Here is a 55,588-nt window from a genome sequence, read left to right as displayed (position 1 = left end):
CTGTTCCAAACGCTCGATGCTGTCGAGCCGTTCTTCCTGCATATCGATCACCATGCCTCATGATCGACGACTTCTACCTTCCCCGCTTCAGACTCATCTCATGTTGGAAACACAAGACCCCGCCCAGACTCATGTCATATTGGAAAAGACTATGTCTCGGAAAATTTCCCGACTTGTGCAATAATTGCAGGCTTGCCATCGCCGCGCGTTCTGCCCGGGTGGCCGTGGGCCTATAGCTCAGTTGGTTAGAGCAGCGGACTCATAATCCGTTGGTCGCTGGTTCAAGTCCAGCTGGGCCCACCATTTCTATGCTCAATGAATGGCCATGCGCCGCAGGCGCTCGACCTGGGCGCGATTCAGGCGGCGGGCCTCTTCTTCGGCAAACTGGCGTTCGCCAGGCTCATACTGACCATCGAACATGCAGCTTTGTGGATCGAGCCGGCAGGCGTTCGAACTGACGTGGGCCGGGCTGGCCTGACGCTGGAAACGGGGCTGCTCGAACATCGAACAACCCGCCAATGAAACAAGGCACAAGAAAAAAACGCTGCGATGCATGCCCACACTCTCGAATTCAACAAGGTTACGAGCATACCGGATAATACCGGTGATTTGCATCCGGATACCCAGCCGTCTGATAATTCGGGCTCGGGCCGCCGATCCAGGTGCGCGGCGAGTCAACCCGTTCACCCACACATGCGTGCTGCCCATACAGGTATCATCCACTGAATGAAAAAAAATCCGCAGCCCGGCCCGCGCCCCAGAGACCCCGACCCCTCCCCCGACCCCGCGCGCTGGCGCATTCTCGCGGTGCTGCTCACCACCATCTTCATGTCGTTGATCGGTGTCAGCATCGTGAACGTCGCCCTGCCGTCCATCCAGGTATCGCTTGGCGCAACGCAGTCGGACATCCAGTGGGTCCTGTCGGGCTACGCGCTCACCTTCGGCGTGGTGTTGGTGGCCGCTGGCCGGGCGGGCGACCTCATGGGCCGCGGTGGCATCTTCCTGATCGGCGTCACCCTGTTCACCGCCGCGTCGATTGCAGCCGGATTCGCACCCGATGCCCGCTGGCTGAATGCAGCCCGATTCATACAGGGCATCGGTTCTGGCTTGCTCAACCCCCAGGGGCTGGGCATGATCCAGCAGTATTTTCGCGGCGCGGAGCGCGGCCGGGCGTTTGGCTATTTCGGCACCATCGTGGGCTTCTCCGTGGCGATCGGACCAGTACTGGGCGGCGTGCTGATCGAACTGGGTGGATCCGATCTGGGCTGGCGGCTGACGTTTCTGGTGAATGTTCCGATCGGCTTTCTGGTGCTGTTCCTGGGCTTCAAATGGTTTCCCCGGCCACTGATTCGTGCGCTCTCCAGAACGGCTGATGCGGCCGGCCCGCAAGGCCAAAGCGGCTGGCGTACGCTGGACCCCGTCGGTTCTGCCCTGTTGGGGCTGGCCGTACTGGCCATATTGTTCCCGTTCATGGAATCGAGAACCTCGCCCCTGACCTGGCTGATGCTGCCCACCGGCCTTCTGCTGACGGCCATCTGGGTCATCTGGGAGCGGCGCATGGCTCGCAAGGGCTACAGCCCGATGGTGGACCTGGCCATTTTCTCCACGTCCAGCTTCACCAACGGCGTGCTCATCATGAGCCTCTACTTTCTTGGCATGACCAGCATCTGGGTACTGGTGGCCCTCTACGTACAGGAAGGGCTGGGGATGAGCGCCCTGCAATCCGGCCTGTTCGGCATTCCGGCGGCCCTGCTGTCCTCTTGGGCGGCCGACTGGGCCGGACGGCGCGTCATGCAATTCGGGCGCAGGATCGTGATCGGCGGGTTGTGGCTCGCAGTGATCGGGCTGGCCTTGAGCATTCTGGTGATCTATCTCGAAGAGCACAACCTGGCCAGCGTCTGGTGGCTGATGCTCACGCTGTCTTTCGTCGGCCTGGCCCAGGGTTCGGTCATCAGCCCCAATCAGACCCTCACCCTCATGGATGTACCCCTGGATTATGCCGGCAGTTCAGGGGCCATCATGCAGACAGGCCAGCGTATCGGCACCTCGGTGGGCATCGCAATGATCACGGCGGCCGTGTTCGGCTCGCTGGCGCTGACTTCGTGGCCACGTGCCACGATGATCGGCTTTGGTTTCATCATCCTGGTGATCCTGCTTGCCCTGGGCGTGGCCTGGAAAGATCTGCATGATCGTGAACGCCTGCGGGCCGGGGCCGATCGTTGAACCAGGCCACAGATCGCCTTTGACGGGGCAGGCGAGGATGGTGCGGGCTCCGGTGAGCGCCGGTGGCTGACAGATTCAAGGGCAAAGCCCGCCACCCGTATCCAGAAACTGCTCGATCCGGGTACGCCAGGGGGTGATGTCCAGCCCCTGCGCCTTCAGCCAGCCCGGATCGTAATAGGTCGCCGCATAGCGGTCGCCGCTGTCACAGATCAGGGTCACCAGCGAGCCGTCCCCGCCCTGGGCCCGCATCTGGGCCGCGAGGCACAGCACCCCCATGAAATTCGTGCCGGTCGAGCCCCCGACCCGGCGAAACAGCCGATCCGACAGCGCATGCGCCGCGGCAATCGATGCGGCATCATCGATGCGGAACATGTGATCGATGACCGTGGGAATGAAGGACGGCTCGACGCGCGGGCGCCCGATCCCCTCGATTCGCGAGCCGCGCGCCGTGATGGCCCGGTCGCCAGTCTGCCAGGCATCCAGAAAGGCCGAGCCCTCGACATCGACCACGCACAGCTGCGAGGCCAGATTCCGGTAGCGGATATATCGCCCCAGCGTGGCCGAGGTACCCCCGGTGCCGGCACTCATCACCACCCAGTCGGGCACCGGGTGGGGTTCACCTTCCATCTGCCGGAAGATGCTTTCGGCGATATTGTTGTTGCCGCGCCAGTCGGTTGCCCGCTCGGCGTGGGTGAACTGGTCCAGATAATATCCACCGGTCTCATCCGCCAGCGCCTGGGCAACGCCGTAGACTTCGTGTGCATGATCGACCAGGTGACAGCGCCCCCCAAAGCGCTCGATGGCCTGAATTTTCTGGGCACTGGTCGAACGGGTCATCACAGCGATGAAGCGCAGGCCCAGCAGGCGGGCGAAGTAGGCTTCCGAAACGGCCGTGGAGCCCGACGAGGCCTCCACCAGCGTGGTATTGCGGCAGATATGACCATTGCAGATCCCGTACAGGAACAGGGACCGCGCCAGACGGTGCTTCAGGCTGCCGGTGGGATGGGTACTCTCGTCCTTGAAATAAATATCGATCCCGCGCAGCCCCGGGAAATCCGGCTTGACCAGATGCGTATCGGCAGAGCGCCGACCATCCGCCTCGAGCAGGGTAATCGCCGCACGGGTCCATTGGCGGTCGTCGGCAGACAGAACGCTGGCGGCATGGGGACAGACGGACATGACAGGCACCTGCTGGGTCGGGGATCGTGATCAGATTGTAGGGGAACCGCATCCGGCCAGCACATGCATACCCCCGTGCCCTGCCGGGGTTCGAGGCAGAATTGTCACCCGAGGCGGCATAATGGATCTGAAACCGTGGAGTCAGGATGCCCACGACCAGGCGCCTGGCTTCAAAAACAGGAGCATGCCATGTCACAGGAATATCCCATGTCGCCGACAGACACCTTGCTGGACATCGATCCCTATCTGGGGGCCCCCATGACCCTGCGCGCCGCAATGCCGGCACAGGCCTGCCCCCACGCACCCGCACTCAAGTGCACGGCCTTCGGCGGACTGCGCATCGAATTCTACGACCGCAGTTTCGTCAACGAGCCCGGCTACCAGCCCTACGGCCAGTTCATAGGCAGCCTGTGCGCACAGGATCTTGCCCAGGGTACCTCCAATGGGCCGCTGATCCTGAAAAGCAGCGTTCCCCAATGGTGGGTCGACGCAGACACGCTGCAGCGGGTGCGCGCCTGGGTCGGCCGGCAATGCCATTCGCATTCGGCATGACCGACGCGGTCCGCCTGATCCCTGCTGCCGATAGCCCCGCTGCGCCGTGGGGGCCGCACGCAAGGGCACAGGTACTGGCCGCACACGCCTGTGCGCAGGCCACCGAGGGCGTGCTCTGGCGCGCGCTCAGCCTCGACATCCACGATGGCGGCGCCTGTCCGGTCGCGCAGGACCTCGATTGCATTCTGATGCTGGTGACTGGCGGCCCGCTGCACTGGACCAGGATACGCAGCGCACAGACTACCCGCCTCGAGCCTGGAAGCCGGCTCTATTTCGCCGCGGAAGACCCCTGCAGCACACACGCTGCCGGCACCCCCGCCCATCTGTTCATGCTGCAACTGTTGCGCAAGCAGGCGCATGGCTGTGTCGATTTGCGCAGCCATGCCCAGAACCTGCCCATGAGGGCCGGTGACACCCTGCTGCATTGTGCCAGCGGCACCGCCCTGCTGCGCCTGCCCGCCCACCTGGGCGGGACACGGCAACTGGAGACAGGCGATACCCTGCACATCACGCTGGCGCGGGAACCGGCATTCGTCGTGCCCCTTGAGCCGGGGGATGCACACAGCCGCCTGATTGACGCGCGGGTCAATACCTTCTGACGGGTCATGGTGCGACGCCCGGCACGGCCCGATCCCGCAGCCATTTCAAGCCGAACGCCTGCCGGGCCGAACGCCTGCCTGGCCGGACGCTTGCCTGACCGACCGGCCGCTTCATGGCTGACCGGCCATCGGTGCCGTCTCGCCGTGCACCATGTGCAGGTACTGGCGGTGACGCTCGTACTGATCGAGGATGTCGCTGATCACCGCTTCTTCCGTCCAGCCCATGATGTCATAGTCCTGCCCGCCCTCGCGCAGGTAGACCTCGGCACGATAATAGCGCCGGTCTTCCTCGTTTTCGGGTATGTCGGACGTCAGGACGGGCCGTACCTGGGCCAGCAGGTGCACGGCATAGATGAAGTCGAGGTATTCGCCTTGGTGCGTGACGTGCAGCTGCAACGCCTGCCCGTCGGACTCCCGGGTGACCCGGGTTTCGAAACCCTGCGCGCGCAGCTCTTCGGCCACGGCCTCGAGCGCTGGCGCAACGATGCGGCGCATGAAGGACACTACGTGATCCTCGGCGGGCATGCGCACAATATTGCGCAGGCGATTCTGCCAAGGCTCGCGGTTGCTGGGCATCGGCGTACGGGTCACGGTCTGGTAGCGGATGCGCCGCTTGGTGGCATCCAGCTTCAGGGCCTTGAACACCCCCCAGAGTGACAACAGCAGAATCACGGAAAAAGGCAGTGCGCTCGCAATGGTGGCGGTCTGCAAGGCTTCCAGCCCATCTGCCAGCAACAGGGCGATGGCCACCACGCCCATGAGCAGAGACCAGAATATGCGCTGCCAGACCGGGGAGTGCTCGGCGCCATTGGAGGCCAGCAGGTCGACCACCAGCGCCCCCGAATCCGCCGAAGTCACGAAAAACACCAGCACCATGATGATGGCGATGAACGAGGTGATGCTTGCCAGTGGCAGATGCTCCAGAAACGCAAACAAGGCCAGGGAGCTGTCTTGGGCGACGAGTTCGGCCAGGCCATGGAGCTGCTCCACCAATATCATGTGGATGGCCGTATCCCCGAACACCGTCATCCAGATGAGCGTGAACCCCGTGGGCACCAGCAGCACGCCGCGGACGAACTCGCGAATGGTACGCCCGCGCGAAATACGTGCAATGAACAGGCCGACGAATGGCGACCAGGCAATCCACCAGCCCCAGTAGAACAGCGTCCAGCCACCGATCCAGTCGTTCGGCTCATAAGCATACAGATTGAAGGTCTTGCCCACGATTTCGGACAGGTACTGCCCCGTATTCTGGACAAAAGTCTGCAGGATGAATACCGTCGGCCCGAGAATCAGCACGAACAGCATCAGCGCCAGCGCGAGCGCCAGATTGGTTTCGGACAGGATGCGGATGCCCCGATCCAGGCCACTGGCAACCGACAGGGTAGCCAGCAGGGACGCGCCGATGATCAGCGCGATCTGCACCGGGATGGTGACAGGCAGGCCAAACAGGTGATTGAGGCCACTGTTGATCTGTGCCACCCCCAGGCCCAGTGACGTGGCAATGCCAAACACGGTGCCAATGATGGCAAACACATCGACCGCGTGGCCGACGGGCCCATAGATGCGGTCGCCGATCAAAGGGTACAGGGCCGAGCGCAGGGTCAGGGGCAGGCCATGGCGGTAGCTGAAGAACGCCAGCACCAGCCCTACGATGGCGTAGATGGCCCAGGCATGCAGACCCCAGTGAAAGAAGGTGATGTTCATCGCCTCGCGCGCGGCATCCACGGTCGCGGGCATCCCCTCGGGCGGTGACACGTAGTGCATGACAGGTTCCGCCACGCCGAAAAACATCAGGCCGATCCCCATGCCGGCTGAAAACAGCATGGCAAACCAGGTGACATCACGATAATCAGGCTGGCTGTGATCGGGCCCCAGCTTGATGTCACCGTAGCGACCAATGGCCAGGTAGACGATGGCCAGCAGAATGATGGCCACCGTGAGAATGTAGAACCAGCTCGCGTTCAGCAGGATCCAGCCCTGGATGGTATCGAACACGACCTGGGCCTGGCCCGGCGCGGCGATGGTCAGCACCACGATCAGAAGGATGAAGCTGGCGGCGGTATAGAATACCGGAGGGTGGTAGGTTCTGCGCAAAACAGGCGATCTCCATTCGGATGGCAGCGTGGCCGCTGCACGAAGCAGAAAATGAAACGAGTGCAGCACGCAAGCGCAGCACCCGTATCGCGTAGTATGCTGACAGCCCACCACGGGCCGTGTCAAGACGCCGGCCGGGGTGCGCGGCCACCACAGTCTTCATTTTCCTGTTCTGCCATGTCCCAGCCCTATACCGAACTGTTCACCTTGCGCGACCTGCTGCGCTGGGCCATCAGCCGCTTTCATGCGGCGGGCCTGGCATTTGGCCACGGCTGCGATAATGCGCGCGATGAAGCCGTCTACCTGCTGCTGCATGCCCTGCATCTGCCGCCCGATCTGCTCGAACCCTTTCTGGATGCCCGCCTGCTCGAACGCGAACGCCAGCGCTGCGTGGATCTGATCCACGAACGCATCACCCGCCGCAAACCCGCAGCCTACCTTACGGGCGAGGCCTGGCTGCAGGGCGAGCGCTTTCTCGTCGATGAGCGCGTGATCGTGCCCCGTTCGCCCATCGCGGAATTGCTGGTCGATGCGCTGGCGCCGTGGATCGAACACCCCGATGCCGTCGCCAGCGTTCTGGATCTGTGTACCGGTTCAGGCTGCCTCGCCATTCTGGCGGCCAGGGCATTCGAGCAGGCCCGGGTGGACGCGCTCGACATTTCGTCGGGCGCAGTGGACGTGGCCCATGCCAACGTCAGTCTGCATGGGCTCGAAGACCGGGTGACGGTCATTCTGAGCGACCTGTACGACGCCCTGCCACCCGATCGCCGCTACGACATCATTTTGTGCAATCCACCGTACGTCAACGCACAATCCATGGCCGAACTGCCGCCCGAATATCAGTGCGAGCCCGAACTGGCTCTGGCCGGTGGGGTCGATGGCATGGATCTTGTGCGCCGCATTGTGAAACAGGCCGCTCGGCACCTGACCAGCGAGGGCATTCTGGTGCTCGAGGTGGGGCACGAGAAGCCCCATTTCGACGCTGCATTTCCAGAATTGGCCGGGATCTGGCTCGAGACCGCAAGCACATCGGGGCAGGTTGTGCTGCTCACCCAGGCCGATCTGCTCGCCCGGGATGCCCTGGCATGATACGGGCGCAGGGTCTCACCCTCAGGCGCGGCATCAAGGTCCTGCTCGATCAGGCCGATTTCGTGATCCATCCCGGGGAACGGGTCGGCGTGGTCGGCAAGAACGGGGCCGGAAAATCCTCGCTGTTTGCCCTGCTGCGGGGCGAAATCGACGCCGACGCCGGCAATCTCGATATCCCGGCGGCATGGCAAATGGCCAGTGTGGAACAGATTGTGCACCATACCGAACGCCCCGCGCGTGAATTCGTGATCGATGGCGATCACCGTCTGCGCAGCCTGCAGGCACAGCGTGCGGCACTGCGGGCCGATCAGGGGCACGAAATCGCCGAGCTGGAAACGGCACTGGTCGAAGCAGACGCCTGGAGTGCACCCGCACGGGCCGAGCAATTGCTCGCCGGGCTGGGCTTTGCACCGCATGAGTGGGCGCAGCCCGTTGCCACATTCTCCGGGGGCTGGCAAATGCGCATTGCGCTGGCGCGTGCCCTGATGGCGCCATCCGACCTGCTGCTGCTCGACGAACCCACCAACCACCTCGACCTCGATGCCATGCTCTGGCTCGAACGCTGGCTCGCTGCGTACGCCGGCACTGTTCTGGTGATTTCGCACGATACCGAGTTTCTCGAATCGGTCGCGCGCACCATCCTGCACTTCGACCAGGGCAAGCTCATCCGATACAAGGGGGGCTACCAGAGTTTTCTTGAGCAAAGAGCCGAGCGCCTGCGTCAGAATCGTCTGGCTCACCAGCGCCAGGCGCGCGAAGCTGCCCACCTCCAGTCCTTCATCGACCGTTTCAAGGCCAAGGCCACGAAGGCCCGACAGGCGCAGAGCCGGGTCAAGGCGCTGGCCCGGATGCAGGTCCTGGCGCCGCTCATGGCGGATGCCGGCGTCCAGATCCACCTGCCGGAGCCCGCACACGCGCCCGACGTGCTGATCACCTTGCAGGACGCAGCCCTGGGCTACCGTGATCCAGCCGGGGGCACCCCACGCATCGTGCTGCGGGATGTCAACCTGACGCTGCGCGCCGGCAGCCGGATCGGCATCCTGGGGGTCAACGGGGCTGGCAAAAGTACGCTGGTCAAGACCCTGGCCGGCGAACTGCCGCCGCTTTCCGGGCAATGCCATCGCGCACGTGGCCTCGAATGCGGCTATTTCGCCCAGCAGCAGCTGGACATGCTCGATCCGGAACTCACCGCCTTGCAGCATTTCACACGCCTGGCACCCGAGACCCGCGAACAGGAACTGCGCAACATGCTCGGGCGCTTCGGCTTCAGTGCCGAGATGGCCACTGCGCCGATCGCCCCGTTTTCCGGGGGTGAAAAGGCACGCCTGGCGCTGGCCCTCGTCGTCTGGCGCAAACCCAATCTGCTGCTGCTCGACGAACCCAGCAACCATCTCGATGTGGACACCCGCGAAGCCCTGACCATGGCTCTGGCCGAATTCGGGGGCAGCATGCTGCTGGTCTCGCACGATCGCCATCTGCTGCGCACCACCGTCGATCAGTTCTGGATCGTCGCGGATGGACGGGTCACGCCCTTCGATGGTGATCTCGAGGATTACCGCCAGTGGCTCCTGCAACGGCCAGAACCCGTTCGCGGTGCGGAAGGCACCGAAACGGGGAACGAAAACGACCGCAAGGCCCGCAGGCGCGAGCAGGCACTGGCACGACAGGATCTCGCGCGCCGCCGCAAGCCTCTGGAGACACGCCTGCATCAGATCGAGTCGGCCATGGCCCGACGAAAAGCACGCCTCGATGAACTTGCGGCGCTGATGGCCGAGCCGGGCTTCTATACGGACGACGCCTGGAAAACGCAGCGCCCCGTGCTGATTGCCGAACAGGGCGAGCTCTTGAAGGGCGTACAGGGCGACGAAGAGGCCTGGCTCGAACTGCAGATCGAGATCGAAGCCCTGCAGGACACCGAATGATCAGTCGAGCACGGCCAGCCGTGCCACGCCCAGCGCCAGGGTCTTGGTGCCTGTGTCCGCAAATTCGATACGGGCGAGCGCATCATCGCCATTGCCACTGAGCGATATGACCGTGCCTTCACCGAAACGGTCATGCTGCACCCGCATGCCGATATTGTAGGTCTGCTCGCCGACCGTGACCCCTGTGGCCAGGCCACGCGGTGCGCTCACGCGCGTGGGCCTGCGGGGCTCGGGCAACCGATCGGGCTGTTGCTCGCCACCTTGCCAGGCCCCCAGGCCACGCCTGAAGGCCCCACGCCACGGTGCCGATTCACGCGCCGTCTCGCGTGGCGTCAGCCATTTCAGGTGGCCTTCGGGGATCTCGTCGAGAAAACGGGAACGCAGGCCGTAGCGCGTCTGCCCATGCAGCAGGCGGCTTTGGGCCAGGGTAAGCGTCAGGCGCTTGCGGGCCCGGGTCATGGCCACATACATCAGACGCCGCTCTTCTTCGAGCCCGTCTGCTTCGAGCAGACTGTTCTCATGTGGAAACAGGCCTTCTTCGAGCCCCGTGATGAACACGGCATCGAATTCCAGCCCTTTGGCGGCATGTATCGTCATCAGTTGCACGGCATCCTGGCCGGCCTGCGCCTGATTGTCGCCCGCCTCGAGGGCCGCATGGCTGAGAAACGCCGCCAGCGGCGACATCGGGGCATCGCCTTCGGGGACGCGCCCTGCCGCCAACCCCTGCAGGTCTGCTTCAGCCACGAACGCTGCAGCGGCATTGACCAGTTCCTGCAGATTATCGAGGCGCTCCTGCCCTTCCCGTTCTGCCCGGTAGTGGGCCTCGAGCCCGCTCGCCTGCACCACGTGGCCGATCAGTTCGGGCAGATCGAGGGTCTGGCCGGCGAGGGCCAGTTCACGGATCAGGCTGGCAAACCGGGCCAGGGCCGCACCGGCCTTGCCCGGCACGAAGGCCACCGCGCCAGCGAGGCTCAAGCCATGCTGGCGCGCCATGTCGAGCAATTGCTCCTGGGTTCGCGAGCCAATGCCACGGGTGGGAAAATTCACTACCCGCATCCAGGATGTGTCGTCATCTGGCTGATTGAGCAGCCGCAGATACGCCAGCACATGCTTGACTTCCTGGCGCTCGAAAAAACGCTGCCCACCATACACCCGATAAGGCACCCGGGCGGAAAACAGGGCGTGCTCGATCGGACGCGACTGGGCATTGCTGCGATACAGGATGGCAATGTCCTGCGCCGGAAACCCATCACGCAACAGGGCCCGGATCTCGTCGGCCAGCCACTGGGCTTCGAGGGCATCACTTACCTGCTCGACCACCCGCAAAGGCTCGCCAGCGCCCTGCGCCGTCCAGAGTTTCTTGCCCAGGCGCCCACGGTTATGCCCGATCAGTGCATTTGCAGCGTCGAGTATATGCCCGTGCGAGCGGTAATTCTGCTCGAGCCGGATCACCCGCCCATGCGCATGGCGTGTTTCGAAATCCGCCATGTTGCCCACTTGCGCCCCCCGGAAGGCGTAGATGGACTGATCGTCATCGCCCACGGCGAACACGGGTGCGCCCCCCTCGGCCAGCAGCATCAGCCAGCGATACTGCAAGCGGTTGGTATCCTGGAACTCATCGACCAGGATCTGGCGGAAGCGCTGTTGATAGTGGGTACGCAAAGCCGCATCCTGCTGCAGCAGTTCGGTGGCGCGCAGCAGCAACTCGGCAAAATCCACCACCCCCTCGCGCTCGCACTGGTCCTGGTACGCCTGGTACAGGCCGGCCAGACGCCGGCCATGGCTGTCGCGCACATCCAGATCCGCCGGCCGCAGGCCATCTTCCTTGGCGGCATTGATCATGCGCTGCACATCGCGCGCCGGAAAACGATCGGTATCGGCACCCTGCGCCTTGAGCAGCCGCTTGATGGCCGACAGCTGATCCGCCGCATCGAGGATCTGGAAAGCCTGGGGCAGGCCAGCCTCCCGGTGATGTGCGCGCAGCAGGCGATTGCAGAGCCCATGGAATGTGCCCACCCACATGCCGCGCACATCGATGGGCAGCAAGGCAGACAGGCGCGCCAGCATTTCGCGTGCAGCCTTGTTCGTGAACGTGACCGCCAGCAACTCGCGCGGTGCCAGTTGCCCGCTCTGCACCAGCCAGGCCATGCGCGTCGTCAGCACGCGCGTCTTGCCGCTGCCGGCACCCGCCAGCACCAGCACGTGTTCGAGCGGCTGGGTCACCGCCTCACGCTGGGCGTCATTCAAACCTTCCATCATCATGCCTTCTGCAGGACTGCAGCAAAAAAACCATCGGTGCCATGCCAATCGGGACGCAGGTGCAGAAACGCGTCTTTCATGGGCATATCCACTTTCTGGCTGGCCAGGCCATCCGCGGCATCGACCAATGAAAACCCGGGCACGCTGGCCAGAAACGCCGCGATCTGATCCTCGTTCTCTTCGGGCAGGATGCTGCAGGTCGCATAGACCAGCCGGCCACCGGGGCGCAGGCAGCGGGCCGCCTCGCGCAGCAGCATGGCCTGGGTGTCCTGCAGCGCCAGCAGGGTCTGCGGGCTCTGGCGCCATTTCAGGTCGGGATTGCGGCGCAGTGTGCCCAGGCCGCTGCAGGGTGCATCCACCAGCACGCGATGAGCCTTCCCGTGGAGCCTGCGAACCCGCTGGTCACGCGCATCCGAAATCACCACAGGTGTGATATTGGACAGACCACTGCGCGCGAACCGGGGCTTGGCACGCGCCAGCCGTGCGGCTGAGACATCGAAGGCGTAGAGGCGCCCGGTCGAACGCATCAGGGCCCCCAGCAACAAGGTCTTGCCACCGGCCCCGGCACAGAAATCGATGATCATCTCGCCGCGCCTTGGCGCCACCAGCAGCGCCAGCAGTTGGCTGCCCTCATCCTGCACCTCGACTTCGCCTTGCTCGAAGGATTTCCAGCGCTGCAGCGGCGGGCGCCCCTGCAGGCGTATGCCCCAAGGCGAATACGGCGTCGGCGCAGGAGACCAGCGGGCCTCGGGCCCATTCAGCCAGGCTTCGAGCAGCTTGTCGCGGGTGGTCTTCAGAGGATTGGCCCGCACGTCGAGCGCGGCCGGCTGGTGCAGGGCAGCGAGCAGGGACAGCGCGTCGGGCAGTTCGGCCAGGCGGGCATCGAGCCAATCGGGCACGCTGTAGCGCACGGCGCGTGGCAGGCAGGCTGGATCCATCATCTGCAGATGATCCAGCCAGTTCCCCTCGGATGGCTGCAGCCCGGCCTCGAGTTGCGCGCGCGCCTGGGTTGCCGCCAGGCCGAGAATGGCCAGCCGGCGTTCTTCGGGCCCCTGCCCGCTCTGGGCCCATTGGCGGTAGCGTCGCAAGTGGCGCAGGATATCGTATGCCGCCTCGGCGATCTCGCCGCGATCGCGGGTACCGGCCTCCGGGTGCGCACGAAACCAGCGCGAAAGCACCATATCGGCCGGCTGCTGCCAGGACAGGAGATCCGGCAGCAACTGGGCCACCTGCTGTATGCGCACGGCAGCCACAGCCGGCGCAGCGGTGCGCGGACCCGGCTGCCGGTTCGCGGGCCGTGACCGCACCGGACGGCCCTGGCGCGCTTCGGCCGACCGGCCCTGGCGTGCCCTGGTTGGCCGGCGCTGGTGTTCAGGTGAGTTCATGGTGCTCCTGGGGATACAGCCCGGTTTCGAGCCATGCGCGGTGCGGCTGGCCCGGAATTTCCACACGACCGTCGGCCAGCAGGCGGATGCTGCCCTGGGCGAGCCAGCGCAGCACCTGTGCATAAATGGCATGCTCGACCGGCAGCAGACGCGCTGCCAGCGTATCGGGCGTGTCATTGGCCAGCACCGGGATCACGCCCTGGGCGATGATCGGCCCATGATCCAGGATCGGCGTCACGAAATGCACGCTGCAGCCGTGCCACTGCACCCCTTGCGCCAGAGCCTGCGCATGCGTGTGCAAACCAGGAAAGGCCGGCAGCAAGGAAGGGTGGATGTTGATGATGCGACCTGCAAAATGATGGGTCAGTTCAGGCCCCAGCACCCGCATGAAGCCCGCCAGCAGGATGAAATCCGGTGCCAGTTCGGAGAGCCGCGCCTGCAGGGCCGCATCGAAGGCTGTGCGGCTGTCATGGTCGCGATGCGACAGCACCTGCGTCTGCAAACCCTGCGTCTGCGCCCAGGCCAGACCACCCGCATCGGCGCGATTGGATAGAACCGCGACGATTTCAACGGGCAGGTGTTCGTCTTGCACGGCGCGCACCAGGGCCTGCATGTTCGTACCGCGCCCCGAGATGAGAATCACCACGCGTACCCTGTTTGTGGCGCATTGCACCATGAATCCTGACTCCGGCATAAAATCGCAAATGATCTTCGATTGTAAACTGTGGTCCGTGAACATCACCCCCACCCTCTACCGACACCTGCCGCGCCGACATTGCTCGGCGCCCAGCGCCGTGACCATCGGCAATTTCGATGGCGTGCATCTGGGCCACCAGGCCATTCTCGAGCGGGTGCACCAGTACGCCACGAAACATGGCCTGCTGCCCACGGTCATGACATTCACGCCGCACCCACGCGCCTATTTCGCGCAATTGACACGCAAGTCCGACCTGGCCCCGGCACAGATCAGCACGCTGCGTGACAAGACGGCGCGCCTGGCCGCCTGCGGCATGCAGCAGATCGTCATCTTGCGCTTCAATCAGGCACTGGCCCAGATGGGTGCCGAAGCGTTCATCCGTACGCTGCTGGTCAAGGGCTTGAACACACGCTGGCTGCTGGTGGGCGAAGATTTCCGCTTCGGCCACCGGCGCGCGGGCGATATCGCGCTGCTCAGGCGATTGGGCGCCGAACTGGGGTTCACCGTCGACACCCTGCAGGATGTGAAGGAATCCTCTGGCCGGCGTATTTCCAGTTCGAGCCTGCGCAGTGTCCTGGCTGCTGGCCAGGTGGCCCAGGCCGCCCACCTTCTGGGCGCGCCCCCCAGGATCAGCGGCCATGTCATCCATGGCCGCAAACTGGGCCGACGCATCGGTTTCCCCACGCTGAACCTGCGTGTACCCGAACCGAGCGCCATGCGTCATGGCATCTACGTCGTGCGGGTGCTGGGCCTGGGGCCCCGGCCACTGGCCGGCGTGGCCAGCCTCGGGATCCGGCCCACAGTGACGAAAGACGGCCCGCTGCTTCTCGAGACCCACATTCTGGATGCCAGCCCGGATGCCTACGGTACACTCGTGAGCGTCGAACTGCTGCATTTCCTGCGCGACGAAGAAACCTTTCCCGACCTTGCTTCACTGGGCGCGGCCATCCAGAGCGATGTGCAGGGCGCCCGCACTTATTTTGCCTCCCATGGACTATAAAAACACCCTCAACCTGCCCGAAACGCCCTTCCCCATGCGTGGCAACCTGGCCAAGCGCGAACCGGGCTGGATCGACCAATGGCAAGAGAACAAGGTCTACCAGGCCATCCGGGCCGCAGCCAGCGGGCGGCCGAAATTCATCCTGCACGATGGCCCGCCCTACGCCAATGGCGATATCCACATCGGCCATGCCGTCAACAAGATCCTGAAGGACATCATCGTCAAGAGCCGGGGCCTGGCCGGCTATGATGCACCGTATGTCCCCGGCTGGGATTGCCACGGCATGCCGATCGAGATCCAGATCGAGAAGAAATACGGCAAGAACCTGCCCGTAGCCGAAGTCCAGGCGCGGGCGCGGGCCTATGCCAGCGAGCAGATCGACCGTCAGCGCAAGGACTTCAAGCGCCTGGGCGTTCTGGCCGACTGGGACAACCCGTACCTGACGATGAATCCCCTCAACGAGGCCGACGAACTCCGGGTGCTTGCACAGATCATGCGCAAGGGGTTCGTGTTCCGTGGCCTGAAACCCGTCAACTGGTGCTTCGATTGCGGCTCGGCGCTGGCCGAAGCAGAAGTCGAATACGCCGACCGGCGCGATACGGCCGTCGACGTGGCCTTTGCGTTCGACGACCGCGCCGCAGTGGCCCGGGCCTTCGCGCTGCCCGAACCGGTGGCTGCCGGCGCCATCGTCATCTGGACGACCACGCCCTGGACCTTGCCCGCCAACCAGGCGCTCAATGTGCACCCCGAACACGAGTACGCACTGGTACGGCTCGACACCCCGCTGGCCACCGGCCCGCTGCTGCTGCTGGCCGCCGAGCGGGTCGCTGCGTGCCTCGAGCAATGGGGCCTGACGGGGCGTATCCTGGCGCGCGCGTCCGGGGCTGCCCTGCAGGGGCTGGCATTTCGCCATCCCCTGTACACGGCCCATCCGGGCTATGCGCGCCTGGCGCCGATTCACCTCGGGGATTACGTCACGCTCGATTCAGGCACGGGCATCGTGCATTCCTCGCCCGCCTACGGGGTCGAAGACTTTCTGTCATGCCGGGCCCACGGGCTGGCCGATGACGCCATTCTGAACCCGGTCATGGGCAACGGGCACTATGCCCAGACCCTGCCTCTGTTCGGTGGCCAGCTCATCTGGGAGGCCAATCCACACATCGTGCAGGCCCTCGAGGCCGCAGGCAGCCTGGTGCACGCCAGGCCGCACGAGCACAGCTACATGCACTGCTGGCGCCACAAGACACCCGTGATCTATCGGGCCACCAGCCAATGGTTCGCCGGCATGGACATCACGCCCAAAGAAGGCCCGGCACTGCGCGAGATGGCACTCGAGGGCGTGGCCGACACCGCGTTCTATCCCGCATGGGGGCGCGCCCGCCTGCATGCCATGATCGCCAACCGGCCCGACTGGACCCTGTCGCGGCAACGCCAATGGGGGGTGCCCATGGCCTTCTTTGTCCACAAGGAAACGGGCGAACTGCACCCGCGCACCCCCGAACTGCTCGAACAGATTGCCGAACGCGTCGAAAAAGACGGCATCGAGGCCTGGCAGACCCTGCCGGTAGACGAGTTCCTGGGTGCCGAAGCCGATCAGTACGAAAAAAACCGCGACACGCTGGATGTCTGGTTCGATTCAGGCACCACGCACGCCACGGTCATGGGGGGACAGGATCAGGCCATCAAGGGTTCGCACGCCGAGCAGCTGGCCTGGCCCGCCGACCTGTACCTCGAAGGCTCCGACCAGCACCGCGGCTGGTTCCACTCGTCATTGCTGACGGGCTGCATGCTGTACGGCCGGCCGCCTTACAAGGCCCTGCTCACACACGGTTTCGTGGTCGATGGCCACGGCAAGAAAATGAGCAAATCCGTAGGCAACGTCGTCTATCCCCAGGAAGTCGCCAACACGCTGGGAGCCGAAATCCTGCGCCTCTGGACCGCAGCCACTGACTATTCCGGAGAACTCTCGATTTCGCGCCAGATTCTCGACCGGGTGGTCGAGTCGTATCGGCGCATCCGCAATACGCTGAAGTTTCTCCTGGGCAATCTGGCCGACTTCGACCCCGTACAGGACACCGTACCCACCGGCGGCCTGCTCGAGATCGATCGCTACGCCCTGATCATGACCGCGGCCATGAAGGCCGAAGTGCTGGCTGCCTATGATGCGTACGAGTTCCATTCTGCCGTGGCCCGTCTGCAGATCTTCTGTTCCGAAGACCTGGGCGCGTTCTACCTCGACATCCTCAAGGACAGGCTCTACACGACGGCTGCCGACAGTCTTGCGAGACGCTCGGCCCAGACCGCCCTGCATCACATCACCCATACCCTGCTGAAACTGCTGGCGCCGATTCTGTCATTCACCGCCGAAGAGGCCTGGGCCGACCTGCATCCGGGCCAGGCCATGGGCACCATTTTCACCGAACTGCACCATGCGCTGCCCGTCATCGATGAGGCCGACGATCTGGCCGCACGCTGGACCCGTCTGCGAGCGATTCGAGCCGACACCATGCGCGAGATCGAGACGGTGCGCGCCCGCGGCGAAATCGGTTCCTCGCTCGCAGCAGAGGTGGATTATGACGCCGGGCCCGAGGATTTCGCCCTGCTGCAGTCCCTGGGCGAAGACCTGCGCTTCGTGATGCTGGTCTCGCGCAGCACCGCGCACCCGCAGCCAGGCGCGCTCGGGATCCGCGTACAGGCCAGCACCCACGCCAAGTGTGCGCGCTGCTGGCACCATCGGCCCGATGTCGGTGCAAACGCCGAACACCCCGAGCTGTGCGCGCGCTGCGTCCAGAATCTTGGCCAGTCCGGAGAAGTCCGTCGCCATGCCTGAAGACCGTGCTGCGGGCATCCCGGCCGTCACGCGTGGCATGCTGGTGTTGCGCTGGCTGGCATTGTCCGCCCTGGTGATTGTGGTGGATCTGGTCACCAAATCGTGGATCGTCGGCAACCTGAGCTATGATGACCGGGTCACCTTGTTGCCGTTCTTTGATCTGACGCTGCGCTACAACGAAGGCATCGCGTTTGGTTTTCTGGTCACCGCGAGCAGCGAAAACCGCTGGCTGTTGCCATCCATCGCCATTCTGGCGATGCTGCTCATCACCTACTGGATCTATCGCGATGCCCATGACAAACTTCACTGCATGGCCCTGGCCCTGATCCTCGGCGGGGCCGGCGGCAATGCCTGGGAACGTATCGACATGGGCTATGTGACCGATTTTTTCCTGTTCCACTGGAACGGCTGGCATTTTCCCGCGTTCAACGTCGCCGATGCCGCCATTACCGTGGGCGCCGCCCTGCTGATCCTCGAAGAAATCCTGCGCACCCGGCGCGCACGCCCCAGAACGCCGAGGCCACCCCATGCCTGATCTTGCCGGCAAACGCATCGTACTCGGGCTCACGGGCGGCATCGCCTGCTACAAGTCGGCCGAACTGCTGCGACGCCTGCAGGATGAAGGCGCAACGGTCGATGTCGTAATGACCGAGGCGGCCACCCGGTTCATCACCGAGGCCACCTTCCAGGCGCTGTCGGGCCGCCCGGTCTGGGTGGATGCCTGGGATGCGCGCATGGCCAACCGCATGGCGCACATCAATCTCACACGCGGGGTCGATGCAATCCTGGTGGCGCCGGCCAGTACCGATTTCCTCGCCCGGATCACGCACGGTCTGGCTGACAACCTGCTCACCACCCTGTGCGTAGCGCGCGGTACCGTACCGTTGATCGCGGCACCGGCCATGAACCACGAAATGTGGGTGCACCCGGCCACCCAGCGCAATGCCCGGCAATTGCAGGCCGACGGGGTACACCTGATCGGCCCGGCCGAAGGCGGGCAGGCCTGTGGCGAAACAGGCTCGGGGCGCATGATGGAACCCGACCAGATCCTGCGCGCCCTGGTGGCGTTCTTCCAGCCCAAACATCTGGCCGGCCGCCAGGTTCTGATCACGGCCGGCCCGACCAGCGAGACCATCGATCCGGTGCGCGTGCTGACCAATCGTTCATCAGGGCGCATGGGCTACGCGCTGGCACGCGCATGTGCCGAAGCGGGCGCCCGGGTCATTCTGGTCTCCGGGCCGGTGAGCCTGCCCTGCCCCGATGGCGTGCTGCGCATCGAGGTTGATTCTGCGCGCCGGATGCATGCCGAGGTCATGCGGCATGCGGCCGCAGCCGACCTTTTCCTGGCAGTGGCCGCCGTGGCAGACTGGGGCGTGGCCAACCCGTCGGCCCAGAAAATGAAAAAATCAGCAGACAGCGCGCCACCACAACTGCAGTTCGTGCAAAATCCCGATATTCTTGCCGCTGTGGCTGCACTGCCAGATGGCCCCTGGTGCCTGGGTTTCGCAGCCGAGACCGAACATCTGCATGAGCATGCCCAGGCCAAGCGCCTGCGCAAGGGCATCGAGGTCATCGTCGGCAATCTGGCGCAAGACGCCATGGGCGCCCAGGATACCGAACTCGTCCTGTTCGATGCGCATGGTGCGCACCCCCTGCCGCGCCTCGAAAAACTGCAGGCCGCACGTCTGCTGGTGCACGAAATCAGCCGCCGGCTGCCAGCCACCGCAGCCCGGCCGGATGCGCCGTCTGCTGCCACCTGACTCTGTAGGGATCCCCATGCAACGACGTCTCATCCAGGCCCGCATCGTCAACCCACTCCTGCACGGGAAAATCGCGCTGCCCACCTATGCCACCAGTGGATCTGCGGCCCTGGATCTGCGCGCCTGCCTGGCCGAACCCGAGATCCTGCAACCCGGCGAGCGCCTGCCGATCGGCACCGGGCTGGCACTGAACATGATGGATCCCGGGCTGGTCGCCATCGTGGCTTCACGATCCGGCCTGTCGCTCAAACATGGCGTCCGCGTCGCGCAGGGGATCGGCGTGATCGATGCCGATTACCATGGGGAAATCAAGGTCCTGCTGAGCAACGAGGGCACGCAGGCGTACGCGGTGCAGCCCGGCGAGCGCATCGCGCAACTCCTGTTCCAGCCCGTGGTGCAGGTCGATCTGCACCTGGTCGAGGCATTCGACACCACGACCGGCCGCGGCACCGGGGGGTTTGGCAGCACCGGGGCGTCGTAGGGGCCGTACCCCCCGTATCAACCGACCATCATCAGCGTGGCATTGCCGCCTGCCGCGGCCGTATTGATACACAGAGCCACCTCGCGCACCAGCATTTCCAGGGGATACGCAGCACCCGCCGCAAGTTCATCGTGGTTGAGGGCAATGACAGGCAGGATCGGCCCCGGGCGCGCGGCGATGGCCTGCGCCAGGGCCTGCAATGCATCGCTGTCACCCTCGAAAAGCACCGCCTGGAAGGCCGCCGCATCCAGCGCATCACCCGCTACCCATTGGGGCTCGCCTGGCCCGGCCTGCCCATGCCACCACGCGCGGACCCCGGGGTGATCCACCCACAGCATCGAATTGCCGGTGCGTGCGCAGGCCTCGAACTGCGCCTGTGCGCCTCTTGCGCTGGATGCATGGCACAGCACCGTACCCCGCGGCCTGAGGCGGTAGTGGTTGGTCTCCCCTGTCGGGCCCGGCAAAGACACCCCCTCATCTCCTGGCGCCAGGGCGTTCTCGGGCAGCCAGGCCGGGCCGCGGGACAGCAGGCGATGCAGATAGAGCGGCCCGCCTGCTTTCGGGCCCGTGCCCGAAAGCCCCTCGCCTCCGAAGGGTTGTACCCCCACGGTGGCGCCGACGATATTGCGATTGACATACAGGTTGCCGGCACGCACGCGCGCAGTGACGTGGTGGACCATTTCATCCAGGCGGGTATGCACGCCGAACGTGAGCCCGTAACCCCGCGCATTGATCGCCTGGATCAACGCATCCAGATCGTCTCGGGCGTAGCGCAACACGTGCAGCACCGGGCCGAACACCTCGCGTTCGACCTGCGCGACATCATCGATGAAGATCAGGGTGGGTGCCACATAGGTGCCGAGATGCGCCAGGGCCGGATCGAGCGGATAGCGCACGACCTCATGGCCCGCCGCCTGCATGGCCTGCACGTGCGCTTCGATCGTGGCGCGTGCCTCGGCATCGATCACCGGGCCGATGTCCGTGGCCAGAAGCTCCGGGCGCCCGACCCGCAACTCGAGCATGGCCCCGCCGAGCATGCCCAGGGTACGATCGGCACAATCTTCCTGGACACACAGGATGCGCAGGGCGGAACAGCGCTGCCCGGCAGAATCGAATGCCGAATCGAGCACATCGTAGACCACCTGCTCGGTCAGTGCGGATGAATCGACGATCATCGCGTTCAAGCCGCCGGTTTCGGCGATCAACGGAATGGGATGACCCGCGTCATCCAGGCGGGCTGCCAAGGTGGCGGCAATCTGCCGCGCGACATCGGTGGAACCTGTGAACAGCACACCGCGGATCGCCGGGCTCGCGACCAGCGCTGCGCCCACGGTTTCGCCCTGCCCGGGCACAAGCTGCACGACATCGGCCGGCACCCCGGCGCGATGCAGCACCGAGACCCCGTAGGCGGCAATCAGCGTGGCCTGCTCGGCCGGCTTGGCCAGCACCACATTGCCGGCCGCGAGGGCTGCGCCGATCTGGCCGGTGAAGATGGCGAGCGGGAAATTCCACGGGCTGATGCACAGCACGGGCCCCAGCGGACGATGGCTGTCGTTCGAGAAACCGGCTTCGATCTGCCGGGCATAGTAGCGCAGGAAATCAACGGCCTCGCGGACTTCCGCAATGGCATTCGGGTAGGACTTGCCCGCCTCGCGCACGATCAGCCCGATCGACAACTGCATTTCGTCTTCCATCAGTTGCGCGGCTGCACGCAGGCAGTGGGCCCGTTCGGAGACCGCTGTGGCCTGCCAGATGGGCGCTGCGTATTGGGCCTGTTGCAGGGCCAGCCGGATATCGCCGTCACCGGCTTCGTGCACGTGGCCGACCACGTCGCGATGATCGGCCGGGTTGAGCACGGGCCGTGCCGCTGCGTTGCCGGTCTGTCCGGCTGGTGCGGCCCGCCATGACCGATCTGCACTGGACAGCAGGGCGGCGGCCAGCGAGCCCAGACGATGCTCGCTGCTCAGGTCCAGACCCTGCGAATTGAGGCGTTGCCCGGCCCGGTACAGATCGCGGGGCAATGCAATGCGTTCGTGCGGTGCGCCCACCGGCCGAATGGCACGCGCCCTGGCCACTGGATCCTCGATGAGGGCATCGACAGGTATGCCGGCATCACCGACCTGATTGACGAACGACGTGTTGGCGCCATTTTCGAGCAGGCGCCGGACCAGATAGGCCAGCAGGGTCTCGTGGGTACCGACGGGCGCATATACGCGACACGGGCGGTTGAGGCGCCCCTTGGACACCGGGCCCACCACTTCTTCGTACAGCGGCTCACCCATCCCGTGCAGGCACTGGAACTCATATTGGCCCGGATAGTAATTCTGGCCGGCAAGATGGTAGATCGACGCCAGCGTCTGGGCGTTGTGCGTGGCAAACTGGGGAAAGACCGCCTCGGGTGCGGCCAGCAGGCGCCGGGCACAGGCCAGGTACGACACGTCTGTGTGCACCTTGCGGGTATAGACCGGATAGCCCTCGAGGCCATCCACCTGGGCGCGCTTGATTTCGGTGTCCCAGTAGGCGCCCTTGACCAGCCGAACCATCATGCGATGCCGGGTACGGCGTGCCAGATCGATGATGAAGTCGATCACCTGCGGTGCCCGCTTCTGATAGGCCTGGACCACGAACCCGATCCCGTCCCAGCCCGCCAGGCGGGCATCGACGCACAGCGCCTCGAGCAGGTCCAGTGAAAGTTCGAGGCGGTCAGCCTCTTCGGCATCGATGTTCAGGCCGATGTCGTACTGGCGTGCCAGAACGGCCAGACCGGCCAGGCGCGGCAGCAACTCAGCCATGACGCGATCACGCTGGGCGCGTTCGTAGCGCGGATGCAGCGCCGACAGCTTGATGGAGATGCCCGGCCCTTCGTAGATGCCACGCCCCTGGGCCGCCTTGCCAATGGCATGGATGGCCTGTTCGTACGACTGCCTGTAGCGTTCGGCGTCGTGGGCCGTGGTCGCTGCCTCACCGAGCATGTCGTACGAATACCGAAAGCCCATGTCTTCGTATTTGCGACTGTTGGCGAGGGCGGCCGAGATGGTCTGCCCCGTGACGAACTGTTCGCCCATGAGGCGCATGGCCATGTTCACCCCACGCCGGATCAGTGGTTCGCCACCCCGGCCGATGAGGCGCGTCAGGGCCTGGGAAAGCCTTTGTTCGCTGTTGACACTGACCAGCTTGCCGGTCACCAGCAGGCCCCAGGTGGCGGCATTCACGAACAGTGAGCGCGATTCGCCCAGGTGTGCCCGCCAGTCGCCCTGGCTGATCTTGTCGCGGATCAGCGCATCGCGTGTGGCCTGGTCCGGGATGCGCAACAGGGCTTCTGCCAGGCACATCAGGGCCACGCCCTCTTGGCTGGACAGGGAGAATTCCTGGATCAGCCCATCGACCCCACCCCCCTTGCGCTTGCGGCGCAGCGCAGTGACCAGGCGTCTGGCCAGGGCCTGCACCGCATCGGCATGGCCGGATTCGGCCTGTTCGAGCAGCATGCGCACGCAGTCGGGTTCGGGGCGCCGATACGCCGCCGTGATGGCCGCCCGCAACACCGACTGGGGCTGGATTTCCTGGGCGAATTCATGGAATGGTGGCTGCCACCCCGGCTCGGGCACTGGTTCGGCGCCGTCATCCTGGCCATGGCGCTGCAACTCGGGGGGCACATGGCCCCGCTCTATGGATTCGATGTAGCTGAGCAGAGCCTGCCTGTGCAGCCAGTGCGGCGTGCAACCCATGTCAGCTGCCACATTGCGCAGGCGCTCGCGCAAGGATTCATCAACCTTCACGCCCAGAGTGACCGTGGCCATATCAGAGAGTTAACCGTAAATTGTGTCTAGGTACAACCGAATTTTGACACTAGCGGATAATCTTGTACAGCAGTGGTTAACCCCATGGCTGTATGTATGATCAACTCGGACAGGATCCCCGTCGCCTGGCGCTGTGACTGCACCAGTTCTGCCACGCTGCTGCCGGCAGGCACCTGGATATCGGCCTCGCAGATGTATGGCGCATCGCGGTCTGGCGCCTGATCCACCCAGGTCGCCGTCATCTGCGAAAACTGGCCCCAAACCATATCGAAGCGTGTCAGACGCACTTCGATGGTGCGCGCCGGAAGGTCGGCAGCCAGCGGCAGCTTCTGCAGATCGATCAGGCCCAGGCCGGCACTGACGCGCGATGACAGTACAGCCTGAAGCTGATTCTCGAGGGCTGCCGACCAGAGCGATTCGTTGAGCACCTGAACCTCGTTGGCCGGATCGCGCCGGGGTGCCTGAACCACCAGCTGCAGGCGATCGACTTGTGCCGGAACCTCGACGACCTCGAGACGCAGGCCACGTGCTGCGTCCCTGGTGTCAGATGCCTCTGTGCGGGACGACGCAGCGGATGCTTCAGCCCGCACGCTGTCGTCGACCGACGCCAGGCTGTAATAGCGTGTGGGGGCTGTAGCGCAGGCGCTCAGCAGGCAAAGTGACAACAGGACGGGCCAGGGGGACATACGGTCTCTTTTCAACGCAGGGTATCAGATGGCAAGCCACGCAACAGCGATTCAGGATGGGCCTGCAGAAGATCGGCCAGCACCCGCAGGGCGCGCGCCGCCTGCCCCACCTGCTGCATGGTGGCCTGCAGGCTGCCCATCGTGGTATGCAGACTGCCCATGATGGGCGCATCGGGCCCCAGCGCCCCGCCGACCTTGTCAAGCGAACGCCGGGCCGCCCCCAGCGTACCGGACAATTCGGGCACCAGTTTCGTATCCACCGTACCCAAGAGCCCATTGAGCGAAGCCAGGCTGTCGGACAGATTGCGCCCGATGTCTTCGAGCGGCAACGCATCCAACTTGGTGACGATGCTGCCGATCTGCTGCTGCAGACGGTCGAATTCACCCGGAATGGTGGGCACCAGGGTCGCCATCGGCGGCTCATCCCCGGGGATTTCGGCGGGGATCTCGTCCTTCTGGCAGAAGCTGAGGGACACGTACTGGATCCCGGTGAGCAGGTTTGCCGTCTTCAATTGGGCGCACAGACCGTTTTCCACCAGCGGATCGATCAATGAATCGCTCTTGGCATTGCCGGCGGCCTTCACCAGTTTCGGGTACAGCTGGCCAAAGCGCATGGGGTACAGGTTGGCCCGCACGCGGGTATAGAAACGCCGGTGGCGCGCATCGTACTCGAGATCGATGTCCAGCACTTCACCAATGGGCATGCCGCGGAACTCGACCCCAGCGCCCACCTGCAGGCCGCGCACGGATTGTGCAAACCGCATTTCTATGGGCAGTGGAATGCCGTCGGGCTCGGCCAGGGCCTTCTTGCGTGTCTCAAACAACGTGAACTCCGTACCCGGACGCGCCGGCACGCGCGAGGCCACCCCATCGAATGTCGTGGCTTCATCGGCCGGTGCGAACGAGATGCCGCCGTCCAGAATGGCCGAAAGCCCGCTGGTGCGCAGTTCGACCCCGTTGGCGGAGATGGTCATGTCGATACCGCTGTCGTTCCAGAAGCGCGAATCGGATGTTACGTATGCATCATAGGGCGCTTCGACAAAAATCTGCAGACGGACGGACTGGCCATCGTCAGCCATGTCGTAGGCGACCACGCGGCCTACGTCGATGCGGCGATAGAAAACGCGAGCCCCCACGCGCAACGAACCCAGGGTATTGGAGACCAGAACAAAGCGTGTTCCCTGCTGCCCGCTGATGACCTCGGGTGGATATTTCAGGCCTGTGAAATGATGCACGGGCGCTGAATCCGAGAGCGCCAGTGGTGCATCCACACTGAGGTAGACACCTGAAATCAGGGTATCGAGCCCGGTCACGCCCGAGATGCTCACGCGAGGCTCCACCACCCAGAACTTGGCATCTTTCTGCGTGATGTATTCGGCGCCTTCGCGTTGCAACTGTACGTCGACCAGCACATGCTCGCGGTCTGGCGCTACGCGCACGGCCGAAACCTCGCCCACGACCACGTTGCGGTAGCGCAGCTTGGTCTGCCCTGCTTCGATGCCGGCCGCGGAACTGAAGCTGATGGTGATCACCGGCCCGCTGCGTACCCACACGGAGGCCAGCAGGGACAAGCCGACGGCCAGCGCCAGCAGCGGAACCAGCCAGACCCACGACCAATGGATCGTGCGCCCTGGACGCATCCTTGGCGTCTGTACCTCATCCGGGATTCCGGACCCGCCCGTCTCCAGGCTGCCCGCCTGTGGCGCGCCTGCCTCACGGGTTGCCGCCCGCGGCAGATCGGATTCAGTCATGCCTTCCTTTTTGCAGTGTACCGGCCCGCAGCCGATCCCAGCCCAACCGCGGATCATACCGCATGGCGGCCCACATGGTGAGCACGACTACCGCACCGAAGTTCAGGGCAGCCGGCCCGATGTCGATCTGTGACAGCCCCGGAAAATTGGCCATGGCCGCCATGAGCACCACCACGAAGACATCGAGCATGGACCACTGGCCAATGAATTCGACCACGCCGTAGAGCCGCGTACGCATGCGCTGCACGTACACGCCTTTCGGCCGGGTACGCAGAAGCAGGTACGCCAGGGCAATCAGCTTGGTGACTGGAACCAGCACGCTGGCCACGAAGACGATCACCGCCAGATCCAGCGACCCCATCTGCCAAAGTTCGACCACACCACCAAGAATCGTATGACTGCTGTTGCCCAGGACCGATTGAAATTCCATCATGGGAAGGACATTGGCCGGAATGTAGAAAATGGCGGCGGCAAGCAACAAGGCCCAGACTTCGCCGGGACTGCCGCGACGCCCCGAATCCAGCCGCGCATCGCAGCGCCGGCAGCGATGGTCGGCGACCGGGGCCTGAACGAAGCCACATGCTTCGCAGCACGCACCCACGCCATGCTGGCCCGACACAGGCACCAGCCCCGCATCCTCGGCATGGCGCCATAGATTGTGCGCATTCCAGCGACCCATTCCGGTCAGCAGGAAACTGAGCAGGAAGAAACCAATGAGACCTGGGCCGGCCTGCAGATGGGCCAAACCGGCCATCTTCACGATCGAAACAAGAATCCCAAGAATCAGGACGGTGGCCATGGACCAGGGCGTCAGGGCGTGGATGAGCCGCAGGGAAATGCCCTGCCCGAAGGGCTGCCGTTTCAGGACAATGGCATGCAGCACGCGCAAGGTCAGCGCAATCAGCAACAGGGGAAACCAGAAACCCACGAGCCCGGTCATGATGGAAACACTGTAGGCGCCACGATCCCAGGCCAGGCGCAGTGCCTCCCAGAAGGTCAGCTGGACCGTCTGGCCCAGAAGGGTCAGCGTGCCGATGGAAAACCACTGGGCGATGATGAAGACGATCAGGCAGGTCCAGACCATTGCGATCCACTGGGCGGGCGTCAACCTGCCCCGTCGATACAGCACGCTGTTGCAGCAGCGGCAGAAAGCCCTGCCACGCGGCCCCGGATCGAGGCGCACGTGCAGGGTGTCGCAATGCGGACAGGCAATGAGCGGCTTTGCGACCTGCATCAATCGACGAGTTCGGGTTCCGGGCGCGCCCGCACCGTATGCCTCTGGTCACTGGAATCATCGAAACGCAGCACGACCTGATCGCTACTGTCGAGATCCACGCACACCTGCCCACCCTGTGTCAGGCGCCCGAACAGGAGCTCATCGGCCAGGGCACGCCGGATGGTGTCCTGGATGAGCCGTTGCATGGGCCTGGCGCCCATGGCCGGATCAAAGCCCTCGCGGGCCAGATAATCGCGCAGCGCGGGGGTGAACTGGGCTTCGACCCGCTTTTCATGCAGCTGGTCTTCGAGTTGCATGAGGAATTTGTCGACCACTTTCAGGATGACTTCGCGCGACAGCGCCGCAAACCCGATCATGGCATCCAGGCGGTTGCGGAACTCGGGCGCAAACAGGCGCTTGATCTCGGCCATTTCATCACCCACGTGCGCAGTACTGGCAAAACCGATGGCTGGACGACTGAGTGCTTCGGCCCCGGCGTTGGTGGTCATGATGATGATCACATTGCGGAAGTCGGCCTTGCGGCCGTTATTATCGGTGAGCGTACCGTGATCCATCACCTGCAGCAGAATATTGTAGACGTCCGGATGCGCCTTTTCGATTTCATCGAGCAGCAGTACGCAGTGCGGCTGCTTGGTGACGGCCTCGGTGAGCAGACCGCCCTGATCGAAGCCCACATAACCCGGTGGCGCACCGATCAGGCGCGACACGGTGTGGCGCTCCATGTACTCGGACATGTCGAAGCGCAACAGTTCGATACCCAGAACGAATGCCAGCTGGCGTGCGACTTCGGTCTTGCCCACCCCGGTGGGACCCGAAAACAGAAAACTGCCGATGGGTCTGTCGGGCCGCCCCAGCCCCGAGCGCGCCATCTTGATGGCGGCTGACAGGGCCGCAATGGCCTTGTCCTGGCCAAACACCACAGCCTTGAGATCGCGTTCGAGCGTGGCCAGGCGATTGCGGTCATCGGTGGAGACGCTTTGCGGTGGAATGCGGGCAATGCGCGCCACGGTCGCCTGGATCTCGGGCTTGCCGATCAGTTTCTTCTGCCTGGACTTGGGCAGCAGGCGCTGGGCCGCCCCGGCCTCATCGATCACGTCGATGGCCTTGTCGGGCAAGAAGCGGTCACTGATGTGGCGCGCCGACAGTTCGGCCGCTGCCGACAGCGCCGCGCCCGAATACCGAACCTTGTGATGCGCCTCGAACCGGCCCTTGAGGCCGCGCAGGATACGGATGGTCTGTTCAACCGTGGGTTCGGGCACGTCGATTTTCTGGAACCGGCGCGCCAGCGCGTGATCTTTCTCGAAAATGCCACGATATTCATTGTAGGTGGTGGCACCGATGCATTTGAGACGCCCGGTCGACAGGGCGGGCTTGAGCAGATTGGAGGCATCGAGGGTGCCCCCGGATGCCGAGCCGGCCCCGATCAGGGTATGGATCTCGTCGATGAACAGCACGGCATCGCGATCATCCCTGAGCGCCTTCAACACCAGTTTGAGCCGCTGTTCGAAGTCACCCCGATATTTTGTCCCGGCCAGCAGTGCGCCCATATCGAGCGCATGGACACGCGTGGACAGCAGGAGATCGGGCACATCGCCCTTGGTGATGCGCCAGGCCAGCCCTTCGGCAATGGCGGTCTTGCCGACCCCGGCTTCGCCCACGAGCAAGGGGTTGTTCTTGCGTCGGCGACACAGGATCTGAATGACGCGATCGACCTCGTCCTCGCGGCCGATGAGCGGATCGATATGCCCCTTGAGGGCTTCGGCATTGAGATCCGTTGCATAGGTTTCGAGTGGCGATTTCTGCTGGTCGCGCGCTTCGACACCCGGCGGCTCATGGCGCGCCGGGCGCGATGGTGACGAACCCTCTGGCATTTTGGTGATGCCGTGGGACAGATAATTGACCACATCCAGACGCGACACGCCCTGCTGCAACAGAAAATACACCGCATGCGACTCTTTTTCACCATACATGGCCACCAGCACGTTGGCTCCGGTGACGACAGACTTGTTGGCACCGCTGGACGATACATGCATGATGGCACGCTGGATGACGCGCTGAAACCCAAGCGTGGGCTGGGTATCGACCTGACCCGAACCGGGCACCACCGGTGTGTTCTCGATCACGAACTTGCGCAGATCCTGACGCAGGAGCTCGATGTCGGCGCCACAGGCGCGCAGCACCTCGGCAGCCGATGCGTTGTCCAGCAGGGACAGCAGCAGATGTTCTATGGTGATGAATTCATGCCGGGCCGCGCGGGCCTCGACAAAAGCCATGTGCAGGCTGACTTCAAGTTCTTCGGAAATCACGCTTCCTCCATCGCATTGGAGCGGATGAACCTATCCGTTGTCTCTATTCTATGACTAAAACAGCACGCCGTCGGCTTCAGTGAAAACCCGCCCGTCAGTTTGCGGCACTTGCACGGCATGGATTTCTCAGGGCACCGGCATGGAATTCTCAGGACACCTGGAAGGAATTTTCAGGGAACCGGCAAGAATTTCTCAGGAAACCGGCACGGGTTCCATCCGGCATTGAAGCGGGTGCTGCCTCGCACGGGCCATGCGTATGACCCGGTCGACCCGTGTGGCAGCCACATCGCGCGTGTAGATGCCGCAGATACCGCGACCATCATGGTGCACTTGCAGCATGATGCGCTCGGCCTCATCCATGCCCTTGTGAAAGACCGCCTGCAGCACATGGACGACGAAATCCATGGGCGTGTAGTCGTCGTTCAGCAGCAGGACCTGGTACATGGGTGGCGGCGCCAGCCGAACGGATACCGGTTCGGCGATCTGGGGAAGCTGCAAATCGGTCGACATGACGTCCAACCTAGTGGTTTCCATAGTTGACTGAATGATATTGAATTCAGCATGATTTGGGTGCCCCGCAAACCATTGCTGGCAACCGGGTACCGTAACCCCATACTATAGTCGAGAGGCAGTCTGCATGTCCGAATCCGTCGAAAGCACCGAAACCCCGCATAAAACCAGCGGTACGGTCAAATGGTTCAACGATGCCAAGGGTTTTGGCTTCATCACCCCCGATAATGGGGGCGAAGATCTTTTCGCGCACTTTTCATCCATACAGATGAACGGTTTCAAAACCCTGAAGGAAGGCCAGAAGGTCATGTTCGAAATTGCGCAAGGCCCCAAGGGCAAGCAGGCACTCAATATCTCGGCTGCCTGAACACGCCGCATCCTGAACACGGCGTAGCCCGCCAATCTGGATCCTTCCTCATTCATCTATAATCATCCAGGCTCCAGGGGGCTGTTTGCCAGCCCCTTGTGCTCTGGATGTCTTTTGCTGTGCGACAACCCCGCCGGCCAGGCCTCCGATGGCCCGATCTTCCGAAATCACGACCGGTCACATGCGTCACATGATCCGCCACCTGCCAGGATTTGCGCTGGCCATCTCACTGGCGGGCGTCAATGCGGCCGCCCTGGCCATGCTGCAGAACCCCTTGCCCGAGCTGACCCTGCAAGTGGGGCCACACGCCATACGCGCAGAACTGGCCGACACCCCCTACACCCAGCAGCAGGGCCTGATGTATCGCCGTCATCTGGACGAGAACGCGGGCATGCTGTTCGAGTTCACGGTGGCCGAGACGCAGTGCTTCTGGATGAAGAACACCCTCATCCCCCTGTCTGTCGCCTTCATCCGCGAGCAGCGCATCGTCGACATACAGGATATGCTGCCCCTGAGCACCCGCAGCCACTGCTCGGCCGAACCGGCCGAGCAGGCCCTCGAAATGAATCAAGGCTGGTTTGCACGCCATGGCGTGCAAGTGGGCGACCGCGTCGTCAAACCGTAGCGAGCCATTCGTAACGGGCCATTGGGTCACGAACGGGGTGCCGCGTCGTGCGTCGCCCCTGGCGGGCCGACGAGCGATCCTTGGACCATCAGCCCAGGTTCTGAGCGGCGAATTCCCAGTTGACCAGCTTCCAGAAATTTTCCAGGTAGGTCGGCCGCGCATTGCGGTAATCGATGTAGTAGGCGTGTTCCCAGACGTCGCAGGTCAGCAGTGCCGTATCGTCGGTATTGACAGTGGTGCCTGCATTGCTGGTATTGACGATATCCAGCGAACCGTCGGGCTTCTTCACCAGCCAGGTCCAGCCCGAGCCGAAGTTGCCCGCCGCAGATTGGCTGAAGGCCGTCTTGAAGGCATCCACACTGCCCCACTTGGTTTCTATGGCCTGGCGCAGTGCCCCGGAAGGCTCGCCGCCCCCCTTGGGTGACAGGCTGTTCCAGTAAAAGGTGTGATTCCAGACCTGCGCCGCATTGTTGAACACGCCGCCGCTGGACTTGCGAATGATGTCTTCCAGGCTGAGCGAGGCCATGTCTGTGCCTTCGATCGCCTTGTTGAGATTGTTGACATACGCCTGGTGGTGCTTGCCATAATGGTATTCGAGTGTTTCCTGTGAGATATGCGGTGCGAGTGCATCCATGGCGTATGGAAGTGCGGGCAGAACAATAGCCATAATGATTCCTTCTGAGGGGTTCGAACTTCTTCAAGTCTAACGCATTTCGGGCGGCGCACCCAATTTCGAGCAGCGCACCCAACGGGCTCCAACCCCAGGCCCGGGCGCACGCTCCGGGCTACACGCCGGCCAGTGTATTTCATCACCAGGGCCTGCTGCGGCACGCGCTCGGGCCGTTTGCCGAAATCCGCCTTCCGGGCGCAGGCAACAGGTCAGGACCTGCGAACCTGTCCACAGAACATCGAGATTTGTCAAACGCATTGATTCACAAGCCCGTCAGGACAAATAATCATGTAATGCATGAAGAAAGCAATGTAACCTATTGATTTATATAATATGTTAAAAACATCACAAAATGCTCAATAAATAACCAATCCACCATTGGATCGCTTGAATCATGCCTTTCAGGGAGGTTGTGCACAGAATTATCCACAGAATCTGTGGATACTTGCAGCGCCCAGCCATCCTGCCGTGTCAGCGCCGGTGTGCCGAGCCTGACACAGGCGCGCGCGGTGCCTTTAAAATGGGCGCGTACGCCGTTGGACGGCGCCGATCACAAGGACACTCAAGGTGCTCGATATCATCGAACAGGCCGGCTGGCCGATCTGGCTGCTGGTGGCCTGTTCAGTCATCACCCTGGCCATCATCATCGAACGTTTCGTCGCCCTGCGCACCGGCCAGATCATGCCATCGGGCCTGCCCGAGCAAGTGCTCGAACTCGTGCGCCGTCAGCAGGATGAACCCGACACCATCCTGCGTCTTGCGCGGGGCAGCCCCATGGGCCGCATCCTCGCCGAAGTCGCCGCACAACGCCATCAGGACGACGCCTGGCGCCTGTCGGCCATCGAGTCCGTGGGCCGCGATGTCTCCTGGCGGCTCAACCGGTATCTGCCTGCACTGGCCACCTTGTCCGTCATTGCGCCCTTGCTGGGCTTGTTCGGCACAGTGGTCGGCATGATAGAGATCTTTGGTTCCTATGACCCGTCAGGCGGCGATCCCAGCCAACTGGCACGCGGCATCTCCATTGCGCTCTACAACACCGGTTTCGGGATCCTCATCGCCATTCCGGCCCTGGCATTCCATCGGTACTTCCGTTCACGGGTCGAATACTTCCTGCACACGATGGAACGCGAGGCCGAAACCCTGAACCGGCTGATCAGCCGACGTGCCACGCCATGAACTTCAGCCATCGCGAAAGCCACGATTCTCCGGAGATCAACCTGATCCCCCTGATCGACGTCCTGCTGGTGATACTGATTTTCCTGGCGGCCACCACGTCGTTTTCACGCCAGACCCAGCTGCGGATCGCCCTGCCCCAGGCCCAGGCCGAAGCCATCGACAACGCCACGATCGTCCAGCTCGACATCAGCCCGGAGGGCCTGTATGCACTGGGTGGCCATGCGCTCGACATCCGCTCGGACGAAGACCTGGCCCAGCATCTGCAGAGCGCGCTCGCAGAGCATCCGGATGCCACCTTGCGCGTGGCCGCCGATGCCCAGACCCGCCATGCCGCAGTCGTGCGCGCCCTCGAGGCCGCCAGGCTTGCGCATGTCGAACGCATCCAGTTCCTCACCCAGACCCGGCCGTGAAACGTGCAGAAGACATCCTGCACCGCATCTGGAGCACGCGCGGTCCGGTCAGCACCTTGCTGCTGCCCCTGTCCTTCCTGTATGGCTGGCTGTCCGGCATACACCTGCGGCGCCAGTCCCGCAGGGCCTGGCGCGCGCCTGTTCCCGTCATCGTCATCGGCAACATTCTGGTGGGCGGTACCGGCAAGACGCCGCTGGCACAGGCCCTGTGTGCCTATTTGCAAAGCCAGGGCCGACACCCGGGCCTGATCAGCCGCGGCTATGGCACTCGAATCGGCGCCCGCCCCCATCTCAGCATAGATGCGCAGGACAGCCACTGGCTTGGCGATGAGCCCGCGCTGCTGCACGCCGCCACTCGGGTCCCGGTCGCCGTGCATCCACGCCGGGCCCTGGCTGCACAGGCCTTGCTGGCGGCCTGCCCCGAGGTGGACGTCCTGATTGCAGACGACGGGCTGCAGCATCGCGCCCTGGCGCGCGACGTCGAAATCATCGTGCAGGATGCACGTGGTGTCGGCAATGGGCGGCTCCTGCCCGCCGGCCCCCTGCGCGAACCGGCGACGCGGCGGCTGCAGGCCGACTGGCTCGTCACGCACCTGACCGCCCCGCCAGCCCAGGGCGCATCCATACACCAGCGCGCACCAGATCAGGATGCGTGCGCAAACCAGCGTGCGCCAGGCCATGATGCGCGCGGACACCAGCCTGCGCCAGATCAGGGCGCATCCACAGACCAGCGTGCACCAGGCCATGAGTCCGCGGACCCAGCCGCGGGCCACGAGCACACCTGCAGGCGTGTGAACATGCACTTGCGTGCCGCATGCGCAGAGCATCTGGGCAGCGGCCTCAAGCAATCGTGGGCCGTGTGGCGCGAGCAATACTCGGGGCAGGCCGTCAGCGCCGTGGCGGGCATCGGCCAGCCACAGCGCTTCTTTTCCATGTTGCGGGGCCAGGGGCTGGTCTTGCAGGACACACTGGCGCCACCCGACCACGGCTTGCTCTCCGGCGCAGACCTGGCGCGGCTACCGCCAGGCCCCATCCTGCTGACCACCAAGGACGCCATCAAATGTCGGCCGCCATACGACGAACGTCTGTGGGTCATACACGCGCAGCCGGCCTTTGCACCCGCCGCCTGGATGGCGGATGTACTCGCCCGGCTCGATCGGATCGCGGCGGGCAAGCCGCGCCCACAACCCGATGCGCAGGCATTAGAATAGGGGTTTTGCCCTTTGATGCGCCGTCATGGCGCCCCATTGCCCACCATGGAAACCCGCCTGCTGCAGATTCTCGTTTGCCCATCGTGCAAGGGGCCATTGCGTCATGACCGCGGACACGACGAACTGGTCTGCGGTGCCGAACATCTGGCCTACCCCATCCAGGACGGCGTGCCCATCCTGCTGCCACAACAGGCCCGGTCACTGCAGGCCGAACCCGATACACCCGCATGAACTTTCTGGTCGTGATCCCGGCGCGGGCCGCGTCCACGCGCCTGCCGGGAAAGCCCCTGCTGGATCTCGGCGGTCTGCCCATGGTCGTGCGTACAGCCCGGCAGGCGGCGCGATCACAGGCCCGACGGGTGCTGGTGGCAACCGATGACCCGACCATCCAGCAGACGGTGCAGGCGCACCACATCGAGTGCATGCTCACCCGGCCGGATCATGCAACCGGCACCGACCGGCTCGCCGAGGTCACCCGGCGGCTGCGTCTGCCCGATGGCGACATCGTCGTCAACGTCCAGGGCGATGAACCCCTGATCGAACCCACCCTCATCGACGCAGTGGCGCAATTGCTCGCGCGGCACACCGAGGCCGCCATGGCAACCTGTGCCGCACCGATCGCCGATGCCGAAGCCCTGTTCAACCCGAATGTCGTCAAGGTGGTCTGTGGCGCGGGCGCACGCGCCCTGTATTTTTCACGCGCCCCAATCCCCTGGGCACGCGACGCACTGGCCGATGGCCGCAAGTGCCTGGCCAGCGGCCTGCCCGCCTGGCATCATATCGGGCTGTATGCGTACCGTGCCGGCTTTCTGCGGCAGTTTCCCGGCTTGCCCGCCGGCCAGCTCGAGCAGTTCGAATCGCTCGAGCAACTGCGCGCCCTCGAACAGGGCCACACGATACTGGTGCATACGGTCAAACACCCGCCCACCCCCGGGATCGATACCGCCGAAGATCTCGAGCGCGTACGCAAAATTCTTGCTCAAGCAGTCACCGCGCCACCTGGCTGAGCCAGTGGCCCCGCTCACCCGGCGCCCGGGCAGCCGCACAAAAAATCATGCACAATTTGTTGCAATGCGGCATAATCGGGCACTTGATTCGACCCCAACGGAGGACATCATGCGTTTGATTCTGCTCGGCCCCCCCGGCGCCGGCAAGGGTACTCAGGCAAGCTTCATCACCGAGGCCTTCGGCATCCCGCAGATTTCCACAGGCGACATGCTGCGAGCCGCGGTGAAGGCCGGAACGCCCCTGGGGCTGAAGGCCAAGGCCGTGATGGATAGCGGTGCACTGGTGTCCGATGACCTCATCATCGGTCTGGTGCGGGATCGCCTGCAGCAGCCCGACTGCCAGGCAGGCTACCTGTTCGATGGCTTTCCGCGTACGATTCCGCAGGCCGATGCCCTGAAAGCGGCGGGCATCACCCTGGACTACGTGATCGAAATCGCCGTCCCCGAAGACGACATCATCGAGCGCATGAGCGGGCGTCGCGTGCATCTGCCCAGTGGCCGGACCTATCACACCCGGTTCAACCCACCGCGCATCGAGGGCCAGGACGACGAAACCGGCGAGCCGCTCATCCAGCGCGATGATGACCGTGAAGACACCGTGCGTCACCGCCTCTCGGTCTACCGCGAACAGACCCGCCCGCTGGTTGACTATTATTCCGGATGGGCCGCATCCGGCGCCAACGAAGCGCCCCATTACGCAAGAATCTCCGGGGTCGGCAGCGTGGACGAAATCCGCTCGCGCATTTTCGCCATCCTGCGCCCCCGCCAATCCGCCTGACACAGGAGTCAAAATCCATGGATATCAAGAATCAAGTCATACTGGTCACCGGAGGCGCATCCGGCCTGGGCGCCGGTACCGCCCGAGCCCTCGTGGCACAGGGTGCCCGCGTCGTACTGGCCGATGTGCAGGACGAGGCAGGCCAGGCCCTGGCCAGCGAACTTGGTCAGACTTACGTGCACTGTGACGTCACATCCGAAGCCGACGCGAGCAAGGCGGTCGAAGCCGCCGCGGCCCTGGGGACCCTGCGTGGCCTGGTCAATTGTGCCGGGATCGCGCCGGCCGCCCGCATCGTGGGCAAACAGGGCGCGCACGATCTCACCCTCTTTCGACGCGTGATCGACATCAATCTCATCGGTACATTCAACATGTCCCGCCTGGCGGCACAGGCCATGACCGGCAACGAGCCACAGGCCACAGGCGAGCGCGGTGTGCTGATCAACACCGCATCGGTCGCTGCCTACGATGGCCAGATCGGCCAAAGCGCCTATTCCGCCTCCAAGGCCGGCGTGGTGGGCATGACATTGGCGATCGCCCGCGACCTGTCGCGCAGTGGCATTCGCTGCATGACCATCGCACCGGGCATCTTCGGCACGCCCATGCTGTTCAACATGCCCCAGGAGGTTCAGGATTCGCTGGCTGCCAGCGTGCCTTTTCCCTCGCGCCTTGGCCGCCCCGAAGACTACGCCAGGCTCGTACTGTCCATCTTCGACAACGACATGCTCAACGGGGAAACCATCCGTCTCGATGGCGCCATCCGCATGGCCCCCAAATAGGTCCCGATGGGGCTGCTGCGCTCGGCTGCCACGGTCAGCAGCCTGACTTTCGTTTCCCGCATCAGTGGCATGCTGCGCGATGTGATCATCGCCAGCCTCTTCGGCGCGGGGGCCATCACGGACGCTTTCTGGGTCGCATTCCGCATCCCCAACCTGTTGCGCCGGCTGTTTGCCGAGGGTGCATTTTCCCAGGCCTTCGTACCCATCCTGGGTGAAGTCCACGCACGCGGCAGCCGCCAGGCCCTGCATCGACTGCTTGACCGCGTCGCCGTATTGCTGTTCCTGACCCTGTGTGCGGTGACGCTGGCCGGCATGCTGGCTGCGCCGTGGGTGGTAACGGCCATTGCCACCGGCCTGCGCGAAGCCAGCCGCGCTGAAGAATTCAGCGAGGCCATCTGGATGACCCGGTTGATGTTCCCGTACATCATCTGCATGTCATTGGTGGCCTTCGCATCCGGCGTCCTGAACACCTTCAGCCGCTTTGCGGTACCCGCCCTGACACCGGTGCTGCTGAACATATCGATGATGGCGACCAGTCTGCTGCTCGCGCAACACGTCGAGCAGCCGATTCACGCACTCGCCATCGGCGTCATCGTGGGCGGGCTGCTGCAGTTCGGCGTGCAATGGGCCGCACTGGCCAGGCTGGGCCTGCTGCCGCGTCCGGTCGGCATTCTCGAGGCCTGGCGCGACAGCACCGTGCACCGCATCATGCGGCAGATGGTTCCGGCCATCCTCGGGGTCTCGGTTGCGCAGCTGTCGCTGCTGATCAATACAAATATTGCCACCTGGCTGGCACCGGGCAGCGTCACCTGGCTCTCGTTTGCCGACCGCCTGATGGAGTTTCCCACCGCTCTGCTGGGCGTGGCTCTGGGCACCGTGCTGCTGCCGACCTTGTCCGCCGCCCATGCCCGGCAGGATCACGACGCCTACAACGCCTTGCTCGACTGGGGGCTGCGCCTGGTGCTGCTGCTGGGCATACCCGCTGCCCTGGGGCTCGCCTTGCTCGCAGACGGATTGGTGGCCACCCTGTTCAACTACGGCGCCTTCACGGCAACGGACGTGGCCCAGACGCGGGTGGCCGTCATGGCCTACGCAGTCGGTTTGCTGGGATTGCTCGCGATCAAGATCCTGGCCCCCGGCTTTTATGCCAAGCAGGATATCCGCACGCCCGTGCGCATTGCCATATTCGTGCTGATCTTCACCCAATTGATGAATCTGGCGTTCGTTCCCTGGCTGGCACACGCCGGGCTCGCGCTGTCGATCGGTCTGGGCGCCAGCGTCAATGCGCTGAGCCTGGTGGTCCTGCTGCGCCGGCGCAAGCTGTACCAGCCTCAGGCTGGCTGGCCCCGGTTCATGTTGCGCATGCTGCCGGCATTGCTGGCCATGGTGGGTTTCCTGCTGTGGGTGCAGACACAGTTCGACTGGATCGCCCTGGGCGCGACGCCCCTGCACCGGGCAGCCTGGCTGCTGCTTGTGGTGGTGGCCGCGGCGCTGATTTATTTTGCCCTGCTCATCACCTGCGGGTTCAGGCTGCGCGACTTTACACGCAAGCCCGTATAGCATAGAATGCTGGTTTTATTTCACCCACCCCGGACATAGTCACACACCCATGGCCAACTCTGCACAAGCACGCAAACGCGCCCGCCAGGCGGTCGCCCTGAACAAACACAATGCCAGCATGCGCTCGATGATGCGCACGGCCATCAAGCGTGTCCGCCAGGCCATCGAAAAAGGCGATCAGGCCGCCGCCAACGAAGTCTTCCAGAAGACCACCAGCGTGATCGACCGCGTGGCAGACAAGAACATCATCCACAAGAATAAGGCTGCACGGCACAAAAGCCGCCTGTCGGCCGCCATCAAGACCATGGCCTGAGCCACACCTGCTGCTTTCCGCGGGGTCAAAGGGTGCCATACGGCACCTTTTTCATGCCTGCTGCCAGCCCAGCAACAGGAACTCCATGAGCGCTTTCTGCGCATGCAGCCGATTTTCGGCCTCGTCCCAGACCACGCTCTGGGGCCCGTCGATGACATCGGCGCTGACTTCCTCGCCCCGGTGGGCCGGCAGACAATGCATGAACAAGGCCTCGGGGCGCGCCGCCTTCATCATGCGCGCATCGACGCACCAATCGGCAAAAGCGCGCCGACGCGTCTCATTTTCGGCCTCGTAGCCCATGCTGGTCCAGACGTCGGTCGTGACCAGATCTGCATCCTTGCAGGCCTCGAGCGGGTCATCGAATTCACGCAGCGTGGCCGGGCCGACATCCCCTGCGCGCAGTGGATCGAGCCTGTAGCCCGGCGGGCCCGACACGTGCAGGGTGAAGCCCAGCAGTTCTGCGGCCTGGAGCCAGGTATAGGCCATGTTGTTGGCATCACCGATCCAGGCGACCGTCTTGCCGGCAATGGCACCACAATGTTCGACGAACGTGAGCACGTCGGCCAGAATCTGGCACGGATGATACTCATTGGTGAGGCCATTGATGACCGGCACCCTGGAATGCGCGGCAAAGCGCTCGATACGGGTCTGCTCGAAGGTGCGGATCATGACCAGATCGACCATGCGGGAAATGACACGCGCCGTGTCCTCGATCGGCTCGGCACGGCCCAGTTGTGAGCCTTCGGTCGTCAGGTAAATGACGGACCCGCCCAACTGATACATGCCGGCCTCGAACGACACCCGGGTACGGGTGCTTGCCTTTTCGAACACCATGGCAAGATTGCGATCGTGCAGCGTGTGGTGTGGCTGGTAGCGCTTGAACTTGTCTTTGATGAGACGGGCCCGCTCGATGACGTACAGGATCTCTTTGGCAGAGAAGTCACGCAATTGCAGGAAATGGCGCAGCGGGCCAGGGTCTTGGGCAGCAGGCATGAGACACTCGAAGCAAAAACAGCATCTTACCCTGCACCCTGGGTCCGCGCAAAACGCCAATCGGATACAATGCGCCACGTGGGCAGGCGGCCCCCGTTCACATCGGGCCTGCCCCAGCCATGGAACCCGTATGCCCCAGCCCTCACATCATTTCATCATCCACGGCAAGACCCTTCAGGGTCAACGCTTCCGCCCAAGCGACTGGGCCGAGCGCCTGGCCGGGGTGCTGTCCCGGTTCCGGCCTGCGGGTTCGTTGTACAACCCGCTGTCCTATTCGCCGTATGCGTTTCCCCGTACCCTGGATGGTTTGCCCTGCGTGGTGGTCGATCATCGGCTGCGCGATATCGAACCCCTGGCCTGGAAATTTGCATGTGATTTTGCAGAAAGCAACCAGTTGCAGACTACCGACAATGCCGCACTGCCCGAGGATGCCGATGGCCCGACGGCCGGCAGCCCGGCCGAGGCGGCGCGTCCGTTGCCGAAACGCAGCGCCGGCGCTGGCTGAACCGCCCCGCGCCCGCCCTGCCGGCGCGGGCTGAACGGCCCCGTCGGCCCTGGCTGAACCGCCCTGCCGACGCCTGGCTGAACCGCCCCGAGCGCGACGCCATCAGGGATCAGGGGTTGGTGTCGTCTTCCAGACGAGGAATGCCCCCCGCATCGGCCTTGCTGAGCAGCCCTACCTGCGTATAGGTAAAGAGCTTGTCGCGCGTATCGACAATATCCAGATTGCGCATCGTGAGCTGCCCGATGCGGTCGCGCGGCGAGAACGTGGACGCCCCCTTCTCCATCGTGAGGCGCTCGGGATGATACGTCAGGTTGGGTGAGCGCGTATCCAGAAGAGAGTAGTCATTGCCCCGGCGCAGTTCGAGCACCACCTCGCCACTGATGGCCCGAGCCACCCAGCGCTGCGCCGTTTCGCGCAGCATGATGGCCTGTGGATCGAACCAGCGGCCCTGGTAGAGCAGGCGCCCCAGGCGCAGCCCATTGATGCGGTACTGTTCGATCGTGTCTTCATTGTGGATGCCGGTGACCAGCCGCTCGTAGGCGATGTGCAACAGTGCCATGCCGGGCGCTTCATAGATGCCGCGACTCTTGGCCTCGATGATGCGATTCTCGATCTGGTCGCTCATCCCCAGACCATGGCGCCCGCCAATGCGGTTGGCCTCGAGCATGAGCTCGACCAGATCGGCATATTCGACACCGTTCAGGGCCACCGGACGGCCTTCCTGGAAGCCTACGGTGACTTCTTCGGCTGCCACTTCGATTTCGGGCTTCCAGAAGGCCACCCCCATGATGGGCTGCACGATGTGCATGCCTGAATCCAGGTGCTCGAGATCCTTGGCCTCGTGCGTGGCACCGAGCATGTTCGAATCGGTGGAATAGGCTTTTTCAGCCGACATCTTGTAGTCAAAGCCGTTTTCGACCATGTATTGCGACATTTCGGCCCGCCCGCCCAGTTCATCGATGAACTGCTGATCGAGCCACGGCTTGTAGACCTTGAGCGCTGGATTGGTGAGCAGGCCATAGCGATAGAAGCGCTCGATGTCGTTGCCCTTGAACGTACTGCCGTCGCCCCAGATATGGACGTCGTCTTCCTGCATGGCGGCCACGAGCATGGTGCCGGTGACGGCCCGCCCTATGGGCGTGGTATTGAAATACGTGACCCCGCCGGTGGACACATGAAATGCATTGCATTGCAAGGCGGCCACCCCTTCGGCCACCAGTTGCGCACGGCAGTCGACCAGACGGGCCCCCTGGGCCCCATAATGCAGGGCCTTGCGTGGAATCTCGTCGTAATCGGATTCATCGGGCTGGCCGAGATTGGCCGTGTAGGCGTAGGGCAAGGCGCCCTTGTTCTTCATCCACAGCAAGGCAGCACTGGTATCGAGCCCACCTGAAAAGGCAATGCCCACCTTCTGGCCAACAGGCAGGCTTTCTAGAATCGTTGAACTCATGGGGATTTTCCGGGTGATCCTGAAAATAACGGCAATCGGGCATTATATCGTCACTGGCCGCCGCGGCCGCACGGGCCGCTGGCCGTACGAGGCCACGGCCACACCGGGCTGCGGCCGTACAAGGCCTCGGCTGCACGAGGCCGTGGTCGTACGCGACCGTGACCGCACGAGGCCACGGCCACCCCCACCCTGGATGGCCATGAGCCACTCAACCCAGCCAATGAGCCACTCAACCCAGCGTTTCCTCCAGCCAATCCATCGATACAGCGGCCGAGAAACCCGGGTTGGCATTCTGGCAATGGCCATCGGCGCCTTGTTCGGCGGTGAATACATGCGGTGTCGCAGGCCCGCCGACATGCGCCACGAAATGCCCGGCCTGCTGCTGCGGGGCGGCCCCCTCACCCTCGCCCACGAGCGCCAGGCAGGGGCATGTGATACGCGCGAGATCGGAATCTTCGACGCGAAACTGCTTCAGGTAGCGATAGGTATCGCGAAATGAAGCCTGCCCCATGCGCAGCATGATGTTGGCGCTCATGGCGCGTTTCTGGGCATCCATGACATGATCGGGGATGTGCGGCAGGTCGTCCGGGCCGAAATCCTCGTCATCGGACAGTTCGGCGGGGTCGAGCCCCGTGAACGAGGTCATGTAGGCATGCAGGTCGATGATGGGAGAATTGGCGATCAGCGCCCCGAGACGGGGCTCGTGCGCTGCGATACGCGTTGCAAAATAGCCCCCGAAGCTGATGCCCATCAGAGCCAGCCGGCTGGCCTGCATGCCCGGCAAGGCCAGAACCCGATCGACCACGGCACGGCCAATGTGCTCGAAATCAGGGCGGAAGTGGCTCTGTGCATTGAAGCGCCAGGCATCCATCTGCCCCGGGCCGGAAAACAGCAGAACATCATGGCCACGTTCGCTGGCGGGTGCCCCATACATCAACCACGACTCTTCGAGCGTGCCATCGTAACCACTGACGATGGCCAGCACATGCCCTGGCCCCTGGGCAGACCCGTTGCGCGGTGCGCGCACATAATAGGCCGGCAGGCGTTGATCATCCAGAGAGAACCACCATTCTTCGCACGCCAGGCCACCCTGATGCATGGCCGTGAGGAAACAGCGCCGGCTGGCCAGACCCAATACGGCGTGCTCCGGATCCTGAATCGAGGCATAGTATTCGGCAGCCCGGTACAGATTACAGGCCACCAGATACTGATCACGCGCACTGATGGCATGCCCCCTGGCCGCACGTGCATCGGCATCGGCCTCTTGGCGGCGCCCCGCCGCAGCAAACACCTGCACCCAGGACGCCGGATCGGCATCCGTGATGCGCGCCGCCAGCGCCAGGCACTCACCCACGGAGGCCCCGCCATAGCGCGTGGCGCCCAACTGACGCATGAGCTGATAGTCCATTTCCGGGTCGGCGAAGCCACGTACCCGCGTACGCCCACGTTCCAACGATTCTGCCATGAGACATCCCCTGAAGACATGCTGCGATTGATCGGCTGCTGCAATTGATCGGCTGCTGCGATCGATCACGGCACTGCGGGCCCTGGCCCTGATGCCGGAAACGACGGGAGCAGAATCACAGTATCGCACCAAAATCCGGCTACAACTGTATGCTAAGGTTGACCTTTGCAGGCCATTGCCGCCAGCGTTGACCTTTACATCCCATTGCTGCCAGCCTTCCAACCGACAGGACACCACATGAGCCAGCCGCCCATCAGCCGTTACCCCATTCCCCGGGTCGAGGACCTGCCTGCCGACATTCGTGAGCGCATCCAGGCGGTCCAGGAAAAGGCCGGTTTCATCCCGAACGTGTTCCTGGCCATGGCCCATCGCCCGGCGGAGTTTCGCGCCTTCTTTGCATACCATGACGCCCTCATGGAAAAAGACAGCGGCCTGACGCCGGCCGAGCGCGAGATGATCGTCGTGGCGACCTCCGGGGCCAATGACTGCCAATACTGCGTGCTTGCGCATGGCGCCATTTTGCGCATCAGGGCACGCAACCCATTGATTGCCGACCAGGTGGCGATCAACCATCGCAAGGCCGATATCAATCCACGCGAGCGGGCCATGCTGGATTTTGCCCTGAAAATTTCGCTGAATGCGCGCGAAATCGAAGAAGCAGACTACCAGGCCCTGTACCCGCATGGCTTCAGCGACGAAGACATCTGGGATATCGCGGCCATCGCCGCATTCTTTGGGCTGAGCAACCGCATGGTGAACTTCATGTCGATGCGCGCCAATGACGAGTTCTATCTCATGGGCCGCCTGCCAAAAGCGGCAAACTGAAGCCTTACATGTGCTAGAATACGCGTCTTTCGGGGACGTAGCTCAGCTGGGAGAGCGTCGCGTTCGCAATGCGAAGGTCGGGAGTTCGATCCTCCTCGTCTCCACCAGAACACACGCCTGACCACTCTTGGTCGGGCGTTTTGTCTGGTACGCCCGGCATGGGCGCACACCTGTGGGTGCAAGTCCCGCCATGTGTTCGGACAAACCTGCTTACCGTCGTCAAACTGCCTCCTTGATTCCTGTGCGATCCGCAATTGCATCGACCAGCGCTGAAAAATCGTCATAACATTGCTGCACGTTCGTCTGGTGAGCACCGATGGCCCCATCGGCACTGCGCAAGCTGAACATGGGTTTGCGCGCCTCCATCGCCATTGGCATCAGACTGCGATAGTGTTTAATCCGTTGGATCTGATTCTGATCACTCGCCAGCAAGTCTTCAGATGCAATATTCAGGACGCTTTTCCGGTAGGCAATTGGCAGCCTCTTCTGCCATTTGGCATACGCTTTTGTTGGCCGCCCCAGACGCTCGGCATGTTGCATCAATACATACCCAACGGGAGCCATTTCCCCCTGCGGCATGGCGCCCAAGGCGCGAGGAGCCTGCTGAAGCGCCGCAACCCATGTGCTGCGCCACTTGCGCAGGACTGGCCCAAGATTCTTCAAACCTTGCAATGAAAAAAGATCGGGCGCCACAGGCATCACCACATGGCTGGATGCCACCAGTGCTGCGCGATTGATGGCCCCCAAGTTTGGTCCCACATCGAGCAGCACCACATCAGCTTGGTGTCGCCTTGCCGCCTCTTCAATCACACGCCAGAAAGCAGTCGTGACGCGAAACGCACGTTCACGCCCTTCCAGGCAACGCGGCCATTCCGTAGACAAATCATCCTCGATGCGGGATAAGGCAAGATCACCGACGAGCAATCCCAAGCGATTGCTTAATGGCTCGATATGCGCTGAACTCACGTCTCCCGTACCATCAAACAACGGCGCAACCGCACCATAAGTCGTGAGCGGATGCTCATTATCCGGCCACAGTGCTTCAAGTCGAGATTCGTCCAACGCCATGATGGACAGGTTGGATTGCGGATCAAGATCTACCGCCAACACCCGAAAACCTTGTTCCGCAAACATGAAAGCACAGTGATAGACCAGCGAAGTCTTGCCCACGCCACCCTTGTTATTGAAAAACGCGATGTGGGCTGTCATGAAGGCTTCCCCTGGATGATTGCTGCAACCACACCCGCTTGCACCTCAAACTGCAGCCGCTGGCCCAGCGCTTTGCGTGCAATGGCGATACCGGCGCCAAAACGCTGTACATAACCCAGCGCCCGCAATGCTTCGGCCAGATTCGGGTTGCGGTAGTCGGTGATGCCGGGTTGACCAAAGTTTTCTGGTGTGACGCTGCCAAACGGACCTCCTGGATTGTGAATTTCGATGCGATCATCAAACCAGTAAACCCGCACCGGCGTATTGGTTGCCTCGTAGCTGCGGTGCATGAGGGCATTGCGTACGAGCTGGCGCAGCGCATCCAGCGGGTAGGCTTCACGGCGATCCTCGGTATCGACGTCACTGAACCGCACCCTGCGCTGGTTGTGGGCGGAAAGCTTTTCCTCCAGACGTCGAATCTGATCGGCGACCGTGCCATGGATGGGTTCTTCATCCAACACGGATGCGGTGAGGTCGTTGCCCGCCAGCCGCAGGAACTGAGCGTAGGCGCCGGGTAGCCAATCGGATGGCAGTTTGCCAATAACCAGTAAGCCGAGAACGGTCGGCGTCGGTTCTTTGTCGCTCAGCACCATCTTCGTGGCAGCCAGCTTCTGCTCGTAGCTGCGCTCATTGGCCTCCAGCACGTCGCGTGCGACCAGCGCGGGCAGATACTCCTGCTCAAAGCGCAGCCGATCGAGATCCGTCAGCTCCGCGTCCCGCATGGGCTGCACATCGAACGGACGATCCTGGTGACGCCGCCGCTCATTCAGGATACGTTCGTCCTGCGCGGTAGCCAGCCCGCGTCGCGGCCCCCAACGCACATGGATGCGGCCCTTGTAGCGTACGGGCGGAGTATCGCAGGACCAGACGGTGATCACGGCCACTTCGTTACCCTGCAACTGACGCTTCTCTACCAGCAAGGTCGGCGGGGGCACGATATTGCCGTCAGTCTTGATGTCCGCCAACTGCCGGAGCAACTCGTCGCTGACTTCAAAATCCGGCATGGGCGTTCCATTATCATGCACCCCAACAAACACCACGCCCGGCACGCCGTGTCCGGCAAGGTCGTTGGCAAACGCACAAACAGCCTCACGAGCCTTCGCAGGTGCATCCCCCTTGAATGATTGTTTGCGTTCCACACGATCCGACTCGGTATCGACCATCATGGCTTCGAGCTGTTCATCGCTGTAGTAACTCATCGCCCTTACCCCCACCGCCATTCTCTTTTTTTGATACCTTGCTGGCAACGTGTACGGGGCTACCAGTCGTTTGCTGTCGGATCCAATTTTGGATGTCGCTACGCGAAAACCGCCAAGCCCCGCCCAGCTTGAACGCTGGAATATCGCCACTCGCCGCGAGCCTGTATACCGTACTAATCCGCCTGCATCTGCAACCACATGATGGCCGTCGGTGCCGGTATCCATTTAGCCAGCCGCAGTGCAAGTTCAGGCGTTACACCCGCACGCCCATTGATGAAGCGGGAAAACTGCACGCGCGACACTCCCAAATGTGCGGCGGCTTCGGTCGCAGTAACATCTAGCGCAGGTAGCACGTCTTCCTTGAGGAGGCTGCCTGGGTGCGGTAGGTCGTACCTCTGCATGACGCGATTATAGACTCACGAGACAACAAAACCAGCCTCTCTTTTGCTCACCAGTCCCAAGCTCTCCGCTATCCTTCAATAGGCGAGTTTGTAATCTGCCCCCTGCTCCACCACCAGAACACACGCCTGACAGGTCTCTGTCGGGCGTTCAGCCTTCTCTCAACGCAACCAGTTGGTTGCTCGGCCCTTCCGACCGAAGGTTGAAGCTCGGGCTGTTCGACACCAGGTACGCCAAAGGCCGCATCAGGTTGAATGGAAACAGCACGGGCAGCGACTGCAGACCAGCCGCAGGTACAGGCTTGCGGGCGTAACGGACAGCCGCTTCGATCAACCAGACGGTAAGCGCATCGCTGTCGATGCGTTCCTGTGGCAGGCGAGTGACCCGCCTGCCTTTCTCGATCCGCTCGACCGCGCCCCAGCTCGCCAAACTCTGGATGACCATATTGGTCATGCGCCGGGTGCCTTCACGTTCACCGTAGATTTCACTCATGCGCCGATGCACTTCTGCGGACGCGCAGTCACCCTGGATGGCGGACAGACGGCCCACCAACTCGGCCACCTTGCCAAAGAACGGGTACGTCGCCATCGCCATCCCCCAGCACAGCGCGGCGACCGGAATGCCCGGCTGAGCCTTGTGGATGGCCACGCCGCGATCCGCGTAATCCACCAATTCGGCGCGTGGCTCCAGCCAGAGCCGATTCAGTACGGTGCGTGTTTTCTTCCTGGCTGCCACGCCAAGCCCAGCAGTGTCGAGCAGTGCATTCAGATCATCCAGCTCAGCCACACCTGCACGAACATTCAGTGCTGCGGCTGCCCAATCAAGCTGAATGAACCGATCAAAGCCAATTTTTGGGGCTGATGCGTTCATTCGTTACCTATCAAATAACTGACTTTCACAAAGGGCACGATCAACTCCTCGACCGATACCCCGCCGTGGACGACCACCTGGTCGCCCTCCGGCACAAAGGCTGTTCGCCCGCCAGCGAACAGCGGCATGAAGTTCGCAGGAAGGCCTGCGACGTCCAATCGGACGGTATTGGGATAGGCCGTTGCTGAATCGATCCGCAATGGCTCGCTCCGGTACCGATACACATAGTGATCCAGTTCATTGCGGCAAAATCGCCATGCCCCACAACTTATGGGCAGGAATCTTGCCTGCGCCAGCAAGTCGGTAGACCATTCGTTTGCTCGTTTTCATGCAGAACGCAACATCATCCAGCGTCAGGATGTCGGTCTCCAGAACATCCGTACGCGCCTTCGAGATTCAAACAGTCACTGACCAAATCAGGACGATTTTGTCATACGCTCGTGGTACGTGCCATAGACATCTTCCAGAGGCATCGCCAAGTCACCTTTTATCTCGACAACAAGATCAAAATGATGCTATTATACATTGAATCAAAATGATTCGACAATGATATCTCGTTCAACGCTCAAGACAGATGAGGATACCCAGCCATGAATTGGCGTGACATCGAACGCCGCGACGAAGAAGGGTGGCATGTCCGCGCAGTATCCGGAAGCATCGCCAACCGCCCCGCGCTGAGCATGAGTCCGTATTGCGGTTGCTTCCACTGCAAGCGCATACTCGCCTTTCGCGATATCCGCGAATGGACCGACGCACCCTACGGAACCTCGCCAGACAAATACAATGAAACAGGGGACACCGCCCTATGCCCGCATTGCGGGTTCGATACGGTCATAGGGTCCGCGTCCGGGTTTTCCGTGACCGAAGCCCTGCTGGAACAGATGCACGCCTACTGGTTTGCCCCCGGTCCCGATTACGAATTCGTCCAGCGAACCCGCCCGCAGCCCGAAGCGCACGACCCCGTGGACACCGAAGAGCCGGTCATGCACGAAGACAATACCAGGTCCATCCGCACTGCCACGGGGGATCACATCGATGCCCACAAAGCATCCTTCAAGAACCGCGACTCCATCGAACGCAGTACACACTGTGGGTGTTTTCATTGCGTGCGCATTTTCGAACCCGAAGACATCACCGACTGGTGGGATTCCCCCGAGGGAACGCCGCATTTCCTGGACAATGCCCTGGGTCTGACCGCCACCTGCCCGCACTGCGGGATCGATTCCGTCATCGGATCCGCTTCGGGTTACCCCATCACGACAGAATTCCTGCTCAGGATGTACCACGCCTGGTTTTGACGCGGCGCGCGAGCGCCAGCACGCCGTTGAACATACCGCCGACGACATCCGGCACCCCCATGCAGTTCCAACACGCATCGGCCGCCCGCCCTGCGTCCGATTTTCATGAATTTGAACGCAACCCAAAGGAGTCTGCCATGCGTCAGCGGCCGTGTACACCATCGGACTGTGCACTGGCCTCATACCCCGGCGCCAGCACTGCGTTGGACACGCCGTCGAGCTGGCCGACGTCGGCCAGCCACAGGCGGAATTCGGGCCCCTTCAGGCACGCATCGCGGCTGCAGTCGACCAGCCACTGCCTGAGCATATAGCCGGCCACCGCAGCGCGGATCGTGACCGTGAGACGTCCGTGGCGCATCCCCAGGTCACGCTCGATAGATCGCGGATAGGGTTGCGCGGGGTGTGGCACGAAGTGCAGCACCACCATGCGATTCCACTGCTCATCGGCCATGGCCTGTTCTTCGGGCACCGATTCGCCTGCCCTGCCCGACACCGGCTCTGCCTGCGCCATTCGCGTGAGCACCAGATCCTGGAAGCGCCCCCTGGTGCGATCGAATGCGCGCGCATGCCAGCGCAAACCCGAATCCACCAAGGCATGTGGCACGATTTCACGATGCTGCGGCCCGTCGGTGATCGAGTGATAAGTCAGACCCAGGGCATACCCCCCCTGAATGGCGCGGGTCACGGTGGCCAGATCTTCGAGCCGGGGCTGGTTCAGCCGCACCGGAACGGCATGCGAAATCGGCGCAGCGCTGGTGGCGGGCTCGCTCATGCCAAAGCCCGATGTGAGCATGGCCAGGACCCGATCCACGTCATGACAGAACAGGGGCACGAACGACGGCAGATAGTGGTAGGCCTTGCGCTCGTATACGACGTTTCGAGGGGCCAGATCACGGTACAGGGCCAGATCACGCGTACCCGCCGCCGTGGCCACCTCGAAGCGCTCGAGCACGTCCTTGCGCGCCACCTGCCCATGAAACCACACGCGGAACTCGATATAGGCCAGGCGCTGGCGCTGGGCGGCAGAAAATTCCAGAAGGGCGGCATCCATCGACATGGGATCGTGACACGTTTGTGATCAGATCGCCTACTCTACCACAACGAGATCAAAATGATCTTGTTAAACAGGAACGTGCGCATCATCCGGCGCTGCTCGCACACGATGATTGGTTCGGGGTCGATCACGCGCCGGATCAAGGCAATATCTTGCCTGGGTTGAGTATATTTCGACTATCCAGAACAGCCTTGATTTCGTTCATGAGTTGCAGGGTTTCGGCACCATATTCCATGAGCAGGAAGTCACGCTTGTGCAGGCCCACACCATGTTCACCTGTGCATGTACCACCCATGGAGATGGCCCGTTCAACTACGCGCTGGTTGATCTGCTCACAGGCTGCCCATTCGGTGGGATCATCATGATTCAACAGCATCTGCACGTGGAAATTGCCGTCGCCGACGTGCCCGACAATAATGTACGGAAACGGCGCGCTTTCCAGATCTGCCGCCGTGTCGTTGATACAATCAGCCAGACGGGAAATGGGGACGCAAACATCCGTGGAAATCGAGCGGCAGCCTGGTCGAAGCTGGATGGCCGCAAAATACACCTTGTGCCGAGCCTCCCAGAGCCGGTCACTGTTTTCAGCGCCTTGGGCCCAGTCGAAATCCTGGCCATGATGGGCTTGGGTAATCTCTTGTACTGTAGCCACCTGTTTTTGCAGCACTGCAGGGTCGCCGGCAAATTCCATCAGCAGCAACGGAGACACACGCATGTCAAGATGGCTGTACTGGTTCACCGCCCGCACAGTATTCACATCCATCAGCTCAACCCGGGACATGGGGATGCCCATCTGTACGATGTCGATGACCGTTCGTACAGCATCATCGATGGTATCGAAGTTGCAGATCGCGGACATCTGCTCTTCTGGCCGCGGGTACAGGCGCACCGTGACCTCCACCACAATGCCCAGCGTGCCCTCACTGCCCACGAACAGGCGGGTAAGGTCATATCCCGCAGATGACTTGCGTGCCCTGTGCCCGGTATTGATGACCCGGCCATCCGCAAGTACCACCTTGAGATTGACCACGTTTTCGCGCATGGTCCCATAGCGCACGGCATTGGTGCCCGATGCACGGGTCGCCACCATACCGCCAAAGCTTGCATCCGCACCAGGATCGACAGGAAAAAACAACCCGGTATCGTGCAACTGGGCATTGAGCGCTTCACGCGTGACCCCCGGTTCTACCGTTGCCTGCATGTCATCGGCATGGATCTTCAGAATGCGATTCATGCCCATCATGTCCAGACTGATACCGCCTTCGACTGGCAGCAATTGCCCTTCCAGAGACGAGCCCGCCCCTCGCGCAATGAGCGGGATGTGATGCTGATGGCAATATTTGGCAAGCCACACGACATCATCGACCGAACGCGCAAAAATGACGGCATCGGGCTCAATGGGTGTGTACGGGGATTCGTCGGCGCCATGCAACTGCAGCACCGATGCGTTGGTCGAGCAGGCCGTCCCGAACTGCGCCCGCAATACATCAAGGAAATCATCCGGAAGAGGTCTGGGGATTTTCTCTACGGTATAACTGGTGGTGCCCATGGTTACGCGTCTTCCAGATCAGACATAATGAAACCTATTTTCATGAATGGTGAGTCAGGATGTTCTTTTCCGTAACTGATGATCTTGATTTCATCGTCGAGGATGGTTGGCGTTTTTTCTTGTTCCACACCGGAAAATGAAGCAAGATTTTCTTTGCAGTGTGCCACATTAGCTTCTATATCGTCCAGAAAACCGGACATTTCCATTTGGCCTTGACACCAGTGACGCGCCAGCGCCCGGAACTGTTCAGCAGCTGGGGATCTGCGTCGCGCCAGTCTTCATCGGTCACCCGGATATCCACCCAGGGCGCAGGGGATGTCAGCGAAATGCATTCAGGCATGAAAAAGCCCCTTTGACAAACGGCTGAATTTTGACAAACGGTTAAATGTATCCATTGGCCGTCCAGCCACCATCGGCCACTGCAATATGGCCATTGATGAACGCGGCGTGATCCGATGCCAGAAACAGCCCCAATGCGGCGATCTCTTCAGGTGTACCCAGGCGCCCGGATGGCGTGCGGCGCTGCAGGGCCTGGAGATCCAACCGCTTGCGCTGCACCAGTTCATCGACCAGTTGCGTACGCACATAGCCTGGCGCAATCGCGTTCACCCGCAGCCCCAGCGGCCCCCATTCGGCGGCCAGCGACTTGGTGAACATGACCACGGCACCCTTGCTGGCACAATAGGCGGCGCGTTCCGGCGCCGCCACCACACCATACATCGAAGCCAGATTCAATATCACGCCCTGCCCCAGAGGCACCATGATGCGGCCCGCTGCGCGGGCACAATAGAAAGTACCGTTCAGATTGACGTCGATGGCCTTGCGCCAGTCGGCCCCCGAGAGTTCGAGCGTGGGTGCATTCATGCTGAGCCCGGCATTGTTCACGAGCACGTCAAGACGCATCCAGCGTGCCCGGATCGCCTCGAAGGCCTGTGCCACTTGCGGCTCATCCTGCACCGAAGTGCTCGCAGACATCAGTTGCACATCGGGAAAGTCGTGTGTCAGCCTGTCGCAGGCCGTCAGCAAGGCCGGGCCGTCCATATCGAGCAGGGCCAGATGCGCGCCGGCCGCCGCGAAGGCGTGCGCCATGGCCAGGCCGATGCCGGTGGCTGCACCGGTTATGCAGACGACCTTGCCCCGCAAGCCGGCAAATGACAGCGTACAGGCCGTTTCAGTAAAAGCAGGCTGTGATGAATTGATGACTGGCTCCTTGCGCCTGCAGGCGCGCCATCCTGTCTGATAAGAAGCCTTGTTTGTCAGACAAGCTGAGTATAATTCTAAACAGGCCCGGGTCGACCTGACAACAAGGACATCAACCCGGAACACCGCCGTGATCAGCAATCAGGCGGTGGTTTTCAGTTGCGGGACCATTTTCGTCCGATTCACGCCCCGGGAGAACAGGATGATCCGATTCGATGGCAAGACAGCCCTGATTACAGGCGCAACAGGCGGGATCGGTCGCGAAGTGGCCCGTCTGATGGGCCACGCCGGGGCGCATCTGGCGCTCTGCGACAAGGATTCCAGCAGGCTTTCGGCCTTGCAGCACGAACTGGAAACACTGGGGCAGCCCATCAGCCAGCACGCGGCCGACCTGTCCGATGCCAGCGCGTGCCAGGCAACCATTGACGCCACAGCAGGCGCCCACGGCGGGATCGACTACGTGATCCACGCTGCCGGCATCTACCCGGAACAACTGATGGCCGACATGACGCCCGGGCAGTGGCGTGAGTTGATGGCCATCAACCTGGACGCCTGCTTCTACCTGTATCAGGCCGTCATCCCGCATCTGAATCCTGACAGCGCCATTGTCACGCTGTCATCCATGGCAGGCCACCGCGGCAGCTACGCGCATGCCCACTACGCAGCATCCAAGGGCGCCGTATCCAGCCTGAGCAAGAGCCTCGCACGGGAACTCGCCCCCCGTACGCGGGTGAACATCGTGTCGCCTGGCATCATTGCAACCCCAATGACCGATGATCTCATCCGTCAGAGGGGCCCCGAACTGCTGCAGGGCACCCCCATGGGCCGCTTCGGCAAGGCTTCGGAAGTGGCCGGTGCCGTGGCATTTTTGTGTTCCGACCTGGCCTCCTACATGACTGGCGAAACGCTGCATGTCAACGGCGGCCTTTATATCGTCTGACAGAACATTGACCTGATGCGGGACAGGGCACCTGACCCGCTGTTCTCGACGGCACAACCGGGCAGTCAATGAAATGAAACACACCGCACTGAGCACGCGGATCGTCCAATGGCTGAAGCAGGAAATCACACTCGGACATATTGAGGAAGGCGGCAGACTGCCGAGCGAAAAAGAACTCTGCGAGCAATTCCAGGTCAGCCGGTCCGTGGTACGTGAAGCGATATCCCAGCTGAAATCGGCAGGCCTCGTCAGTTCCCATCAAGGGCGTGGCGTATTTGTCCACAAACGCGAGCAACATCAGTCATTTCGGCTCGAGCCACCATCCCTGCATGACCAGCGGGAAGTCACCCACATCATTGAACTGCTGGTCGCCGTCGAGTCCGCCTCGGCTCGTTACGCGGCCAAACGCAGAAATGAAGACGATCTGCGGAAAATCCGGCGCGAACTCGTCGGCATGGAATATGCCATCCTCAATGACCTCAGCGGTGAGGAACACGATTATGCCTTTCATCAGGCTATCGTCGAAGCCACCCGCAATCCGCACTTCGTTGCACTCAGCGAATATTTTGAGCAGCATGTCCGCCGCATCATTCGTCAGGCCCGAAAAAACACCATGTCCCAGCATCAGGATCTCGTGGCGGCAGTACAGAAGGAACACGAGGCGATCTATCACGCGATCGAGAAAGGCTGCCCCGCATCCGCCGCGGATGCAGCCGAGCGGCATCTCAGAAATGCCGCCCGGCGGCTGAACATCTACCTGGCGGACTGATCCCTGCCATCGCCGACTGACAGTTTGAAGCGCGGCCCACTGCCCCACCCATATCGCCGGCTCCGAATATGCGGATGACTGCCTGCGATCCGGCTCAAGCAGCCCTTGCAGATGGCGTTTGGTGCCAGCGAAAGCGAACGATAGCCAAGAATCCACGCCAGATTGATGTAAGCTATAAAGTTATATAAATTTAATTTTTCCAATTAGATCAATAACTTAAAAATCAACCTTACTCCCACTCGATTATCAATAGGATATTTATCTTATTGATTTAAATCAGTATTTCCAACCATATAAAGCCCAATACCATAAAAAATACCATGTTCAGCGTGACACCTGAGCGTCCCCAACAATGCCAGACACTACCTGAATATCCGCTCAGCGCTGTGCTGGTTTGCTACGCGGCGGCTCCTTCGAGTCAGGCGGATTCGGCCCGATGTAGACGGATTTACCATCCTTCCACACCACGGCGTACTGGCCTAAACGGCGCTTCCGATCCAGTGCCTTGGCCACGGAATTACGCAGGCTTTCCAGTGCCTTGCGCGTGTCTTCATCATATTGGGGAGTCATAGGCCCGCCTCACTGCGTAGGTGCCGATAGACGGCATCAT

Annotated in this window: 54 protein-coding genes and 2 tRNA genes; 28 read left to right on the top strand and 28 right to left on the bottom strand. The window is 62.6% G+C overall.

The genetic code is table 11. The annotated features are described in order from the left end of the window. Nucleotides 1-226 precede the first annotated feature (226 nt). Nucleotides 227-303: transfer RNA gene (locus WCY17_RS11080), tRNA-Ile, on the top strand. A 9-nt stretch (nucleotides 304-312) separates the two neighbouring features. On the opposite strand, the gene WCY17_RS11075 is transcribed toward WCY17_RS11080, so the two are convergent. After that, nucleotides 313-504: a hypothetical protein gene (locus WCY17_RS11075; protein ID WP_372702249.1), complete on the bottom strand. Its 192-nt coding sequence runs from the start codon at nucleotides 502-504 to the stop codon at nucleotides 313-315. 222 nt (nucleotides 505-726) lie between these two features. On the opposite strand from WCY17_RS11075, the gene WCY17_RS11070 reads away from it, so the two are divergent. Further along, the gene (locus WCY17_RS11070) at nucleotides 727-2,223 is read left to right on the top strand and encodes an MFS transporter (RefSeq protein ID WP_372702248.1); all 1,497 of its coding nucleotides are present in this window, start codon (nucleotides 727-729) and stop codon (nucleotides 2,221-2,223) included. Nucleotides 2,224-2,298: 75 nt separating this feature from the next. Here WCY17_RS11070 and WCY17_RS11065 read toward each other — a convergent pair whose 3' ends face one another. Then, nucleotides 2,299-3,402 (bottom strand): PLP-dependent cysteine synthase family protein, encoded by a 1,104-nt coding sequence (locus WCY17_RS11065; RefSeq protein WP_372702247.1) that lies wholly within the window; start codon nucleotides 3,400-3,402, stop codon nucleotides 2,299-2,301. Nucleotides 3,403-3,609: 207 nt separating this feature from the next. Here WCY17_RS11065 and WCY17_RS11060 point away from each other — a divergent pair, with 207 nt between their 5' ends. Beyond that, a complete protein-coding gene (locus WCY17_RS11060) occupies nucleotides 3,610-3,954 on the top strand; it encodes a hypothetical protein (RefSeq protein WP_372702246.1) in 345 nt (114 codons plus the stop codon). After that, a complete protein-coding gene (locus tag WCY17_RS11055) occupies nucleotides 3,951-4,553 on the top strand; it encodes a HutD family protein (protein ID WP_372702245.1) in 603 nt (200 codons plus the stop codon). Before WCY17_RS11060 ends, WCY17_RS11055 begins: the two co-directional genes overlap by 4 nt. Before the next feature lie 111 nt (nucleotides 4,554-4,664). On the opposite strand, the gene WCY17_RS11050 is transcribed toward WCY17_RS11055, so the two are convergent. Continuing rightward, entirely contained in the window at nucleotides 4,665-6,677 is a 2,013-nt protein-coding gene (locus WCY17_RS11050; protein WP_372702252.1) for a BCCT family transporter, read from the bottom strand. A 150-nt stretch (nucleotides 6,678-6,827) separates the two neighbouring features. Here WCY17_RS11050 and prmB point away from each other — a divergent pair, with 150 nt between their 5' ends. After that, nucleotides 6,828-7,739 carry a 50S ribosomal protein L3 N(5)-glutamine methyltransferase gene (gene prmB, locus WCY17_RS11045; protein WP_372702244.1) on the top strand — a complete coding sequence of 304 codons (912 nt, stop codon included), beginning with the start codon at nucleotides 6,828-6,830 and terminating at the stop codon, nucleotides 7,737-7,739. After that, nucleotides 7,736-9,661 (top strand): ABC-F family ATP-binding cassette domain-containing protein, encoded by a 1,926-nt coding sequence (locus WCY17_RS11040; RefSeq protein ID WP_372702243.1) that lies wholly within the window; start codon nucleotides 7,736-7,738, stop codon nucleotides 9,659-9,661. The genes prmB and WCY17_RS11040 overlap by 4 nt, the downstream gene beginning before the upstream one ends. On the opposite strand, the gene WCY17_RS11035 is transcribed toward WCY17_RS11040, so the two are convergent. From WCY17_RS11035 to purN, 3 genes are all read right to left on the bottom strand, one after another. After that, nucleotides 9,662-11,923, bottom strand: a complete 2,262-nt coding sequence (locus WCY17_RS11035) for a UvrD-helicase domain-containing protein (RefSeq protein ID WP_372702241.1) — start codon at nucleotides 11,921-11,923, stop codon at nucleotides 9,662-9,664. It abuts the gene before it with no gap. Continuing rightward, nucleotides 11,920-13,140, bottom strand: a complete 1,221-nt coding sequence (locus tag WCY17_RS11030; protein WP_372702251.1) for an RsmB/NOP family class I SAM-dependent RNA methyltransferase — start codon at nucleotides 13,138-13,140, stop codon at nucleotides 11,920-11,922. Before WCY17_RS11030 ends, WCY17_RS11035 begins: the two co-directional genes overlap by 4 nt. 151 nt (nucleotides 13,141-13,291) lie before the next feature. Beyond that, on the bottom strand, nucleotides 13,292-13,981 hold the full coding sequence (gene purN, locus WCY17_RS11025) for a phosphoribosylglycinamide formyltransferase (RefSeq protein ID WP_372702240.1): 690 nt from the start codon (nucleotides 13,979-13,981) through the stop codon (nucleotides 13,292-13,294). Between the two features lie 61 nt (nucleotides 13,982-14,042). Between purN and WCY17_RS11020 the strand changes: the two genes are divergently transcribed. The 5 genes from WCY17_RS11020 to dut are packed head-to-tail and all read left to right on the top strand — an operon-like array spanning nucleotide 14,043 to nucleotide 20,073. Further along, complete coding sequence (locus WCY17_RS11020; protein ID WP_372702250.1) at nucleotides 14,043-15,002, top strand: bifunctional riboflavin kinase/FAD synthetase; 960 nt, start codon at nucleotides 14,043-14,045, stop codon at nucleotides 15,000-15,002. Continuing rightward, nucleotides 14,992-17,832, top strand: coding sequence for an isoleucine--tRNA ligase (gene ileS, locus WCY17_RS11015; RefSeq protein ID WP_372702239.1), 2,841 nt, complete (start codon nucleotides 14,992-14,994; stop codon nucleotides 17,830-17,832). Before WCY17_RS11020 ends, ileS begins: the two co-directional genes overlap by 11 nt. After that, nucleotides 17,825-18,367 (top strand): signal peptidase II, encoded by a 543-nt coding sequence (gene lspA, locus WCY17_RS11010; protein WP_372702238.1) that lies wholly within the window; start codon nucleotides 17,825-17,827, stop codon nucleotides 18,365-18,367. Before ileS ends, lspA begins: the two co-directional genes overlap by 8 nt. Then, complete coding sequence (coaBC, locus tag WCY17_RS11005) at nucleotides 18,360-19,592, top strand: bifunctional phosphopantothenoylcysteine decarboxylase/phosphopantothenate--cysteine ligase CoaBC (RefSeq protein ID WP_372702237.1); 1,233 nt, start codon at nucleotides 18,360-18,362, stop codon at nucleotides 19,590-19,592. Before lspA ends, coaBC begins: the two co-directional genes overlap by 8 nt. Before the next feature lie 16 nt (nucleotides 19,593-19,608). Then, nucleotides 19,609-20,073, top strand: coding sequence for a dUTP diphosphatase (gene dut, locus WCY17_RS11000; RefSeq protein WP_372702236.1), 465 nt, complete (start codon nucleotides 19,609-19,611; stop codon nucleotides 20,071-20,073). Nucleotides 20,074-20,090: 17 nt separating this feature from the next. Here the strand turns inward: dut and putA are convergent, their stop codons facing one another. The 6 genes from putA to clpS all read right to left on the bottom strand — a co-directional run bounded on the left by putA (nucleotide 20,091) and on the right by clpS (nucleotide 30,360). Next, nucleotides 20,091-23,870, bottom strand: a complete 3,780-nt coding sequence (gene putA / locus WCY17_RS10995; protein WP_372702235.1) for a trifunctional transcriptional regulator/proline dehydrogenase/L-glutamate gamma-semialdehyde dehydrogenase — start codon at nucleotides 23,868-23,870, stop codon at nucleotides 20,091-20,093. Nucleotides 23,871-23,896: 26 nt separating this feature from the next. After that, nucleotides 23,897-24,556, bottom strand: coding sequence for a membrane integrity-associated transporter subunit PqiC (locus WCY17_RS10990; protein WP_372702234.1), 660 nt, complete (start codon nucleotides 24,554-24,556; stop codon nucleotides 23,897-23,899). 11 nt (nucleotides 24,557-24,567) lie between these two features. Beyond that, the gene (locus WCY17_RS10985; RefSeq protein WP_372702233.1) at nucleotides 24,568-26,307 is read right to left on the bottom strand and encodes an intermembrane transport protein PqiB; all 1,740 of its coding nucleotides are present in this window, start codon (nucleotides 26,305-26,307) and stop codon (nucleotides 24,568-24,570) included. Next, complete coding sequence (locus WCY17_RS10980) at nucleotides 26,300-27,391, bottom strand: paraquat-inducible protein A (protein WP_372702232.1); 1,092 nt, start codon at nucleotides 27,389-27,391, stop codon at nucleotides 26,300-26,302. Before WCY17_RS10980 ends, WCY17_RS10985 begins: the two co-directional genes overlap by 8 nt. A gap of 149 nt (nucleotides 27,392-27,540) precedes the next feature. Next, nucleotides 27,541-29,850 (bottom strand): ATP-dependent Clp protease ATP-binding subunit ClpA, encoded by a 2,310-nt coding sequence (gene clpA, locus WCY17_RS10975; protein WP_372702231.1) that lies wholly within the window; start codon nucleotides 29,848-29,850, stop codon nucleotides 27,541-27,543. A 192-nt stretch (nucleotides 29,851-30,042) separates the two neighbouring features. Beyond that, complete coding sequence (clpS, locus tag WCY17_RS10970; RefSeq protein ID WP_372702230.1) at nucleotides 30,043-30,360, bottom strand: ATP-dependent Clp protease adapter ClpS; 318 nt, start codon at nucleotides 30,358-30,360, stop codon at nucleotides 30,043-30,045. Between the two features lie 127 nt (nucleotides 30,361-30,487). On the opposite strand from clpS, the gene WCY17_RS10965 reads away from it, so the two are divergent. Both WCY17_RS10965 and WCY17_RS10960 read left to right on the top strand, forming a co-directional pair. Next, on the top strand, nucleotides 30,488-30,727 hold the full coding sequence (locus tag WCY17_RS10965) for a cold-shock protein (RefSeq protein ID WP_372702229.1): 240 nt from the start codon (nucleotides 30,488-30,490) through the stop codon (nucleotides 30,725-30,727). 181 nt (nucleotides 30,728-30,908) lie between these two features. Beyond that, nucleotides 30,909-31,352, top strand: a complete 444-nt coding sequence (locus WCY17_RS10960) for a DUF192 domain-containing protein (RefSeq protein ID WP_372702228.1) — start codon at nucleotides 30,909-30,911, stop codon at nucleotides 31,350-31,352. Nucleotides 31,353-31,440: 88 nt separating this feature from the next. Here the strand turns inward: WCY17_RS10960 and sodB are convergent, their stop codons facing one another. After that, nucleotides 31,441-32,019: a superoxide dismutase [Fe] gene (gene sodB, locus WCY17_RS10955; RefSeq protein WP_372702227.1), complete on the bottom strand. Its 579-nt coding sequence runs from the start codon at nucleotides 32,017-32,019 to the stop codon at nucleotides 31,441-31,443. Between the two features lie 570 nt (nucleotides 32,020-32,589). Between sodB and WCY17_RS10950 the strand changes: the two genes are divergently transcribed. The 9 genes from WCY17_RS10950 (at nucleotide 32,590) to rpsT (ending at nucleotide 39,253) form a co-directional block, all read left to right on the top strand. Then, entirely contained in the window at nucleotides 32,590-33,198 is a 609-nt protein-coding gene (locus WCY17_RS10950; RefSeq protein WP_372702226.1) for a MotA/TolQ/ExbB proton channel family protein, read from the top strand. Continuing rightward, complete coding sequence (locus WCY17_RS10945) at nucleotides 33,195-33,608, top strand: ExbD/TolR family protein (RefSeq protein WP_372702225.1); 414 nt, start codon at nucleotides 33,195-33,197, stop codon at nucleotides 33,606-33,608. Before WCY17_RS10950 ends, WCY17_RS10945 begins: the two co-directional genes overlap by 4 nt. Next, complete coding sequence (lpxK, locus tag WCY17_RS10940; protein WP_372702224.1) at nucleotides 33,605-34,819, top strand: tetraacyldisaccharide 4'-kinase; 1,215 nt, start codon at nucleotides 33,605-33,607, stop codon at nucleotides 34,817-34,819. The genes WCY17_RS10945 and lpxK overlap by 4 nt, the downstream gene beginning before the upstream one ends. 45 nt (nucleotides 34,820-34,864) lie before the next feature. Then, on the top strand, nucleotides 34,865-35,050 hold the full coding sequence (locus tag WCY17_RS10935; protein ID WP_372702223.1) for a Trm112 family protein: 186 nt from the start codon (nucleotides 34,865-34,867) through the stop codon (nucleotides 35,048-35,050). Then, entirely contained in the window at nucleotides 35,047-35,826 is a 780-nt protein-coding gene (gene kdsB / locus WCY17_RS10930) for a 3-deoxy-manno-octulosonate cytidylyltransferase (protein WP_372702222.1), read from the top strand. The genes WCY17_RS10935 and kdsB overlap by 4 nt, the downstream gene beginning before the upstream one ends. A 109-nt stretch (nucleotides 35,827-35,935) precedes the next feature. Next, the gene (gene adk / locus WCY17_RS10925; protein ID WP_372702221.1) at nucleotides 35,936-36,604 is read left to right on the top strand and encodes an adenylate kinase; all 669 of its coding nucleotides are present in this window, start codon (nucleotides 35,936-35,938) and stop codon (nucleotides 36,602-36,604) included. A gap of 17 nt (nucleotides 36,605-36,621) precedes the next feature. Further along, nucleotides 36,622-37,380, top strand: coding sequence for a 3-hydroxyacyl-CoA dehydrogenase (locus WCY17_RS10920; protein WP_372702219.1), 759 nt, complete (start codon nucleotides 36,622-36,624; stop codon nucleotides 37,378-37,380). Between the two features lie 6 nt (nucleotides 37,381-37,386). Beyond that, nucleotides 37,387-38,940: a murein biosynthesis integral membrane protein MurJ gene (gene murJ, locus WCY17_RS10915; protein ID WP_372702218.1), complete on the top strand. Its 1,554-nt coding sequence runs from the start codon at nucleotides 37,387-37,389 to the stop codon at nucleotides 38,938-38,940. Between the two features lie 49 nt (nucleotides 38,941-38,989). Continuing rightward, the gene (gene rpsT, locus WCY17_RS10910; RefSeq protein ID WP_372702217.1) at nucleotides 38,990-39,253 is read left to right on the top strand and encodes a 30S ribosomal protein S20; all 264 of its coding nucleotides are present in this window, start codon (nucleotides 38,990-38,992) and stop codon (nucleotides 39,251-39,253) included. 51 nt (nucleotides 39,254-39,304) lie between these two features. Here the strand turns inward: rpsT and argF are convergent, their stop codons facing one another. Further along, entirely contained in the window at nucleotides 39,305-40,246 is a 942-nt protein-coding gene (argF, locus tag WCY17_RS10905; RefSeq protein ID WP_372702216.1) for an ornithine carbamoyltransferase, read from the bottom strand. Nucleotides 40,247-40,376: 130 nt separating this feature from the next. Between argF and WCY17_RS10900 the strand changes: the two genes are divergently transcribed. Beyond that, nucleotides 40,377-40,751 (top strand): DUF3579 domain-containing protein, encoded by a 375-nt coding sequence (locus tag WCY17_RS10900; protein WP_372702215.1) that lies wholly within the window; start codon nucleotides 40,377-40,379, stop codon nucleotides 40,749-40,751. Nucleotides 40,752-40,860: 109 nt separating this feature from the next. Here WCY17_RS10900 and argG read toward each other — a convergent pair whose 3' ends face one another. Next, nucleotides 40,861-42,201: an argininosuccinate synthase gene (argG, locus tag WCY17_RS10895; RefSeq protein ID WP_372702214.1), complete on the bottom strand. Its 1,341-nt coding sequence runs from the start codon at nucleotides 42,199-42,201 to the stop codon at nucleotides 40,861-40,863. A 229-nt stretch (nucleotides 42,202-42,430) separates the two neighbouring features. Beyond that, entirely contained in the window at nucleotides 42,431-43,666 is a 1,236-nt protein-coding gene (locus WCY17_RS10890) for an alpha/beta hydrolase family protein (RefSeq protein WP_372702213.1), read from the bottom strand. A gap of 237 nt (nucleotides 43,667-43,903) precedes the next feature. Here WCY17_RS10890 and WCY17_RS10885 point away from each other — a divergent pair, with 237 nt between their 5' ends. Together WCY17_RS10885 and WCY17_RS10880 are read left to right on the top strand one after the other, a co-directional pair. Further along, nucleotides 43,904-44,491 (top strand): peroxidase-related enzyme, encoded by a 588-nt coding sequence (locus WCY17_RS10885; protein WP_372702212.1) that lies wholly within the window; start codon nucleotides 43,904-43,906, stop codon nucleotides 44,489-44,491. A 31-nt stretch (nucleotides 44,492-44,522) separates the two neighbouring features. Further along, nucleotides 44,523-44,598: transfer RNA gene (locus tag WCY17_RS10880), tRNA-Ala, on the top strand. A gap of 112 nt (nucleotides 44,599-44,710) precedes the next feature. Here WCY17_RS10880 and WCY17_RS10875 read toward each other — a convergent pair. The 6 genes from WCY17_RS10875 to WCY17_RS10850 form a co-directional block, all read right to left on the bottom strand. After that, the gene (locus WCY17_RS10875; RefSeq protein ID WP_372702211.1) at nucleotides 44,711-45,700 is read right to left on the bottom strand and encodes a ParA family protein; all 990 of its coding nucleotides are present in this window, start codon (nucleotides 45,698-45,700) and stop codon (nucleotides 44,711-44,713) included. Next, on the bottom strand, nucleotides 45,697-46,899 hold the full coding sequence (locus tag WCY17_RS10870; protein ID WP_372702210.1) for an ATP-binding protein: 1,203 nt from the start codon (nucleotides 46,897-46,899) through the stop codon (nucleotides 45,697-45,699). Before WCY17_RS10870 ends, WCY17_RS10875 begins: the two co-directional genes overlap by 4 nt. After that, nucleotides 46,880-47,143, bottom strand: a complete 264-nt coding sequence (locus tag WCY17_RS10865; protein ID WP_372702209.1) for a helix-turn-helix domain-containing protein — start codon at nucleotides 47,141-47,143, stop codon at nucleotides 46,880-46,882. Before WCY17_RS10865 ends, WCY17_RS10870 begins: the two co-directional genes overlap by 20 nt. Continuing rightward, nucleotides 47,073-47,300, bottom strand: a complete 228-nt coding sequence (locus WCY17_RS10860; protein WP_372702208.1) for a HigA family addiction module antitoxin — start codon at nucleotides 47,298-47,300, stop codon at nucleotides 47,073-47,075. Before WCY17_RS10860 ends, WCY17_RS10865 begins: the two co-directional genes overlap by 71 nt. Nucleotides 47,301-47,448: 148 nt before the next feature. Continuing rightward, nucleotides 47,449-47,946, bottom strand: coding sequence for a hypothetical protein (locus WCY17_RS10855; RefSeq protein WP_372702207.1), 498 nt, complete (start codon nucleotides 47,944-47,946; stop codon nucleotides 47,449-47,451). Nucleotides 47,947-48,164: 218 nt separating this feature from the next. Beyond that, complete coding sequence (locus tag WCY17_RS10850; RefSeq protein WP_372702206.1) at nucleotides 48,165-48,296, bottom strand: hypothetical protein; 132 nt, start codon at nucleotides 48,294-48,296, stop codon at nucleotides 48,165-48,167. A 462-nt stretch (nucleotides 48,297-48,758) separates the two neighbouring features. On the opposite strand from WCY17_RS10850, the gene WCY17_RS10845 reads away from it, so the two are divergent. Further along, nucleotides 48,759-49,466 (top strand): hypothetical protein, encoded by a 708-nt coding sequence (locus WCY17_RS10845; RefSeq protein WP_372702205.1) that lies wholly within the window; start codon nucleotides 48,759-48,761, stop codon nucleotides 49,464-49,466. 142 nt (nucleotides 49,467-49,608) lie between these two features. On the opposite strand, the gene WCY17_RS10840 is transcribed toward WCY17_RS10845, so the two are convergent. The 5 genes from WCY17_RS10840 to WCY17_RS10820 all read right to left on the bottom strand — a co-directional run bounded on the left by WCY17_RS10840 (nucleotide 49,609) and on the right by WCY17_RS10820 (nucleotide 53,158). Further along, nucleotides 49,609-50,523 (bottom strand): WYL domain-containing protein, encoded by a 915-nt coding sequence (locus tag WCY17_RS10840; protein WP_372702204.1) that lies wholly within the window; start codon nucleotides 50,521-50,523, stop codon nucleotides 49,609-49,611. Nucleotides 50,524-50,659: 136 nt separating this feature from the next. Continuing rightward, nucleotides 50,660-52,069: an FAD-binding oxidoreductase gene (locus WCY17_RS10835; RefSeq protein ID WP_372702203.1), complete on the bottom strand. Its 1,410-nt coding sequence runs from the start codon at nucleotides 52,067-52,069 to the stop codon at nucleotides 50,660-50,662. A 2-nt stretch (nucleotides 52,070-52,071) separates the two neighbouring features. After that, a complete protein-coding gene (locus tag WCY17_RS10830) occupies nucleotides 52,072-52,269 on the bottom strand; it encodes a hypothetical protein (RefSeq protein WP_372702202.1) in 198 nt (65 codons plus the stop codon). Beyond that, a complete protein-coding gene (locus tag WCY17_RS10825) occupies nucleotides 52,245-52,409 on the bottom strand; it encodes a hypothetical protein (RefSeq protein ID WP_372702201.1) in 165 nt (54 codons plus the stop codon). The genes WCY17_RS10830 and WCY17_RS10825 overlap by 25 nt, the downstream gene beginning before the upstream one ends. Nucleotides 52,410-52,450: 41 nt before the next feature. Further along, entirely contained in the window at nucleotides 52,451-53,158 is a 708-nt protein-coding gene (locus tag WCY17_RS10820) for an SDR family NAD(P)-dependent oxidoreductase (protein ID WP_372702200.1), read from the bottom strand. A 313-nt stretch (nucleotides 53,159-53,471) separates the two neighbouring features. On the opposite strand from WCY17_RS10820, the gene WCY17_RS10815 reads away from it, so the two are divergent. Together WCY17_RS10815 and WCY17_RS10810 are read left to right on the top strand one after the other, a co-directional pair. Then, nucleotides 53,472-54,209 carry an SDR family NAD(P)-dependent oxidoreductase gene (locus WCY17_RS10815; RefSeq protein WP_372702199.1) on the top strand — a complete coding sequence of 246 codons (738 nt, stop codon included), beginning with the start codon at nucleotides 53,472-53,474 and terminating at the stop codon, nucleotides 54,207-54,209. Nucleotides 54,210-54,282: 73 nt separating this feature from the next. Continuing rightward, a complete protein-coding gene (locus tag WCY17_RS10810) occupies nucleotides 54,283-54,978 on the top strand; it encodes a FadR/GntR family transcriptional regulator (protein ID WP_372702198.1) in 696 nt (231 codons plus the stop codon). 378 nt (nucleotides 54,979-55,356) lie between these two features. Here the strand turns inward: WCY17_RS10810 and WCY17_RS10805 are convergent, their stop codons facing one another. Continuing rightward, on the bottom strand, nucleotides 55,357-55,548 hold the full coding sequence (locus tag WCY17_RS10805; RefSeq protein WP_372702197.1) for a hypothetical protein: 192 nt from the start codon (nucleotides 55,546-55,548) through the stop codon (nucleotides 55,357-55,359). Nucleotides 55,549-55,588 lie beyond the last annotated feature (40 nt).

The sequence above is a fragment of the Castellaniella sp. genome, assembly GCF_041677825.1.
Taxonomy (GTDB): domain Bacteria; phylum Pseudomonadota; class Gammaproteobacteria; order Burkholderiales; family Burkholderiaceae_B; genus Castellaniella.
Note: the sequence above shows the minus strand (reverse complement) of the source record. Positions and strands in the feature narration are given on the sequence as shown.

Bases quoted from the DNA above. Each gene is read 5' to 3' on its own strand.
- WCY17_RS11065 (WP_372702247.1), bottom strand. From the start codon at position 3,402: ATGTCCGTCTGTCCCCATGCCGCCAGCGTTCTGTCTGCCGACGACCGC.
- WCY17_RS10985 (WP_372702233.1), bottom strand. From the start codon at position 26,307: ATGACTGAATCCGATCTGCCGCGGGCGGCAACCCGTGAGGCAGGCGCG.
- WCY17_RS10870 (WP_372702210.1), bottom strand. From the start codon at position 46,899: ATGAGTTACTACAGCGATGAACAGCTCGAAGCCATGATGGTCGATACC.
- putA (WP_372702235.1), bottom strand. From the start codon at position 23,870: ATGGCCACGGTCACTCTGGGCGTGAAGGTTGATGAATCCTTGCGCGAG.
- WCY17_RS10815 (WP_372702199.1), top strand. From the start codon at position 53,472: ATGATCCGATTCGATGGCAAGACAGCCCTGATTACAGGCGCAACAGGC.
- WCY17_RS10945 (WP_372702225.1), top strand. From the start codon at position 33,195: ATGAACTTCAGCCATCGCGAAAGCCACGATTCTCCGGAGATCAACCTG.
- WCY17_RS10885 (WP_372702212.1), top strand. From the start codon at position 43,904: ATGAGCCAGCCGCCCATCAGCCGTTACCCCATTCCCCGGGTCGAGGAC.
- WCY17_RS10825 (WP_372702201.1), bottom strand. From the start codon at position 52,409: ATGCCTGAATGCATTTCGCTGACATCCCCTGCGCCCTGGGTGGATATC.
- argF (WP_372702216.1), bottom strand. From the start codon at position 40,246: ATGCCTGCTGCCCAAGACCCTGGCCCGCTGCGCCATTTCCTGCAATTG.
- WCY17_RS10920 (WP_372702219.1), top strand. From the start codon at position 36,622: ATGGATATCAAGAATCAAGTCATACTGGTCACCGGAGGCGCATCCGGC.
- WCY17_RS11060 (WP_372702246.1), top strand. From the start codon at position 3,610: ATGTCGCCGACAGACACCTTGCTGGACATCGATCCCTATCTGGGGGCC.
- sodB (WP_372702227.1), bottom strand. From the start codon at position 32,019: ATGGCTATTGTTCTGCCCGCACTTCCATACGCCATGGATGCACTCGCA.
- coaBC (WP_372702237.1), top strand. From the start codon at position 18,360: ATGCCTGATCTTGCCGGCAAACGCATCGTACTCGGGCTCACGGGCGGC.
- lspA (WP_372702238.1), top strand. From the start codon at position 17,825: ATGCCTGAAGACCGTGCTGCGGGCATCCCGGCCGTCACGCGTGGCATG.
- WCY17_RS10980 (WP_372702232.1), bottom strand. From the start codon at position 27,391: ATGGTCTGGACCTGCCTGATCGTCTTCATCATCGCCCAGTGGTTTTCC.
- WCY17_RS10900 (WP_372702215.1), top strand. From the start codon at position 40,377: ATGCCCCAGCCCTCACATCATTTCATCATCCACGGCAAGACCCTTCAG.
- WCY17_RS10820 (WP_372702200.1), bottom strand. From the start codon at position 53,158: ATGGCGCACGCCTTCGCGGCGGCCGGCGCGCATCTGGCCCTGCTCGAT.
- adk (WP_372702221.1), top strand. From the start codon at position 35,936: ATGCGTTTGATTCTGCTCGGCCCCCCCGGCGCCGGCAAGGGTACTCAG.
- kdsB (WP_372702222.1), top strand. From the start codon at position 35,047: ATGAACTTTCTGGTCGTGATCCCGGCGCGGGCCGCGTCCACGCGCCTG.
- WCY17_RS10875 (WP_372702211.1), bottom strand. From the start codon at position 45,700: ATGACAGCCCACATCGCGTTTTTCAATAACAAGGGTGGCGTGGGCAAG.
- ileS (WP_372702239.1), top strand. From the start codon at position 14,992: ATGGACTATAAAAACACCCTCAACCTGCCCGAAACGCCCTTCCCCATG.
- clpS (WP_372702230.1), bottom strand. From the start codon at position 30,360: ATGTCGACCGATTTGCAGCTTCCCCAGATCGCCGAACCGGTATCCGTT.
- WCY17_RS10810 (WP_372702198.1), top strand. From the start codon at position 54,283: ATGAAACACACCGCACTGAGCACGCGGATCGTCCAATGGCTGAAGCAG.
- prmB (WP_372702244.1), top strand. From the start codon at position 6,828: ATGTCCCAGCCCTATACCGAACTGTTCACCTTGCGCGACCTGCTGCGC.
- WCY17_RS10960 (WP_372702228.1), top strand. From the start codon at position 30,909: ATGCGTCACATGATCCGCCACCTGCCAGGATTTGCGCTGGCCATCTCA.
- WCY17_RS10805 (WP_372702197.1), bottom strand. From the start codon at position 55,548: ATGACTCCCCAATATGATGAAGACACGCGCAAGGCACTGGAAAGCCTG.
- WCY17_RS10830 (WP_372702202.1), bottom strand. From the start codon at position 52,269: ATGTCCGGTTTTCTGGACGATATAGAAGCTAATGTGGCACACTGCAAA.
- WCY17_RS10860 (WP_372702208.1), bottom strand. From the start codon at position 47,300: ATGCAGAGGTACGACCTACCGCACCCAGGCAGCCTCCTCAAGGAAGAC.
- rpsT (WP_372702217.1), top strand. From the start codon at position 38,990: ATGGCCAACTCTGCACAAGCACGCAAACGCGCCCGCCAGGCGGTCGCC.
- dut (WP_372702236.1), top strand. From the start codon at position 19,609: ATGCAACGACGTCTCATCCAGGCCCGCATCGTCAACCCACTCCTGCAC.
- WCY17_RS11070 (WP_372702248.1), top strand. From the start codon at position 727: ATGAAAAAAAATCCGCAGCCCGGCCCGCGCCCCAGAGACCCCGACCCC.
- WCY17_RS10840 (WP_372702204.1), bottom strand. From the start codon at position 50,523: ATGTCGATGGATGCCGCCCTTCTGGAATTTTCTGCCGCCCAGCGCCAG.
- WCY17_RS10890 (WP_372702213.1), bottom strand. From the start codon at position 43,666: ATGGCAGAATCGTTGGAACGTGGGCGTACGCGGGTACGTGGCTTCGCC.
- WCY17_RS10935 (WP_372702223.1), top strand. From the start codon at position 34,865: ATGGAAACCCGCCTGCTGCAGATTCTCGTTTGCCCATCGTGCAAGGGG.
- purN (WP_372702240.1), bottom strand. From the start codon at position 13,981: ATGGTGCAATGCGCCACAAACAGGGTACGCGTGGTGATTCTCATCTCG.
- WCY17_RS10850 (WP_372702206.1), bottom strand. From the start codon at position 48,296: ATGCCGCTGTTCGCTGGCGGGCGAACAGCCTTTGTGCCGGAGGGCGAC.
- WCY17_RS10845 (WP_372702205.1), top strand. From the start codon at position 48,759: ATGAATTGGCGTGACATCGAACGCCGCGACGAAGAAGGGTGGCATGTC.
- WCY17_RS10990 (WP_372702234.1), bottom strand. From the start codon at position 24,556: ATGTCCCCCTGGCCCGTCCTGTTGTCACTTTGCCTGCTGAGCGCCTGC.
- WCY17_RS10965 (WP_372702229.1), top strand. From the start codon at position 30,488: ATGTCCGAATCCGTCGAAAGCACCGAAACCCCGCATAAAACCAGCGGT.
- WCY17_RS11075 (WP_372702249.1), bottom strand. From the start codon at position 504: ATGTTCGAGCAGCCCCGTTTCCAGCGTCAGGCCAGCCCGGCCCACGTC.
- WCY17_RS11035 (WP_372702241.1), bottom strand. From the start codon at position 11,923: ATGATGATGGAAGGTTTGAATGACGCCCAGCGTGAGGCGGTGACCCAG.
- murJ (WP_372702218.1), top strand. From the start codon at position 37,387: ATGGGGCTGCTGCGCTCGGCTGCCACGGTCAGCAGCCTGACTTTCGTT.
- WCY17_RS11040 (WP_372702243.1), top strand. From the start codon at position 7,736: ATGATACGGGCGCAGGGTCTCACCCTCAGGCGCGGCATCAAGGTCCTG.
- argG (WP_372702214.1), bottom strand. From the start codon at position 42,201: ATGAGTTCAACGATTCTAGAAAGCCTGCCTGTTGGCCAGAAGGTGGGC.
- WCY17_RS11055 (WP_372702245.1), top strand. From the start codon at position 3,951: ATGACCGACGCGGTCCGCCTGATCCCTGCTGCCGATAGCCCCGCTGCG.
- WCY17_RS10835 (WP_372702203.1), bottom strand. From the start codon at position 52,069: ATGGGCACCACCAGTTATACCGTAGAGAAAATCCCCAGACCTCTTCCG.